This is a genomic window from Pseudomonas sp. UBA4617, assembly GCF_002386445.1.
Classification (GTDB): domain Bacteria; phylum Pseudomonadota; class Gammaproteobacteria; order Pseudomonadales; family Pseudomonadaceae; genus Aquipseudomonas.
Genome location: NZ_DGIR01000037.1, coordinates 1 through 57671 on the forward strand (window position 1 = coordinate 1; position 57671 = coordinate 57671).

Consider the following 57671-nt stretch of genomic DNA (forward strand, 5'->3'; position numbering starts at 1 on the left):
CTGCCCGGTCGACTACAGCGAAAACGACCGCATCCTCAACAGCGAGCTGCGTGAGCGCGCGCTGGCGGTGTAAAACGTAACAGTCCAGTTGATGGCTCTCCGGCAGCCACAGATATCTCCGATCCTGTGGCTGCCGGCTGGTGGTAATCAATAACCCCTTCACCCATTGGGTCATTATTCATTTATCGGGCTCGCAGCGCTGGATGAAAGTCTTATGTTTCTAGACATCGGACTGAGCGGCACCTCGCTGTACGACCACCTATTGCAACGAGAGGAGGACGATGCAACGAAGCTGGCCGCATTTCCGACGCGCAGTTGGGACAGAAATGCGTGAACGAGCTTGATCGAATTCTGCTGCGGTGTAGCAACATAGGCGAGGCCATATCACCCTACATTGAGACTCGCAACATCCGCATACAACGGTGGATGACAGATAAGAACGCCTTGGGATGTGCAAAGCTGTACCGGGCAGGCACTTATTACGATGCGGTAAACCTGATGAAATACAACCGCGATTTCAGCGCCCTGTCAGGCCTGTATCTGGCTGGAGAGTCCTTCTCTGTTGACGCCGGCTGGACCGAGCCGTGTTTACGAACGGCTGTGGATGTCGTGATCAACCTTTGCGATAGAACATCAGCACAGTTTCACGGTGGTTTCACCCTGGACCATTACCCGCATTATCAAGTCAGGATCCAAGGCTGTTAGCGTGTTGATTGTAGGGCCATTCCTACAATGTCTCTTTTCCTTTCCTTCGAGCTGGTGGGAGTGTCCTGACTGTCACTCCCCAGCCCAGCCCCGTTTTACTGGCGTCCTTCCAAAACAACCACAACAAGGAAGCTGCCATGTCTGCACACTGTCCCGCCGTCAGTCCAGTTCGCATCGCCGTCATTCAATACGACCCGCAGGTCGGGCTTGAGCATTGCGACGGCAACCTGAGCAAAGGCCTGGCATTGGCCCGTCGCGCCGCGCAAGAAGGCGCCAACCTGATCGTGCTACCTGAGCTGGCCAACACCGGCTACACCTTCCACACCCGCGCAGAAGCCTATGCCCACGCCGAAACGCTAGAGGCAGGTATCAGCCTGAACGCCTGGGCGGATTTTGCCAGGGAATATCAGGTCTACCTGGCCGCAGGTTTTGCCGAACGCGACGGGCTGAAGCTCTACGACAGTGCCGTACTGTTCGGCCCTGAAGGCCTGCTAGGCCATTACCGCAAGGCCCACCTATGGAATCAGGAGAAGCTCTGGTTCACCCCTGGCAACCTGGGTTTTCCGGTATTCGAGACACCGATCGGGCGTATCGGCCTGCTGATCTGCTGGGACATCTGGTTCCCTGAAGTGCCACGGCTGATGGCAGCACAAGGTGCCGACATCATCTGCAGCCTGAACAACTGGGTGTGGACCCCACCACCGTTGTTCGATGACACGGGGCGCTGCATGGCTTCCTACCTGACCATGACCGCGGCACACGTCAACAACCTCTACATTGCCGCAGCCAACCGCATAGGCCATGAGCGGGGTGGGCGCTTCCTCGGTTGTTCGTTGATTGCCGGTAGCAATGGCTGGCCCATCGGCGAGGTGGCCAGTGCCGAAGAGGAGAGCATTGTCTTCGCCGATGTCGACCTCAGCAGTGCCCGCTCGGCACCGATCTGGAACAGCCTCAACGACCTGCCTCGGGACCGCCGTACCGATCTCTATGACGCGACCCTTGGTTACCGCCTGCATGCCGCAATGCCGCGTTGAGGAGGTGGCACATGAAAACCTTGCATGCTCTGGATCGGAAGCATTTGCCCCTGGTGCTGTTCGTCAGCCTGCTGGGGGCACTGGCTGCCAGCCTCGCCCACGGCCAATGGCCGGACTACACGCAACTGGCGGCGACACTCGATCAGCCACTGAGCCGGCTGCGCTGGATCGTCGGTGATATCAGTGAGGTGGCGTTCTACAAGCACGAACTGCCCGCCCTGGGCTTGCTGCTGGGGGCTTGCCTGGCGCACCTGGCCCATATGCACGGATATCGCTGGCAGGGTTTTGCCATCTGCTATGGCAGCGGACTATGGCCATGGGTGTTTACCAGCTCGCTGTTGGGCCTGCTGCTCAGCCACGCGTTCTGGGGCTGGACCTTGGCCAGTGGCACCTGGCAGCCGACCTTCGTTGCCTTCGTATCGTTGCCGGCAGCCATGGTGCTGCTGTACGGCGCGGGCTGGCGGGTCACGCTCAGCGGCGCACTGCTGGGAGCGTTGCTGGTCACCCCGGCCAGTCTGTTGATGGTCAACTACCTGTGTTATCCGTTGCAGCTGCCGGTGGTAATCGGCAACGTCAGTGGCATGGCGTTGGCAAGCCTGGTGGCGTTCATGCTGTGCCGGCGCTTTCCGTCATGGGTGCGGCACAGCCACAAGCCTGCAGTACGCGACCCCGTTGCTGCGCAACCCGATTACGGCGTTGTCTGGACCTTGCGACGGGTTTTGGCCGATTTCAGCGAAGCGCCATTCTTCGGTAATGAGCTGGCCAGTCTCGGGCTGCTGCTGGGCGTGCTTCTGGCTTACCTGCTGGCCCCGGCAGCGCCGGCCTACGGTTCGCTGCTGCTGATACCAATGGTTGCCGGCCAGGCATTGGCATCATTGGTCGGGGTTCTGCTCTGGCATGGTCAATGGCAGGCGCGCGGTTGGTATCCCACTTACATCCCCATCGTCTCGATCGTCCCGGCCGCAGTGCTCACCCATGGCGGTAGCTGGCAAGTAGTGGTGGGCAGCGCAGTGCTGGGAGCGCTGGTGGCTCCGCCATTGGCAGCGGCCATTACCCAGCGTTTGCCGGCCTACATGCATGGCTACATTGGAAATGTGCTGTCGATGGCCATCAGTACGCTGGGGATTGTGCCGCTGGTTGGCTGGTTTGCGGGAGGTGCAGCATGAGCGAGCAAACGCATCTGCCCAAGCTGTCGATTGCCAGCCTGGGGGGCACGGCAAGCATGCAGGCAAGCGCCCATGGCTGCGCGGTGGTGCCCAGGCTTGGTTGCGACGCATTGCTGGCAAGCGTGCCGCAACTGCGCGAGATGGCCGAGCTTGAAATGGTCACGCTGGGCCTGCTGCCCAGTGCCTCGCAGGGCTTTGCGGCGCTGCTTGAGGTGCTGGCCTGGGCGCACGCAGAGGTAGAGCGTGGAGCGCAGGCGGTAATTCTGACCCAAGGAACCGACAGCCTTGAGGAAACGGCGTATTTCCTCGATCTGCTATGGCCGTTCGATGCACCAGTCGTGATGACCGGTGCCATGCGCGCGGCCAGCCAGCCGGGCTGCGACGGCCCGGCCAACCTGCTGGGTGCGGCGCAAGTTGCCCTGGCGGCGGGCAGCCGTGGGCGCGGCGTATTGGTGTTGATGAATGAACAGGTCCACAGCGCCGCAAGGGTGCGCAAGACCGCCAGCCTGTCGATGGCTGCATTCGAGTCGCCCGGTGGTGGCGCGCTGGGCGATGTCGTCGAGGGCGCGGTGGTCTATCGCCAACCGGCTACACGGCGGGAGGTACTGCCGCTACCGCAACGCACCGAACATCGCGTTGCACTGCTGGAAGCGTGCCTGGACGCGGATACGGCGTTGTTACAGGCGGTTGCCACGCTCGGTTACGAGGGGCTGGTCATTGCCGGATTTGGCGCAGGGCATGTTTCCGCTTGTTGGGCCCAGGTGCTGGATACGCTGGTGCCCGCCTTGCCGGTGATCGTCGCCACCCGCACAGGCAGCGGCCCTACAGCCCGCGCCACCTATGGCTTTGCCGGAGGCGAGGTCGACCTGCAAGGCAAAGGTGTACACATGGCCGGGCAGCTTTGCCCGCGCAAGTGTCGCATTCTCTTGTGGTTGCTGATCGGTAGCGGCAGGCAGCACCTGCTGCACAGCCTGTTGCCAGGCTGACCAAACTGCCCGCGGGTCGACAACCGCGGGCAGCCCTTGGGCGGTTCTGTGCTAGGGTGCACACACTTTTGCTTCTCAGGATGTCCACCCATGCTACCCGCCCTCAGCGAAAAAGAACTCGACCGCCTTGAAGACCTGCTGATCACCTACGGCAACGATTACTCGGTGTTGAACCTGGCCGAGCTCAATGGTTTTTTCACCGCACTGGCCAGCTCACCGGTCACCGTCATCCCGGAGCAATGGCTGCCCGTGGTGGCAGGTGGCAAGGTGCCGAAATTCAAGAAACCGGCGCACGAAGAGGCCTATACGGCGTTGATGCTGCGCTACGCCAACCAGGTGGCGGAAGAACTGGGTGATAACATCGACCGGTTCGAGCCGCTGTTCGAGGAAAGCGAAGGCGAGCAGGGCATGGTGATCGTGATGGAGGAGTGGTGCTTTGGCTACATGCGCGGCACTCAGGTCGCTGGCTGGAAGCCGCTGCCTGCGGAGCAGGACCAGTTGCTCAAGGCCATTTCGCTGCATGGGCTGGAGGATAACTTCGAGCTGCTGGACCAGATGGGCGAAGACGACATCCAGGCCTGCGTACCGCAGGTGGTCGAGGCTGCACGCGGGCTATTCCGGTACTTCAAGCTGCACTGAATCCAGCGGGTGCCCTGAGGCGGATGCTTGCGGGGGCTCTGGTCGGCGCCTGTGCCACGATTATTCCGCCAGGCGAAATTATGGTTTCCCTGGCGCACTGATTCTGTTGCCAGGCGAACCCGTGCAGCATGTGCTCCATCAGCCCACCCCGGAGCTGACCAGGAGCCAAGCCCATGTCGAACCCGATCAAGCTTTACAACTTCCCCAAGTCCGGCCACGCCCACCGCATCGAGCTGATGCTTTCGCTGCTGAACCTGCCTACCGAGCTGGTCCTCGTCGACCTGGCCAAAGGTGCGCACAAACAGCCCGACTTCCTTGCGCTGAACCCGTTCGGCCAGGTGCCGGTCATTGATGACAACGGCACGGTGATTGCCGATTCCAACGCTATCCTTGTCTACCTGGCGAAGAAGTATGGCAATGGCACCTGGCTGCCCGAGGAGCCTGCCGCCGCCGCCCGCGTACAACGCTGGTTGTCGGTGGCTGCCGGCCCGCTGGCATTCGGCCCTGCCGCCGCCCGCCTGGTGACGGTATTCGGTGCTTCATTCAATACCGATGAAGTGATTACCCGCGCCCACACCTTGCTCAAGGTGATCGACGCCGAACTGGCCAAGGCACCCTTCCTGGCGGGTAATACCCCGACCATCGCAGACATCGCCAACTACTCGTACATCGCCCACGCACCAGAAGGCAACGTGTCGCTGGAGCCCTATGCCAACGTACGCAACTGGCTGGCAAGGGTCGAGGCGCTGCCGGGCTTCGTACCGATGCCGCGTACCGTGATCGGCTTGCAGACCAGCGCCTGACACTTCGCCACGACGAGGAACGCCGCCATGCAACAGAACCCGGACCACCGCCCCTCGCCCTGGCACGCGGGCGAGAAAACCCTGCAGGAAAAGGTCGGTGTCGCGGAGCGCATGGAGGCGTTCGGGCAGAAGGTGATTCGCGACTACATGCCCGAGCAGCATCGTACCTTCTATCATCAGCTGCCGTTCATGATCGCCGCCAGCGTGGATGCCCTGGGCCGCCCTTGGGCGACCGTGCTGGAAGGGCCGGAAGGCTTCGTCAGCTCGCCGCACCCTCGGCAGCTGACGATCGACACCCAGCTGCCGGCAGACGACCCCGCTACCGCCGGGCTGAGTGCCGGGCAAGCGGTCGGCCTGCTGGGCATCGAACTGCATACTCGTCGGCGCAACCGCCTCAACGGGCATATCCACCAAGGTGTCAACGGCCAACTGCAAGTCACGGTCGAGCAGTCGTTCGGCAACTGCCCGCAGTACATCCAGTTGCGCGAGTACACGCGCGTCGTCGAGCCCGCCCAGGGGCGTGTCGATGCGGCGATGCTGGATGCAGCGGCTGTCGGCATGATCCGGGCAGCCGACACTTTTTTTGTCGCCAGCTATATCGAGCATGGCGATGGCCAGCGTTCGGTGGATGTCTCCCACCGTGGCGGCCGGCCTGGCTTCATCAAGGTCGAAGGCAACCGCCTGACCATTCCCGACTATGCCGGCAACCTGCATTTCAACACGTTGGGCAACCTGCTGGTGAACCCACGCGCAGGGTTGCTGTTCATCGACTTCGCTAAGGGCAATGTGTTGCAGCTCTACGGACGCACCGAAATCCTCCTGGACAACCCCGCCAGCCAGGCGTTCGAGGGCGCCGAGCGCTTGTGGACGCTGGATGTCGAGCAGGTGGTGTGGCGCCCGGCTGCCGTGTCTCTGCGCTGGCCATTCAAGGAATATGCGCCGACCAGCCTGGCGACCGGCACCTGGGAAGAGGCCGAAGCGCGCCTGCAGCGACGTCAGCAGCAGCGCCAATGGCAGCCGTGGCGTGTGCTGCGGGTAGAACAGGAAAGCCGCGATATCCGCTCGTTCTACTTGGAACCGCCTGCCGGCAGCAAGGTGACCTTTGCCGCGGGGCAGCATGTGCCGGTGCAATTGCAGTTCGCTGGCGAGGCACCGCTGATCCGCACCTACAGTTTGTCCAGCGCGCCTTCCGACCGCTACCTGCGCATCAGCGTCAAAGCCCAGGGCCCGGCGTCGCGGCACTTGCATGAGCGCATTGGCGCCGGCGATGTGCTGAATGTACGCGCGCCGATGGGCAGCTTCGTGCTGGACCCGCACAGCACCCGGCCGCTGGTGCTGATTGGCGCGGGAGTGGGAATCACGCCATTACTGGCCATGCTGCGCGAGCAACTGAGCAAGGGGCAGGCACGGCCCGTCCACCTGTTCCATGGCGCGCGCAGCCTGGCTGACCTGCCGTTTGCTGAGGAACTGGCACGCTTGCGACAGCAAGCCGGCGGCCTGCTTCAGGTGCACCGTGCCCTTAGCCAGCCGGAAGAGCACGCGCTGATCGGCCGTGATTACCAGTTCGCTGGTCGGCTGGGGATCGAGCAGGTCAAGGCAACGCTGGCGCTGGGCGACTACGATTTCTACCTGTGCGGCCCGGGAAGTTTTACCCAGCAGTTGTATGAGGGGCTGCGCGGGGTGCATGTACCGGATGCGCGGATCCACGCCGAAGCCTTCGGCCCTTCGACGCTTCGGCGGCACACCGACGCGGGCCAGCCCAGCCTGCAGCAGCCGCCTGCGGCCAGCGAGCCGGTGCCAGTATACTTTGCCGCTTCGGCCAAGGAGGCGCGCTGGGCGCCCGGTAGCGGCACGCTGCTGGAGCTGGCCGAGGCACGCGGATTGGCCCCGGAATTCAGTTGCCGAGGCGGATCGTGCGGTACCTGCAAGACCCGGCTGGTGAGTGGCCAGGTGCATTACCCGAACCCGCCGGCCGAATTGCCGGAAGCCGGTTCGGTGCTGATCTGTTGTGCCGTGCCGGCGGAGGTGGAAGAAGGCGGGCAAGCGTTGGTATTGGATGCCTGATTCGCCTGCCTCTTCCGCGGGCTGTTGCAGGCGCGGCCCGTGGCCGCAACAGGCAGCAGAAAACGCCCAGATGAAAGATAATCCCGGCACCTCATGCCCACCAGGAGCCCGCATGGACCAGATCCACCTGATGAAGGTGTTCGTCGCCACCGGCGAACTGGAAAGCTTCGCCGCCGCTGCTCGGCGCCTGGACATTTCCCCGGCTGCGGTCACTCGCGCCGTCAGCGCCCTGGAAGAACAGCTCGGAGTCAAGTTGCTGCTGCGCACCACCCGCAGCGTCCGCTTGACCGAAGCCGGTAGCCGCTACCTGGAAGACACCCGGCATATCCTCGCCAGCATCCACGAGGCCAACGAAGCTGCCGCCGGCATCAACTCGACGCCCAAGGGCGACCTGGCCGTCACCGCGCCCATCCTGTTCGGCAAGAAATTCGTCATGCCGTGTATCGTCCGTTACCTGCAGCAGTACCCTGAAGTGGATGTATCCGCGTACTTCCTCGACCGCATCGTCAACATGGTCGAAGAAGGCATGGATGTGGCCGTTCGCATCGGCCCCTTGCCCGACTCCGGGTTGAAAGCGCTGCGGGTGGGCAGGGTCCGGCGCATGCTGTGTGCCTCTCCCGAATACCTGGCGCGCCATGGCGTGCCGAAGCACCCGTCCGACCTGGCCGGGCATGCGGTGATCGGCACCACCAACCTGTCGCCACGCGCCGGCTGGCGCTTCGGGGTGGCCGAGGAACCGACCCTGGTGCGCGTCAAACCCCGCTTGACCGTTACCAGCAATGACGGGGCGATCGCCGCCGCCAGTGGCGGGTTGGGCATTGCCCGCCTGCTGTCGTACCAGGTCGCGGACGAACTGGCCAGTGGGCAGCTGCAGGTGCTCCTGGCCGAGTACGAGGAGGCGCCTTGGCCGATCCATGTGTTGCACCGGGAGAGCAAGTACGGTTCGGCCAAGGTCCGGGCGTTCATCGACATGCTGGCGCAGGCGCTGAGGGCTCAGCAGCTGGATTGATACCCCGGCACCCCTACAGCGCCTGGTACTGCATTGTGAATGTCAGGCTCATCGCCTCTCCTTGCTGCAACAGGCGTAACCCCGGCCGCCCCGGCAGGTGGTGCGCATTGACCGGATGGCTGACCGGTTCGAAGCAGAAAAAACCTTGCCCTTGCGGGCAGAACAACAGGAAGTGCTGCGCGCCGCTGGCACGGCACGCCAGTCGGTAGCCGGCGCTGGGTTGTTCGATCACGCATTCTCCCGGCCAGCCACTGAAGGCGTGGTCAACGATCGCCTCGGCAAAACCCCCATCGTATTGAAACACCATCGATGAGGTACCGGCGCCTGATACGAAGGCAAGCGTCCCATGTCTGCCAGCCACACCTTGTGCGCTGGCGCATACAGCCTGGTGTCGGGGTATCGGGGAAAGTATGGATGCAGCCCCAACCCATACCAGGTCGCCTGCGTATCCAGATGGGTAACCTGCAGGTCCAGCTGCAGGGCGCCTTCATCCAGATGAATGTCCAGCGCTGCCTGGTAGGCAAAGGGTACTGCGCTGCGCAGCGTCAGCCGCGCATGCCGTTCGCTGTGCCGGGCTACCTGCCAGGCCTGCTGCCAGGCACTGCCATGGATCGGGTAGGGATCATGCGTGGTATTCGGCGCCAATGCCTGCCAGCCCCCGGGCCGGGCAAAGCCACCCTCGCCGACGCGGTTGGACCAAGGCGCCAGCGGGTAGCAGGCCAGGCGGCGTGGGGAACCGCTGGCCAGCGCGTCGCAAGCAGAATGGCGCAGCAATGCCTGGCCGGTCGCCTTCACTTGCCAGTTGACCAGGCTGGCGCCCAGTTCCGGGGCCAGGCTCAGGCGGGTCAGGCGGTCGTGCAGATGCACTTCGGTCACACCCATGCAAGGCTCCTTGCCCGCTTTCCGGTCACAGCACCACACCCGGCAGCCACAGCGAAATGGCCGGAATGTAGGTCACTGCCATCAGCACCAGGAACAGCGCCAGGTAGAACGGCAGCAGGGCCTTCACCGTCGACTCGATGCTCACCTTGCCGATGGCCGAGCCGACGAACAGCACAGCCCCTACCGGCGGCGTGATCAAGCCGATGCCCAGGTTGACCAGCATGATCATGCCGAAGTGCACCGGGTCCACGCCGATGCCGGTGATTACTGGCAGCAAAATCGGCGTGAGGATCAGGATCAGCGGTGCCATGTCCATCACCGTGCCTAGCAGCAACAGCATGAAGTTGATGCACATGAGGATCACGTAACGGTTGTCCGACAGGGTCAGGAATGCCGTGGTGATCTTCGACGGGATCTGCATCAGCGTCATCACGTAGCCGAAGCTGGCAGCGAAGCCGATCAGGATCATCACGATAGAGATGGTCCGTACCGTGCGGTGCATCAGCTTGGGCAGGTCGCGCCACTTGTAGTCGCGGTAGATGAACATGGTCACAAAGAACGACCACACCACTGCCACAGCCGCCGACTCGGTCGCGGTGAACACGCCCGTCAGAATGCCACCGAGGATGATCACCATGGCCATCAGCCCCCACAGCGCCTCACCGGCAATCTTCAGCGCCTGGCGCAGCGGTATGACTTCACCCTTCGGGTAGTTGCGCTTTTTCGCGAACAACAGGCACAGGCCCATCATCACCGCACTCAGCAGCAGCCCCGGCATCACCCCGGCCATGAACAGCGAGGCGATCGACACCGAGCCGCCGGCAGCCAGCGAGTACAGCACCGAGTTGTGGCTGGGCGGTGTCAGCAGCGCCTGCACCGAGCCACTGACGGTAACCGCCGTGGAGAATTCACGCGGGTAGCCCTTGCGCTCCATTTCCGGAATCAGCACCGAGCCCACCGACGCCGTGTCCGCCACCGACGAGCCGGAAATCGCCCCGAAGAACGTCGAGGCCATGATATTGACCAATGACAGCCCACCGCGCACGAAGCCCACCAGCACCCCGGCGAAGGCTACCAGCCGTCGCGACATGCCGCCCTCGGCCATGATCGCACCGGCCAGCACGAAGAACGGAATGGCCAGCAGCGAGAATTTGTTCACCCCGCTGGCCACCTGGATCATCATCGCATGCAGCGGTATGTCGATCCACCAGGCGCCGATCAGCGCTGACAGGCCCAGGGCGTAGGCCACCGGCATGCCGAGCAGGATGAGCGCTACGAAACTGCCCAACAGAATCAACGCATCCATCTATGCCGCTCCTTCGTTTTCTTCAAGCTGCTCGAAGCGCACCACCTTGCGGTGGCTCTGATCGCCCAATAGAAGTTTTTCCACCACGAACACCAGGGTCAGCACCCCGCCAATCGGGATTGGCGCGTAGGTCATGCCCACCCGCACACCCGGCAACGACGCCATAAACTGGTTCCAGGTGGTGATACACAGCTTGAAGCCGTAGTACGCCATGAACACGCACACCAGGATCATCAGCACCTGCACCAGCAGCGCGACCAGTTGACGCGGCACTGGCGGCAGGCGCTCGGTGATCATGCCCACTGCCATGTGCGCCCCGGCCCGGTAGCTGGCGGCTGCACCGACGAAGGTGAATACCACCATCAGCAGGATGGCCACCGGCTCGGGCCAACTCGAGCCGGTGCCCAGTACGTAACGGGCGAAGATGCCCCAGGGGATGATCAGCGACATGGCCAGGATCGACAGGCCGGCGACCCAGATGCAGCTGCGGTACAGCGTGTCGTTCACACGCAGGACAAGGTTTTTCATGGGCATCACCAAAGCGGCAGGGCGGGGCCCGCACTGCCGAAGTCGTTCGGGAAGGGCCGCGGTTACTGGACGGCGTCGATACGCTTCATCAGGTCGGCATACTGCGCGCCGTATTTTTCGCGTACCGACGCGGTGGCGTCGTAGAACGGCTTCTTGTCCACGCTGATGAACTCGACACCGGCGGCCTTGAGCTTCTCTTCGCTGGCAGCGGACTTGGCGTCCCACAGAACGCGCTCTTCCATCTGCGCCTCGCGTGCCACCTTCTTCACCAATGCCTGCTGCTCGGGGGTGAGCTTGTTCCAGGTGGTCTTCGACATCACCACCGGCTCCGGCAGGATCAGGTGGCCGGTCAGGGTGTAGTATTTGGCGTTCTGGTAATGGTTGTGTTCGAGCAGGGTCGGCGGGTTGTTCTCGGCACCGTCGATCACCCCGGTCTGCAGCGCGCTGAAGATTTCGCCGGTGTCCATGGCGATGCCGTTGCCGCCCATGGCGTTCATCATGTCGATGAACAGCGGGTTGCCCTGCACGCGAATCTTCATGCCCTTGAGGTCTTCCAGGCTGCGCACCGGCTTTTTCGTGTAGATGCTGCGCGAGCCGCCGTCCATCCAGGCCAAGGCCACCAGGTTGAAGTCGGAGTTGGTGATCTTGTCGAGGATTTCCTGGCCGATCTCGCCGTCGATGACCTTGCGCATGTGCTCATGGTCACGGAACACGAACGGCATGTTGAACACGTTCACGTCCGGCACCACCGGGCCGACGATCCCCAGGCTGACGCGGGTCATCTGCACGGCGCCGATCTGCGCCTGTTCGATGACCTCCTTTTCCGAACCCAGCACACCGCCGGCGAACATCTTGAAGGTGATCTCGCCATTGCTGGCCTGCTCCAGCTTGTCGCCCATGTTCTGCTCGGCGACCACGGTCGGGTAACCGGCCGGGTGGATCTCGGCGAACTTGATGTCCAGCGCCGAGGCGGGCAGGGGCAGGCTGAAGGCGAGAGGGAGTACCGCGAGCAGCAGTTTGCGTTTGAACGTCATGGTGAAACTCCGTGGTTTTTATTATCCGGTTTCGGGCGTGCAAGTATCGGGCGGCATGTGGCTCAGCCCCGGTAGGCAGGCTCCTCCAGGCCCTTGGTGCCAGGGCTGAGGGCAAACACCCCACCAGCCAGGGGCTGGTCGCTGAGGTCGATGCCGGTGGGGCGTATCGAGGTTACGTACAGGGTGTCCAGGTTGGCGCCGCCAAAGGCGCACATCGACGGCTTTTTCACCGGTACGCTGAGTGAGCGGTCGAGGCGGCCGTCGGGGGTGAAACGGTGGATCTGGCCGGCGTCATTGCCGCAGATCCAGTAGCAACCATCCTGGTCGATCGCGGCGCCATCAGGGCGGCCGGGGTAGCCGCGCATGTCGACGAACAGCCGTTTGCCATGTGGCGTGCCGCTGTCGATGTCGTAGTCGAACACCCAGATCTTCTGCACGCTGGGGTGCGAGTCGGACAGGTACATGCGCCGGCCATCAGGGCTGAACGCCAGGCCATTGGGCACGATCATGCCGTCCTGCTGCAGGTGTAGCCGGCCTTCGCCGTCAAGCCGGTACAAGGCGCCGACATGGGCGCCTTGCTGCATGTCCAGTAGCATGCTGCCGGCCCAGAAGCGGCCCTGGCGGTCACAGCGGCCATCGTTGAAGCGCATCCCGGCCTGGGCGTGCTGCACACCGCCGAGCAGGCGCTTGTCCAGGCTGCCGTCAGCCTTCGCCCGCAGCGCAAAGATGCCGCTTTCCATGCCGGCCACCCAGCCTTGGCCGTTGCGGGCGATGCAGGCGAGCATCTCATCGGTTTGCCAGACCTGATGCACGTCATCGGCCGCCTGCCAGCGGTGCAACTGGCGTGCAGGAATATCGACCCAGTACAGGGCCTGTTCGTCGGGGTGCCACACGGGGCTTTCGCCGGTGCCATTGCGGGCGTCGACGATCAGTTCGCAGTTCATGGCCTTGCCTCCTGGCATGCGTAGGGTCAGTCGAACGGGCCTGCCGCGGTGAAGGCACCGCCCTGATAGACCATGCTCGGGTCATCGGCGGCAGGCGCCGGCTGGGCTTCCACGGCGCTGCGGAAGGTTTCGGAACTGTCCTTGGGCTGGTAGCCCAGGTGCGCGGCATGACGGTTATCCCACCATACGGTGCGGTTGTCGGATGCGCCGTAGACGATGGTGTGGCCAACATCGGGCGTGAACAGACCGCGCCCGATCAGTTGCACCAGGTCGTCATAGCTCAGCCAGGTGCAGAGCATGCGCGGGTTCTGTGGCTGAGGGAACGAGGAGCCGATGCGGATGCTGACCGTCTCGATGCCGTAGCGGTCGAAATAGAAACTGGCCAGGTCTTCGCCGTAGCACTTGGACAGCCCGTAGTAGCTGTCGGGACGGCGCGGCGAATGCGCGTCGATGCGTTGGTCCTGGCGGTAGAAACCGATGGTGTGGTTGGAACTGGCGAAGATGATGCGCCTGACGCCGTGCTTGCGGGCTGCCTCGTACACGTGGAACACGCCGCAGATGTTCGGGCCGAGGATGTCTTCGAAAGCATGCTCGGTGGAAACGCCGCCAAAGTGCAGGATGGCATCCACGCCCTCGACCAGGGCATGCACTGCCGCTTTGTCGGCCAGGTCACAGACGATGACTTCTTCATGCGGGCCCGCAGCGGGTGCCATGGGCTTGATATCGGAAAGGCGCAGGACCTCGGCGTAGCCTTGCAGGCGTTCGCGAAGGACCTTGCCCAGGCCGCCTGCCGCTCCGGTGAGCAGCAGGCGATTGAAGGGAGTGGTGGTCATGGCCGGCTCTTTTTGTGATTGTTGTAAGTTGTCGTATGACTTGGCTGATTATTGTGGCTGCTTCAGGTGGTTGTCAATCACACATCACAGCAGCGACAACGGGTAGTTGAAGATCAACCGGTTCTCATCGAACTCGTTGTTGCTGTAATCCCGCCGAATCGACGAGTTCCGCCATTTCACGCTCAGATCCTTGAACGGCCCGCTCTGGATCACATACGCCAGCTCGGTCTCGCGCACCCATTCCTTGCCGTCGGTCACGCCACCGCTGTGAACATCGCGGCCACTGATATAGCGGTTCATCAAGGTCAACCCCGGCACCCCCACGGTGACGAAGTTGAAGTCATGGCGTACCTGCCATGAACGCTCGTTGGCATTGTCGAAGCTGGAGTTGTAGCTGTCGTTGGCCAGGGTCCCGCCACTTGTGCCGTTGACCCGCATCCAGGTATCGCCATCGACCTTCTGCAGGCCGACCCAGAAGGTGTTGCCGGCGTACTTCGCCGAGAACATGCCTGAGTAAGTCTTGTTGTCCAGTTCGCCGGCCCGTTCGGAACCGTCCTCGTCGCCATGGAAGTAGCCCAGGTTGGCGCCCAAGGTCCAGGCACCAAGCGGCTGGCTGTGGCTCAATTGCAGGTACTGCTGCTGGTAGACGTCCTTGAGTACCGCGTTCCACAACCCTACCAGGGTACGGTCCTGGTTGAACTTGTATTCGCCGCCGGCAAAGTTGAAGCGGTCCGACACGCCAGCGCCGTAGCTCATGTCGTCCATGCTGGCGTCGTTGCGCGGGCTGTTGCCGCGAAATTGCCCGCCGTACAGGGTCAGCCCGGCGATCTCGTTGGAGGTCACCTGCCCGCCACGGAAGGTCTGCGGCAACGAGCGCCCGTCATCCGAGCGCAGTATCGGCAGCACCGGCATCCATTCACCAACCTTCAGTTCGGTCTTCGAGACCCGCAGCTTGCCCGCCACCGCCAGGCGGCCATAGTCATCTGCCGGCTTGCCATCGTCATGGCGTGGCAGCAGCGCCGTACCATAGGTGCCACCGCCGCCGTCGAGCTTGACCGACCACAGCCCCAGCACGTCCACACCGAACCCGACCGGCCCTTCGGTAAACCCAGAGCGGGCATCGAGGATGAAGCTTTGCGTCCATTCCTCGGCTTTGCCCTGCGGGTTGCCAGGGTTGGTGAAGTTGCGGTTGATATAGAAGTTGCGCAGCCCCAGCGTGGCCTTGGCATCGTCGACAAGACCGGCGGCGAAGCTGGTGCCCGGCAGGCTGGCGATGGCCCCCGCACCCAGCAGGGCGAAGGGCAGGGTTTGGCAGATTTTCATTATTGTTGTGCTCCCTAAGGGTGTGGCAACCCGTCCGTCGGGCACGCGCAAGCGGCCTGCGGCGAGGACGGGTAGGTGACGGGCCGGTCAGGGCCGGGGGTGGATACGCGGTTACCGGGCGCTAGGTACTTGCAGGCCTACGCCAGCTGGCCAGGACAACAGGAGGGTGCATTAGACGGGGATACAGCGGGGTGAGTGCCGACATGGGTTCGTCCACGGATTGTTGTTTTTGTTATGTGTTGTCGTACAACTGTGGGCGATTATTAGCAAGCGCCAGCGGGGCTGTCAACGCTCCGCGTCGTGCAGCAGGGAAGCAACCAGGACATTGCTGTTCCAGCCACGCTTTGGCTCTTTCACTGAGGAAGTACCCGCGATAGACATCCCCTTTGAAGAAATCGGCTTTTTCGTCGGCCTTGAGCACCTGCAGATACTGGCCGAGGTCGGCAGGTTCGTGCCGTGGGTCCTTGAGCAGGTTGAGCTTGCCCACGACGAATGCCTGCCAATACGCCGGCATGCGTGCGGCAAGCTCCGGGTCATGCGGCAGGCAGTCGATGATCGAGGTCGGGCCACCTTCCAGCTCGAGGTAATCGGTGATGGGCTTGCGGGTATCCCAGTGCAGCCAGTCAAGCTGCACGATGTGGGTTTTTTCCAGGTGCTCATACCGACTGATGCCTTTCAGGCCGCTTCGTTCCAGGGCTTCCTTGACCGGCTGGGTGAGCACCAGCGAACCCGAGCGGATATACGCAGGCGGCGTGTACGGCCCGGCGCGCCTGATGCTGTCCACATCGGTGTCTTCATCCCAGGCAATCATGCCCTGGAGCAGTACCGCGCCCCAGTCTCCCCAAGGCGTTGGCAGGTTGTCCATATGGTAGATGTTCATAGCTGGCGGCTGATCCTGGCCGGCCGTTCAGGCGTACTGAACGAAAAAGAACCCGGCTTCGTCGCCTTGGTTTTTCCGCCGGGCTTGCTTGTCCAGATAGATGTAACCGATGCCATCCAGGAAGACCCCTTCCTGCTCGGGAGCCCAGCGGCTGATTTCATAGTCGGTCAGTTGCAAAAGGAGCAAGTACCGGCTTGGAACATAAATGGGATCTTGCATCCAGGCTGCTCGACCGAGTTGCTTGCTAATGCCCAGACCGGAGTCCTCGTCATCGTGCTCTTCGGCGAACTCCTCTTCGGTCATTGGCTCGAAGTCGATATAACGGCGCTCCAGCAAGAGCGTTCCAGGCGGGGCGGTTAACTCCTCCTCACACAGCCGGTGGAGAATGAACCGTGCATAACCATTGTGGATACCGGGTAGCTCCGCTTGCTCATGAAGTGAGTAGCGGTTGACAACAGACTGCTTGAAGCCGCCGGCGCGCTGTTTTCGAGCTGTGATGAATACCGTGGCAGCCATGCCGGGCGGAAAGATTTTAGCCGGCAGGAAGTTTTCCGTGACCGTACACAGAGGCGTCATCGGCTCCTGGGTGTCGGGCGCCAGAGGCCACAAGCCTGGGTCGTCCATGCGGACGCTGCCTCCCACTTGCCCGAGACCTTTGTCTTCTTCGGTGAATATAATCTTCATGGCTCAGGTGAACTGAATGAAGAAGAAACCGGCGTCGTCGCCTTCCTTGCCACGGCGCGCCTGCATGTCCACGAACAGATAACCAATGCCTTCGCCGAACAGCCCAGCATGCTGCGGGCTGGCTTCGGCCACGTCGGCGTCCACCAGTTGCATCATGAACATGTAGCGCTGTGGTTCGTAGATCGGGTCCTGCAGCCAGCAGGGGCGGCCGCTGGGTTTGCTCAGGCCGATCCCGCTGTCCTCGTCCTCATGCTCCTCGTCATGCTCCTCGTCAGTCATTTCTTCAAAGTCGATGAACGCTCGTTCCAGCAGCAAGGGGGGATTGCTGGGCTCCAGTGGCTGGCTGGCGAGCTCATGCAGGATGACCCGGGCAAAGCCGGCGTTGATGACGTTCTGCAGTTCCGACTGCTGATTGACTGTATAGCGACGCTGGAGCGGGCGGCTGAAGCCACCGTCCTGCTGTTGCTCGACGGCGAGGAAAACCGTGATAGCCATGCCTGGCGGGACGAACCGGGCCGGTTGGAACTGTTCGGTCAGGGTCAGGATGGGCGTCATCAACCCACCGGTTTGCGGGTTGGCCGGCCACAAGGAAGGGTCCTTGAGCAAAGGCGCACCACCGATCTGGCCGAAGCCGCGGTCTTGTTGGGACAACACGATTTTCTTCATGGCTAGTAACACCCTTTGCTTTTGGCGAACGACTTGGCGTAGCGCCGGGCCGTTCTGAGTTGTTGGATTGTGACATCTCCCTGAGTCACCAGCGATTGGTAGATGGCCTTGGACATCAGGCGGATCTCAAGCTTGCCGCTTTTGAGCATCTGGTTAGGCTTGAGGCCCATTGCCTTGCGCAACCGGTTCTCTGCGGCATGCACCTGGTCATGATGCTTGGGCGTCAGGGCAATCGAAGGGTTGCCGCGCATCCGGCGTCCTTTCGGTGCCAGGCCGGCATCCTGCAAGAACTTGTTACGCAGAATTTCATGGGCTTCAAGGCCATCGCCACGGTGCGCCTTGGCACCATAACCTGCGGTTTCGCCTTCCTTGAGCAGCCCCCATGGGTCAATCCACGTGAATGGGTTCGGTGCATACTCGTAAAGGTTCAAACCACCGGCCAAACCGATTGGGTCTGGCTGGGTAAAGCGGCCTATCTCCGGGTCGTAGAAGCGGAACAGGTTGTAGTGCAGGCCGGTTTCGCGGTCCAGGTACTGGCCCTGGAAGCGCAGGTTCTGATCTTCCGGCAGACGGCTGGCCCGCTGTTCATCCCAGCTTGCACCCCAGCTCAGGTAGCGCGCCGACCACACGACCTCGCCGGTGTCATCGGTCAACTGTTCCGGCAGGCCATTGATGTCATTGTGGTAATGCAGCACCTGCTGATGAGCACCCTGGCCATCCACCCGGGCCAGCGGTTCATGGCCATCGTCTTCGTACAGGTACAACGCCTGCCGGCCATTGTGCTGCTCACCGAGCAGACGCAGGCCACTCCAGCTGAAACGGGTGCGGCCAACCACTTGGCCGTCGAGCGTCGATTCGATCTTCTCGGTGCGCCGGCCCATCGGGTCGTAGCGCATGTCGATGATGCGTTCCCGTCCAGGTTGCAGGTTGCGCACCTGGACCAGCCGGTGCTCGGCGTCGTAGCGAAAATGCTGAGTACCGCGTCGGCGGCTGCGTTTTTCCACCAGGCGGCCGAAACCGTCGTAACGATAGCGCTTGTCCTCGAAGGTGAGCACGCGGTTGTGCCGGACCAGCCCGGCGCCTGCCGCCAGCGGGTCAAGCAGGTTCCCGGCCGGGTCGTAGCGGAACGCTTCGCGCTGGCCGGCGGGGCTGTCCTGACGGCCCAAGACATGGCCGCAGCCATCATGCTGATAAACCTGCAGATACCCGTTGCCGGGGTGCTGCACCTCGCGTACGGCCAGTTGGTCGGCGGCGTCGAACTGGTACCGCTGCTGGTCTGGCGCCGGCAGCCGGCTGGGCTGCGCTGCCGGGCGACGGAGCAGGGTGCGCAGGCGTCCGCCACGGTCGTACTGGCGTTGAATCGCCAGGTTGCCCTGCAGGCGCAGCGTCTCCCGGTGAACACGGTCACGCTCGAAATCGCACACCGCCTGGCCATCGAGGTTGATCTGGTGCAGGTGCCCGCTGCCGTAGTACAGGCGGTTGATCCAGCGGCCGTCGGGTACTCGCGTGCGGGTGACATTGCCGAGCGGGTCATACTGGTACTGCACGCTGCCCTGCGCGCTGTGTTCCTCGAGCAACTGGCCCAGCGCATCGAAGGCGAAGCCCAGTTCCTCTACCTGGCCATCCACAGTGGTACGACGGATCGCAAACACGTTGTCCAGTGGGTCGTTGCAGTAGTCGGTGCGTCCCTCATCGGTATGGCGGGTCAGCAGGCGGCCGCCTGCGTCATAGGCCATGCGGTGAATGATGGGTGCCTCGTCGCTGCCCGGCGCAGGCAGGAAGGTGACCTGGACAAGATTGTCCAGCGGGTCGTACTGGTAGCGCCGCAGGCCACCGTCCAGATCGCGCTCGGCGATCAGCCGGTCGCCTGCATCCCATTCGAAACCGTAGGCCTCGCCATTTTCGTTGTACAGCGCAAGCAGGCGCCCATAGTCGTCATGGTGGTAGCGGACTTGTCGACCGAGCGCATCGATGCGCAGCTGCAACTGGCCACGGCGGTTACGCCGGTATTGGGTCACGTGGCCTGCCGTGTCGATGTGCTGGGTCAATAGGCCGCTGGCATCGAGGGCGAATGTTTCGCTGCGGCCATCGGGCAAGGTCACGCTGCGCAAGCGGCCTTTGTCGTCATGCCGGTAGTCGGTGCGCTCGCCCTGGGCGTCGGTAATCGATTGCAGATGGCCCAAGGGGTCGTAGGCGAGGCGGGTCAGGTAGCCGGAGCAGTCCCGCTGTTCGACCAGCAGGCCCCGTTCGTTCCAGCGCAGGTGGCGGCTGGAACCGTTGGCATCGATGATTTCGACAGGGTTGCCCTGGCTGTCATGGCGATAGCGGGTGTGCTGGCCCAACGGGTCGGTCTGGCGCGTGCAGTTGCCCCGTTGGTCGTAGGCGAAGGTCCAGCGCTGCCCTGCCGGGTCCGTCTGGCTGCGCGGCAGCGACCAGTGTTCGAGCCATTCGGTCGACTCGCTACGCCCCAGCGGGTCGACGGTCTCGGCAAGGTTGCCCGACTCATCGTAGAAGAACTGCCAGCGGCCATCCATGGGGTCGCTGGCCGCGAGCAGCTGGCGCTCGTCATTCCATTCGAAGCGCCAGGTGCGCTCAAGGGCATCGGTATAGGCGGTGATCTGGTACTGCTGGTTCCAGTGGCGCACGGCAACGCGGCCAAGGCTGTCGGTCACCCGGGTAATGCCGGCGGCGACATCGTATTCGAAGGCGTAGCTGTCGCCGCCGTTGGTCCAGTGCCGCGCCACCCGCCAGCCGTCCTCATGCTGCGCCCACTCGTAGTAGCAACACAGGCCGCCGCCAGTACGGTGTTCGATCATGCGTCGGGCAGCGTCGTAGGCGAAGCTGCGCAGCGGCTGGCCTGCGCCATCCTGTACCTGAGCGAGGTCACCGTTGGCGTCGTAGCCATAGCTGGCCAGCCGTTGCAATTCGCCGCTCGCCGCGTGGAAGTCGATGTGGCTCACCCGCTGCGGCCATTGCTCGCTGTAGCCGAGCCTGACACGCACCTGGTCGAAGGTGTCGCGCAACTGGCAGAGGCGGCCCTGCTGGTCGTAGTCCAGGTAGATCCGGTTGTCATTGCGATCACCGATCTGGCTCAGGCGCAGTCGATCGGGCCGCCCCGGGGTTGGCTGGAACAGCCGATACTCGCCTTCGCGACTTTCGGTCAGCAGTTCGCCGTTGTGCGCCCGGCGTACGCTCAGCCCTTCACCGACGCTGAACACCGCATCGCCCAGGGTAATGATGCCCATGTCCACCCGGCGCGCCTGCTCGTCGACCAATACCAGGCGGTCGTCTGCATCGACCTGCACCGAAACTTCATAGGGCAGGCTCCAACCCGCGCCGAACAGGCCATCGACACGCTCGTCGTGGCTGTTGTAGAAGCGTTGCCAGGCGATCGGCAGGGTGGCTTGCACGGTGAAGTCGAGGTCTTCCTCGCCACACAGGACCTTGCCCCCGGTGGCTGCATGTACCGGGTTGGGCGAACCGGCCATGGCCTGGGTGAGGGCGCTGGTCACCTGGCCGGTAACCACGCTGCTCACGCCGCCCACCAACATGCAACCGAACTTGCTGTAGAACTTGCCGCCACGCCCGCGCAGCAGCATCAATGCGGTCACCGCCAGGCCGATGCCGGGCGTCTTGCCGCTGCGAATCTCGCGCACCACGATCGGCTCGCCGCCGATGCGCACGTTGTTCGACACCAGGCCGCCATCGACGATCACCGCCTCGCAGGTGCTGCGGTCACCGCTGCGGCAGGCCGGGTGGCCATTGATCAGCACCTTGCTGGAACCCTCGGCCAGATACTGCGGTGGCATCGGCGGGTGCTTGCTGCACAGGACCTTGTCGTCCGGTACCGGCAAGGTATTGGCGGCGGGCGTGGCCACGGTCGGCCGCCACATCTGCGAGAAGAAGCCCTTGGCCATGTCCAGGAAGCTTTCCTCCTGGGCCTCGGCGCCTTCCGCACCGGCTTGCTCCAGCGCTGCCGGCGGGCCAGTGACGATGCCGGCCGCGCGCGCCGCGCGCTTGCCATTGGTGCGGGTGTCCGACGAGCCACTGATGATGGTGGCCTGCACCGATGGCGGGAACAGGAAGTTGCCGATGCCCTCGCATAATCGGCTCAAACCCGTATCGGCACCGGTCTTGGCCATGACCACGCCGACCACCAGGCCGACCACCGCGCCCAGCACGAAGCAGCCCAGGCCGCCGGTGGCCACGGTCAGGCCGAATGCCGCTGCCACGGCGGCAGTGGCCAGGGCGCCGATGGCCACGGTGGCGGCAATTTCCAGCACCCCGCCGACGATGTCGGCCATTATCGAGGTGTGCATCAGCGCGTCGCCTTCGCGGGCGGCCCACAAAGCGTCGGACATGGCTCAGGCTCAGCCCAGGTTGTCGAAGTCGAGCGACTGCTTGATGGCTGCCCAGTGCGCCGCTTCGGCCGCGCCCAGCGGGCTGGCCTTGACGTAGCTCAGGGCAAACATCTTGCGCGTGCCGGGCAGCACCAGCGCCAGCTGGTACTGGTGGACCTTTTCCTGGCCCTTGCTGAACTGGCTGCTCAGTTCGATGGCGGCGATCGCCTGGCCGGCACCCACCTGCACGGCCTGGGCCGGCTGCATGCGCAGGTCCTTGACCTGTTGCTGCAGGCGCTGCAACTGGCCGTCGAAATTGCTCTGCAGGGTCTCGCCCTCGGCCAGCAGGCTGCGGCTGATGATCAGCGAGGTGGCCAGGGCCTCGAAGCGCAGGATGTTGATGCTGCTGTCCTGCACGGCGGCATCGGGCAGGGCCAGGCGGAATTCGTTGACGCGATAACTCATGACAGGTCTCGTTACTGGTCGGAGCCGGAGAAGATCGCCTTCACCGAGTCGTCGATGGTCTTTTTCACACCCTGGTTGTCGGGTGCTGTCTGCGCACCGCTGCCGACGTTCAGGTCGAGGGTGCCGTCGGTATTGATCTCGCCGTTCTGCCTGGCATGGAAGCTGAACTGCTCGCAGCTGATGTTGATCTGGCCGCTGGCGTTGAGCTCGATCACGCTCTTGCCACAGACCAGCCGCAGGTTTTCCCCGACCTCGATCAGGTAGCTGGTGCTGACGCTGTCGGTCTTGCTGGCACCGACCAGCAACATGTCGTCGCGGCGCACGGCGCGGATGCGGTCCTGGCCGATGGTGATGGTTTCCAGCATGCCCACCGTCTGGGTGCGGTTGATGCCGACGGCCAGTGTCTCGGACTGCTCGACCACGGTGTCCATGTTGCGCTCGGCATGGATGTACAACTGCTCGGCGCCTTTCTTGTCCTCCATGCGGATTTCATTGAAGTTGGCCGGGCTGCCACCCTTGCTCGAGCGGCTCTTCATGCCGCTTTGCGTGGCATTGGCAGGCAGGTCGTAGGGCACACTCTGTTCGGCGTTGTACACGCGGCCAGTGATGATCGGCCGGTCGGGGTCGCCTTCGAGGAAGCTGACGATCACTTCCTGGCCAATGCGCGGGATCTGCATCGAGCCCCAGTTCTTGCCGGCCCAGGCCTGCGATACGCGGATCCAGCACGAGCTGTTCTCGTTGGACTGGTCGTGGCGGTCCCAGTGGAAGTGCACCTTGACCCGGCCATACTGGTCGGTCCAGATCTCCTCGCCGGCGGGGCCGACCACCACGGCGGTCTGGGGGCCCTTGACGATCGGCCGCACGGTACTGCCCTGCGGGCGGAAACTCTGCTGGGCGTCGATGCAGCTGAGGTTGCTCTCGAACTGCGCGGCGCCGCTGCCGGTACCGCTTTCCAGGCGCTCCTGATGCACGTAGTAGCGTGCGCCGACGATCAGGTATTCGCGGTTCTGGTCCTGGCGGGTGAAACCGCTGAGGCTGAACAGGTGGCCGCTGCCCAGGCCGCGGGCATTGCCGCGCAGCTCGACCCGCTCGTGCAGGCTCTGCAGCGACTCCAGGCGCGTGCGCGCGTAGTGCTCGCCGTCCTGGCTTTGCTGGTAGGCGCCGGGGTAGTCGTACAACGGGTAATCACCGGCCTGGTGCGGGCGCGGCATGGCCGAGCGCACGTCGATGCGCGCGCTGGGGCGCTGGAAGTCGTAGTCGTTGAGCTCCAGCGACCCTGGCTGCACTTCCTGGGCCAGGTGCCAGTCGTTGATGTGGTCACGCTCGCGATGCTGCCCGTCCGGCGGGTAGTAGGGCACGCTTTCGTAGCCAGGCATCTGCGGGTGCGCGCCATAGGCATCGGCCAGCACCAGCACGTGGCGCTGCGCTTCATGGCGGAAGAAGTAGTAGATGCCTTCCTCTTCCATCAGCCGGCTGACGAAGTCGAAGCTGGTCTCGCGGTACTGCACGCAGTATTCGCGTTCGCGGTAGCTACGGCTGAGGGCATCCTCGAAGTCGGAAAAGCCCAGGTCGCGGAACACCTGCTTGATGATCTGCGGCGCGCTCAGGTGCTGGAAGATGCGGCAGTCGCTGGTGCGGGTCAGCAGCCACAGCCACGGGCGCAGGGTGACCCGGTAGCTGGCGAACTGGCCCCGGTCCACCGACTGGCTGCAGCGGGCGACGATGCCGTGGAAGTAACGTGACGTGCCGAGGCTCAGCTGCACGCTGAGGCTCATCGGCTTGCCCAGCAGGGCGTTGAGGTCGATGGCCGGGTCGTCGCTGGTCAGCTGCAGCTCATAGTCGAACAGGCGGCCGAGCTCGTCGCTGCCGCCCATTTCGGCCAGGATCAGCTTGTCCGGCCCCAACGGGCTGTTGATCTGCGCCAGGCGCGTGAACTGCGTGAACAGCATGGTCGGTCCTGTCAGTCGGCTGCGCCGAAGTCATAGTGCAGGTCATTGTCGCGGCGGCTGATGCGCACACTGGCCAGCGGCTTGCCTTCGAGCATGCGGGTGAGGAATTCGCGGCTCATGTCCGGCAGCAGGCCGTTGGTGAGGATGGCGTCGATCATGCGGCCACCGCTTTCGGTTTCGCTACAGCGCGAGACGATCAGCTCCACCACCTCGTCGTCGTAGGCAAAGCCGACCTTGTGCGTGCCTTCCACGCGCTTGCGAATGCGCTCCAGCTGCAGGCGGGTAATGGCCTTGAGCATGGCGTCGCTGAGCGGGTAGTAGGGAATGGTCACCAGGCGCCCGAGCAGCGCCGGCGGGAAGATCTCCAGCAGCGGCTGGCGTAGCTGGCTGGCCACCGCCTCCGGGTCGGGCAGGGCCTGCGGGTCGCTGCAGGTGCGCGCGATCAGCTCAGTGCCGGCGTTGGTGGTGAGCAGGATCAGGGTGTTGCGGAAGTCGATCTGGCGGCCTTCGCCATCCTCCATCACGCCCTTGTCGAACACCTGGAAGAAGATCTCGTGCACGTCCGGGTGGGCCTTTTCCACCTCGTCCAGCAGCACCACGCTGTACGGCCGGCGACGCACGGCCTCGGTCAGCACGCCGCCTTCGCCGTAACCGATGTAGCCGGGTGGGGCGCCCTTGAGGGTCGAGACGGTGTGGGCCTCCTGGAACTCGCTCATGTTGATGGTGATCAGGTTCTGCTCACCGCCGTACAACGCCTCGGCCAGGGCCAGCGCGGTTTCGGTCTTGCCCACCCCGGAGGTACCGGCGAGCATGAACACGCCTATTGGTTTGTTCGGGTTGTCGAGGCCGGCGCGGGAGGTCTGGATGCGCTTGGCGATCATGCTCAGCGCATGGTCCTGGCCGATGATGCGCTTGGCCAGCAGGCTGTCGAGGTTGAGCACGGTCTCGATCTCGTTGCGCGCCATGCGCCCCACCGGAATCCCGGTCCAGTCGGCTACCACCGAGGCGACTGCCTGGTAGTCCACGGTCGGCAGTATCAGCGGGTTCTCGCCTTGCAGGGCGCTCAGGCGCTGCTGCAGGTCGGCAAGCGTTTCGCGCAGCTCAGGGTTGCCTGGCACGGCAGCGTCCTGGTCGACCACCCCGGCTTGCTCGCGCAGTTGGGCGCGGGTGGCCAGCAGCTGGTCGACCAGGGCCTTTTCCTCGGCCCAGCGGCTTTCCAGGGCGGCCAGGCGCTGGCGCTCCTCGGCCAGCAGGCTGTCGGCCTGGGCCTGGCGCTGCCCGGTGGGCACGCCAATGGCGGCTTCACGGGCGATGATCGCTTGTTCGACTTCCAGCGCCTCGATGCGTCGGCGGCTGTCGTCGACCTCGGCCGGCACCGCGTGCAGGCTGATGGCCACGCGTGCGCAGGCGGTATCGAGCAGGCTCACCGACTTGTCCGGCAGCTGGCGCGCCGGGATGTAACGATGCGACAGCTTGACCGCGGCCTCGAGGGCTTCGTCGAGGATCTGCACCTGATGGTGCTGTTCCATGGTCGAGGCCACCCCACGCATCATCAGCAGGGCCTTGGCTTCGCTCGGCTCGTCCACCTGCACAACCTGGAAGCGGCGGGTCAGGGCCGGGTCTTTCTCGATGTGCTTCTTGTACTCGGCCCAGGTGGTTGCCGCTACCGTGCGCAGGCTGCCACGGGCAAGTGCCGGCTTGAGCAGGTTGGCCGCATCGCCGGTGCCGGCGGCGCCACCGGCACCGACCAGGGTATGGGCTTCATCGATGAACAGGATGATCGGTTTGGGCGAGGCCTGCACATCCTCGATCACCTGGCGCAGGCGCTGTTCGAACTCGCCTTTCATGCTGGCGCCGGCCTGCAGCAGGCCGACGTCCAGGCTGCGCAGCTCGACATCCTTGAGTGCCGGCGGCACGTCGCCAGCGACGATACGCAAGGCGAAGCCTTCGACCACGGCGGTCTTGCCGACACCGGCCTCACCGGTGAGGATCGGGTTGTTCTGCCGGCGGCGCATGAGGATATCGACCAGTTGGCGGATCTCCTCGTCACGGCCGACGATCGGGTCGAGCTTGCCGCTGCGGGCCTGTTCGGTCAGGTCGACGGTAAAGCGCTTGAGCGCTTCCTGCTTGCCCATCGCTGCCGGCGCCACGGCGCCGCTGGCCTCGCCAGGCTGCGCAGCACTGAAGCCGTCGGTGGCGCCCAGATGGTTCTCCGGCGAGTCGCCGACGTATTCGCTGAAGCGCTCGCTCAACGCCTCGACCTTGAGCTTGGCGAACTCGCCCGACAGCCCCAGCAAGGCATGGCGCAGGCTTGCTGTCTTGAGGATGCCGACCAGCAGGTAGCCGCTGCGCACCTGGCTTTCACCGAACATCAGGCTGCCGTATACCCAACCACGTTCGACCGCCTCTTCCACCTGCGAGGACAGGTCGGTGATCGAGGTCGAACCGCGTGGCAGCCGGTCCAGAGCGTCGGTCAGGTCGCGCGCCAGGCGCGCCGGCTCGACATCGAACTGGCGCACGATGCGGTGCAGGTCGCTGTCCTGCAGTTGCAGCAACTGGTGCAACCAGTGCACCAGTTCGACATAGGGATTGCCCCGCAGCTTGCAGAACACCGTGGCGGCCTCGATGGCCTTGTAGGCGATGCTGTTGAGTTTGCCGAACAGCGCGGCGCGGCTGATTTCACCCATGGTCCTGGTTCCTTGTGTGGTGGGCGGCGGCCGGCTGGTCGGCATAATAGCGGGCCAGCTTCAGGTCGCGTGCATCGTGCGGAGGGTGGCCGAGCCAGGTATCGAAACCCAGGCGTTGGCCGGCATTGAGTTGCAACGCAGGTACCTGGTCCTGCGCGAGGATCAGGTTGAGATCCCAGTCCAGTTCCTGGCCCAGGTATTCGGCGACCCATGCCGCCAGTTCGACGAACGCCCGCCCGCCGGGCAGCAGGGCGTGGTACTGGTCGAGGCTGAGCGGGCCGAGGCACAGCCGGAACTTGTGCTGGCGGTCCCAGACGTAGCGGCCCAGGCACAGGTCCACGCCCAGGCGGTTGGCGCGTACGCCGAGTTGGCTGCGTTCGGGCAGTTCAAGCCATTGGCCGACATATTCTTCCAGGCTCACCGGCACGCCGAAATACCCGGCCAGGATGCTGCACAGGCCGTCCGGGTAGCGGGTTTGCGCGCTCAGGTGGCCGGACCAGTGCAGTTTGGCGGTGTCGGCCAACGCGCCCTGGCCCTGCAGTTCCGGCTGGCCACGGCCGCTGAGCGCGGCCAGGCGCGCGGCCCAGTAGTCGTCGCCCGGGCGATCGTGGCTGACCGTCGGGCGTGCTTCGGCCCAGGCGCGGTAGAAAAGGCTCAGCAGGCGGTGGTGGAAGACATCGAGGAACGCCTTGCTGGTCGCGTCGGCATGGTTGCGCTGGCGCTCGCGCATGTATTCGGTGAGGTGCAGCGGCAACGGCCCGTTGGGGCCACCGAGGCCGAAGAAGAACTGCTCCAGGCGCGCCGGCTGCTCGCCGTCGGCGCTGACCGAAGCCAAGGTCGCCGGGGCGAACCCGCAGTCCAGGCGTTGGCCCAGGCGCACCGGCTCGTCGGCCAGGCGCAGCGAATGGCCAAAGCGTGGCAGCTCGGGGTACTGCGCCTCGAGGCGGCGCAGCGCCTGGAAGAAGTCGTACGCCCACGGCTCGTCCTGCATGGCCTGCAAGGTATTCATAAGGTCGGCCTGCGCCCCGGTTTGGCCGCCCAGCGCATGATCTCGCCACGTTCACTGGTGCGCAGTACCGTTTCGGTGAAGCTGTTGATCGACACATAGCGGGTCAGGAACCGTTCGAACACCGCGCCGAGCAGGAACACGCCGGTGCCGCGGAAGGCGTTTTCGTCGAAGGTCAGGGTAATCTCCAGGCCACGCCCGAAAACGATCGGTCCGGGCATCGGCAGGCGTCGGGTGCAGGGTTTGCTGCTGACCTCGCGCAGGCCGTCGATCTGCAGGTTCAGCGCGCTGTCCTGCGGGTCGCCGTACAGGCGCAGCAATTCGCGCAGGGCGGCGGCGCCCTGGCCATGCTCGGCCAGCGACAGGTAGTTCAGCGACAACTGGCTGATCAGGCGCCAGGCACGGTTGTCATGGGCGTGGCTGGCCTTGGGCCGGCTGGGACCGGCCAGGCAACGCACACCAGCGACCGGTGCGCTGTCGGCCAGGCTGAAGTCGCTGCGCCCGTCGCCAACGTTCATGAACAGGGGCAGGTCACGGTTGCTGCACAGGGCGCTGATACCCAGCTGGCGCAGGTCGTGGCGGTAGGGCGCCTGCTGGCCGTCGACCAGGCTGATGAACGTCTCGCTACCCATGTAGCTGGAGCGCGTGCCGTTGCGGCGCTGGTCGCTGGACAACACTCGCGGCTCGCGACGCACGATGTAGTAGGCCTGGTCACGGCCATAGCGCGACGGGTCGCGCACGGCGTAGAACGGCAGGAATTCCTGGTCCGGGCCGGTACCGTGGCCGGTAACCCGCTGCAGCGAATGGATCTCGAAATCGGTGGGCCGGGTACGGTCGGCGATCACGTGGTGTTCATGCACCCGATCGGTCAGGTGCAGGCGGTCGACGCGCCGTGGGAACAGGTTGATCGCCGGGGTGCAGAACGGCACGAACTGGCCGGCACCGACGCTGCTCTCCAGGCTTTGCTCGAAACGCTCGAACAACACCAGCACTTCCAGGGTCTGCCCGGTGCAGCGCTGGACCGCCCGCTCCAGCCCGGTGAAATCGACGAACAAAAACCGCTGCGGCAGGGCGAAGTATTCCTGCAGCAGGCGGTAGCCCTGGAAGGCCTGGGGCACCACCGGCAACGCTGCTTCGCGGTCGTCGAAGCCACACGGGCGCAGCGCCTGTTCGAGCGGAATGCGTTCTACCCAGTCGGCGCCGGGTTGGCGCACGAACACTGCGCAGGCGCTGCCCAGCAGTTGCTCGTAGAGGCGGAACGGCGTCTCGTCGGCGCCATTGAGGTACAGCGGCAAATGGCTGAGCGGCAAGCTGCAGAACGGCAGCTCGGCGCCACTGCGCAGGGTCAGGCGCAGGCCGGCGCGGGCCTGTGGCACGCTGCCGGCCAAGCGCCCGAGCACCGCGCCGGGGTTGCCGAAGTACTCGGCGCGGGCCACCTGCAAGGGCCACAGGGTAACGTCCTGGGTGCTGCGGAACTCGCACGGCGTTTGCGAGTTGCGTCCCAGGTTGGCGCGCAGCACGCTGTCCCGCGGCAGGCGGAAGCCGGCGGCCAGCGAGCCCTCGTCGGGGTCGGTCTGCAGTTGTACCACGGTCATCGACGGGGTCGGCGCCAGGTAGTGCGGGTAGGCGATTTCCAGCAGGTTGTGGGTGAAGGTCGGGTACTCGGCGTCCAGCTTCAGCTGCACCCGTGCGGTAAGGTAGGCGAAGCCTTCGAGCAGGCGCTCGACATAAGGGTCGGCACACTCGATCCCGGACAGCGTCAGGCGCCCGGCGATCTTTGGGTACTCCTTGGCGAACTCCGCGGCACTTTCGCGAATGTGCTGCAGTTCCTGGTTGTACAGCTCCAGCAGGCGCGGGTTCATGCACGCCTCCGGCGTTCGGCCGGGGCCACGCGGACGTGGCCGGACTCAAGGTCCACCTCGGTCTGCAGCAGCAACGGCAAGGCCGCCGGCTGGGCCCACAGGTCACCCTCGATCTCGAAACTCAGGGCGTTGGCATTCATCTCGCCGGGGGCGGCCTGGGCACGCACCTTGAGGGTGTGGGCGAGAATACGTGGCTCGTAGGTGGCGATGGCCTGGTGGATGATGCGCTCCAGGGCGGCCAGGTCAATGTTCGAGGCGCTGTTGCCGGCCAGGGCCGGCAGGCCGTAGTTGATCACCGACGCACCGGCCGGGGTGCCCAGGGTGGCGGCGCTGTCCAGCAGCGAGGTGGTGTTGAGCAACCAGGCAAGGTCGCGCAGGACCGAAGCCTTGAGCTGGTGCAGGCTGAGCACGCGTTTGTCCGGGGCCTCCTGCGGGTTGCCCGGGTCGTCGTCGGTCAGACGGTCCAGCAGCGAGGGCTGCAGACGGTCGCGGGCGGCGATATCGGCTACCACTCGAACAGCCCCACGAAGTTCTTCTGGTCTACAGGGCCGTTCGAGCAGCTGCCGCCATGGGCCACGATGGATGCCTCCAGGCGCTCGCCCAGCTGGCGCACGGCCTGGTACTGGCTAGCGCAACGGCCGGGTTGCGACGGGTCTGCCTGCACATGGCTGACAATGATGATCTGCGCGCCATTGAACTGCTCCACGCGAGGCTTGCCGCTCTCGCGCTCGGGGCTGAGCTGGCAGGGCCAGGGCATGTCCAGTTGCAGCAGCGAAGCGTCGGCCTGGCGCAGTGCGCAGCGGCCCTGGTGGCTCACCAGCGCCAGCTGTTTTCCGCCAAGGGAGACTTCAGGCGGCATGCTCGACGACGGAGCGGGGGCCTGCGCACAGGCATTCAGGGCGAACGCGGCCAGCAGGGCCGGCAGGGCTTTGCGCACACGGTTCATTTCAGCTCCCAGAACCAGACGGCCTTGGAACGATGGGCCTGGTCGGCGAAATAGCCCGTGACCCGGCCTCTGTCCCACAGGTCGATGTGATCGCCGGTACGGTTGTCGAATGCCTGCCCGGCACGGGCAAAGCAGTCCTTGAAGAAGATGATGCCGCGCTTGTCGCTGAGCTTGAGGCGGTCGCTCGCGCTACCACTCAGTTGCAGCGGGGCACCGAGATGGTGCCTCCACAGCCAGTTGGCCAGCGACTCGGCGCCCCGGGCATGGCCATGGGCACAGCGGGGGTCGCTGTAGGTGCCGGCATTCACCTTGATGGTATGTTCGCCATTGAGCGCGATGCTCATGCGAATGGCGCACTGGTTGTCCCAGCCACCGTCGCAAGGCGAGGAGTCGGTTGGGTAGGCGTTCCAGAGGTTGATGAAAGAAGGCTTGGCCATGGGTTTCACCGTGAGCGGGTGAGGGTACGAAAAGGCGCCCGCGCCAGCCAAGGCGGCGCAGGCGCGGTTGGTCAGATCTTGACGTTGGAACGGATGTTCCAGCCGTACTTGATCGGGCCGCCTTCCTTGGTGCCGTCGGCTTTCTGCGGCTGATAGTCGACGGTGACCTTGGCGAAGTTCAGGGTCACGTTCTCGGTCAGGCGGTCGTCACTGCCCGAGCCACCGGTGCTCAGCGAACTGATGATGACTTCTTCGAGGTTGATGATCAGGTACTCGACCTGGCTCTCGCCGCCGGCCTTGCGCACGGTCAGCTTGACCTTGTCGATGTGCTTGCCGCTGGAGCAGTGGGCCATCAGGTTGGGGGTCGACTTGTCGATGTACTTGGTGATCGACAGGTCCTGGATGTTGACCTTGCCCGAACCGCCACCGCTACCCATGTGCATGTTGCCGGACTGGGACATGCCCCAGCTCCAGTTGAGCACGTCGATTTCGTCCTTGTGGCCCTTGTCGTGGGACTCGCCCTTGATGTCGCCGATCTTGATGAAAATATCTACAGCCATGATGTCCTCGGTATTGCGCGTCAGGTTGGCGGTTGGGTGCAGTTGGGGCTGTCAGGCAGCCCCGGAGGGCTGTCAGGCCCCTTTGGCCGATGGCAGCTTCGATACCAGGCGCAGCGACACGGTCAGCCCTTCGAGCTGGTAGTGCGGGCGCAGGTAGAAGCGCGAGTTGTAGTAACCCGGGTTGCCTTCGACGTCCTCGACCACGACTTCGGCCGCGGCCAGCGGGTGCTGGGCCTTGGTGGTCTCGGTGGAGTGCGCCGGGTCGCCGTCGACGTAGTTGAGGATCCAGTCCTGCAGCCAACGCTGCATCTCGTCCTTTTCCTTGAACGAGCCGATCTTGTCGCGAACGATGCACTTCAGGTAGTGCGCGAAGCGACAGGTGGCGAACAGGTACGGCAGGCGTGCGGCCAGGTTGGCGTTGGCGGTGGCGTCCGGGTCGTCGTACTCGGCCGGCTTCTGCAGCGACTGGGCGCCGATGAACGCCGCGAAGTCGGTGTTCTTCTTGTGCAGCAGCGGCATGAAGCCATTCTTGGCCAGCTCCGCTTCGCGGCGGTCGGAAATGGCGATTTCGGTCGGGCACTTCATGTCCACGCCACCGTCGTCGGTGGGGAAGGTGTGCGCCGGCAGGCCCTGCACCTCGCCACCCGACTCCACGCCACGAATGCGCGAGCACCAGCCGTAGTACTTGAACGAGCGGTTGATGTTCACGGCCATGGCATAGGCGGCGTTGGCCCAGGTGTACTTGCTGCTGTCGGCGCCATCGGTGTCTTCTTCGAAGGCGAACGCTTCGACCGGGTCGGTCTTGGCACCGTACGGCAGACGTGCCAGGAAGCGCGGCATGGTCAGGCCGATGTAGCGCGAGTCTTCGGACTCACGCAGCGAGCGCCAGCCAGCGTATTCCGGAGTGGTGAAGATCTTGGTCAGGTCGCGCGGGTTGCTCAGTTCCTGCCACGAGCCCATGCCCATCACGGTCGGCGAGGCGGCGGCAATGAACGGCGCGTGCATCGAGGCGCAGATCTTCGACATCTCGCCCAGCAGCTCGACGTCGGGCGGTGACTGGTCGAAGTAGTAGTCGCCGACCAGGCAGCCATAGGGTTCGCCGCCGAACTGGCCGTATTCTTCCTCGTACAGCTTCTTGAAGATCGGGCTCTGGTCCCAGGCGGTACCCTTGAATTTCTTCAAGGTCTTGTGCAGGTCGGTCTTCGACACGTTGAGCACGCGGATCTTCAGCTGCTCGTCGCTTTCGGTGTTGTTGACCAGGTAATGCAGGCCACGCCAGGCGCTTTCCAGTTGCTGGAAGTCGTTATGATGGATGATCTGGTTGACCTGGGCAGTCAGCTTGGCGTCGATGGCGGCAATGATCTGCTCGATCGAGCCGATGGCATCGTTGGACACCAGGTTGGTCTGCGCCAGGGCCTGCTCGGCCAGGGTACGCACGGCGCTTTCGACCGCTTCCTTGGCACGTTCGGTCTTGGGCTTGAATTCCTGCAGCAGCAGGTTGGCGAATTCGCTCGGGTCCTGGGTGGCAGCGGCCGGCTGGGCCTGGGCGTCGCGCAGTGGGTCGTTCATGGGCTGTCTCCTCAGGCCTTGGGCTCGTTGTCGACGGGTTTCGGCGCGCTGGCCAGGGCCTGCAGCAGGGTCGGGTCCTTGATCGCCTTGAGGATGATGTCCTCGGCACCGGTCTTGCCGTCCATGTAGGTCAGCAGGTTGGCCAACTGGGTGCGGGCCTCCAGCAGCTGGTTCAGGGCATCGACCTTGCGTGCCACGGCGGCCGGGCTGAAGTCGTCCATGCTCTCGAAGGTGATATCCAGGCTCAGGTTGCCTTCGCCGGTCAGTTCGTTGGGCACGTTGAAAGCCACGCGGGGCTTCATCGCCTTCAGGCGCGAGTCGAAGTTGTCGACGTCGATTTCCAGGAACTTGCGCTCGGCCACTGCGGGCAGCGGCTCGGCCGGCTTGCCGGCCAGGTCCGAAAGCACGCCCATGACGAACGGCAACTGGACTTTCTTCTCGGCGCCGTAGAGTTCGACGTCATATTCGATCTGCACCCGTGGCGCACGGTTGCGCGCGATGAATTTCTGGGAGCTGTCTTTCGCCACGTTGTTCCTCCTGGTCGCCGATGCGGCGGCGCTGTTCGTTGCGGGCGTCGGTGTTGAGGCGGGCCGAGGACGTCAGTTGTCCTCGGGGCCGCGCAGGTTCTCGAATTGCGACCAGCCATCGGGGATCAGGTCGCGAACAATGGTTGCGAAATCGGCATTGACCAGCTTCTTCGCCCGGTGCAGCAGCACCGGCAGCGGGCTCGATGGCTCGTGGCGGGCGTAGTACTGCAGCAGGCGGTCAAGGCTCTGCTGCACGTCTTCGCGGCTGTTGACTTCGCCAGGGCGGGCAGCGGGCCGTGCGGTCGGGGTGGCACTGGTGATCACCGGCTGCGGGTCATCGTGCCCGGCGGGTGGCGCGTCAACGGTTTGCGCGGGCGGGCCGGCGCCGTCGGGGCAGTAGTCAGCCAGCACCTGCTGCACCTGGCGCAGCGGCTGACGCAGGGCCGACAGGTCGATGCCACGGTCCGACCCGACCTGGTCGTTGACCCGGCTTTCGATGGCGTCCACCGCCTCGCGGGCCAGCCGCAGCGCCTCCTGGCACTGTTGCAACTGGTCGGCGTCGGCGTCACGCAGGGCGGCGGCCAGTTCCTCGGCACTGAGCTGTTCGCTGGCGAAATGCTGCACGCCTGCGGCGTGCAGGGCCGCGCGCAGGGTGACCGGGCCGAAAGCGCGCGAACGCACCAGCACGGCATCGCGCAGCAGCGCGATGTTGGTATCGCAGGTGAGGCCGGCCAGGGCATTGACCCGTACCGTGGGGTCGTTGTCGTCGGCAGCGTCCAGTTGCGGGTGCAGGTACAGCCAGTACTCGGCGAGAAGGTCGCGGATCAGCTCCAGGCTGGCGGCCAGCCCCGGGAGGCCGTGCAGGGCCAGGTTGGCCTGCAGCAGGAAATGGGTGATGCGCAGGTCCTTGCTGCGTTGCAGCAAGGTCGTGCTGGCTTGCTCGATATCGCGCCACTGTGGCGGTTCGGCGGGCTGGATGGCGTCGCCCATGACGCGCTCGGGGCGGCCCTGGGCGTCACGCTCCAGTTGCAGAAACTCGGCGTCATATTCGAGGTCATCGCCGCAGGGGAAGTCAGCGGAAACAGCGGCGAGCAACGGCGATGCGTTCACCAGAATTCGATCTCCCTATCGGCCCTTGGTGAGGGCGTGTTGTTGTGCGAAGTTGCAAGTGTGAACTGGCGCACAAACTTTCCAAAGAGTGCCGGCGTGATATCACAGTGATATTGTTTTGGCACTTCGAAGTTGCGCATTTATGGTTTATTTATTCGCGAGTGTCAAGGTAAGCTACGCGCCCCCGAGTGTCACTTGTGACTTCGTTGGCAGTAACCGAGCACCGCTCGTCCGGTTCCCTTCGGCTGGCCTCGGCAGTGGCGTTGCATACCCGTCGTATAGTCGGTGCTTTGCGCGAAGCCCCCGAGAATCAAGGGGTGCAGCAATATTTGAGTGGCTGCGGAAAATACCTCAAATGGATGGATCGACGTTTAAAACGGATGCAAGGAGGCATGATGGCACTTTGCCTAACTATAACCAGTTACCACAAGATTACCCCGGGGCAATGCCCGGAGATGCGGCTGGAAACCGGTGCCATCACGCTTGGCCGTTCGGCGGACAACGACTGGGTACTTCCCGACCCGGAGCGGTTGGTGTCGGCCAGGCATTGCGTGATCCAGTTCAAGGATGGGCGCTATTATTTAACCGATGACAGTACGAACGGTGTGGAATTAATTCGCGCCGGTATTCGCTTGCGTCGCGGTAACAGTGAACCGCTGATGGATGGCGAAGTTATCCGCATCGGTGAATACGAGATTCAGGCGCGCATCGACGCGAGCTTGCCCGGCACCCTCGATGGCGAGCCCCAGGCGCACAGTTTCGAAGCGCTGATGGCCAATCAGGTAGCCGCCCCGGTCGTCCCCGCCCCGGCGATTTCCGGTGCGCCGGCAGCATTTCTGCAAGGCGCGTCGAACCATGACACGCTGCCTGACATTTTCGACTTCCTCGGCCCCGCGAGCGTGCCGCCAGCCAGCCAGCCCGACCATGTACCTGCCCAGCAGCACGACTTCCGCCCGCCAACCCCGGTGATCCCGGCTGCGCCGGCCGCCGCCGCGGCAGCGCCGGGGATGATCCCGGAAGACTGGGACCTGCTCGGCTCGACCCCGGCACCGGCGCCAGCCGTGGTGCCAGCGCCAGCAGCGACCTTGCCACCGATACCGACGGCGCCGCAGGTGCCAGTTGCACCGGCAGTTCCAGCACAGCCGACGGCGAGCGCAGCGGGCGCGCCAGCGCCTGTTGCGGCCGCGACCAGCGACGCGTTGCTGCAGGCATTTCTGCGTGGCGCTGGTATCGAGCACCTGCGCATCGACGCCGGCGATGCCGCCGCACAAATGGAGGCCATCGGTCGCAGCTACCGCTTGATGGTCGAGGGCCTGCTCGACGTATTGCGTGCGCGCAGCAGCCTGAAGGGCGAGTTTCGCATGCAGCAGACGACCATCGCCCCGGTGCAGAACAACCCGCTGAAATTCGCGCCCAATGCCGACGAGGCCTTGCTGCTGTTGCTGCGTCACGGCAACCAGGCGTTCCTGGCGCCGGACCAGGCCGTGCGCGAGAGCTTCGATGACCTGCGCGCCCACCAGCTGGCGGTGATGGCGGGGGTGCAGGCGGCGATCAAGCACCTGCTCGACTGTTTCCAGCCGGCGCGCCTGGAGCAGCGCCTGGCACCTGCGGCCGGGCTGGCCAAGCTGTTCGGTGGCTCGCGCCAGGCGCACTGCTGGCAGCAGTTCACCGAGCTTTACGGGCAAATCTCCCGCGAGGCCGAAGATGATTTCCAGGAGCTGTTCGGTCGCGAATTCGCCCGCGCCTACGAGGCCCACAGCAGCCGTTTGCAACGTAGCTGAGCACGCCCGGGAAGACCACCGTACGTCATGAGGACAAGGATGAAAGCAACACGACTGGTCGCGGCCCTGAGCCTGATGCTGCTCGGCGCCTGCAGCAAGGACGAGGCCGTTGCCCCCGTCGCCGACAAGGCTCCGGCCAGCCAGGCCGTGACCCTGTATTTCACTGCCGCCGCCGGGCTCAACCCGGGCCCTGGCGGCGCGCCTGCACCGGTACGAGTGCGCCTGTACGAGCTGAAGAACAGCGCGGCCTTCGCCCGTGCCGATTACTTCGCATTGGCCGAGCGCGCCCAGGCCACCCTCGGCGCCGACCTGATCGACCAGGACGAAGTGCTGCTGCAACCGGGCGGGCAATTGCGCCTCGAGCGTCCGCTCGATGCCGCCACTCGCCAGGTCGGCCTGGTGGTCGGCTATCGCGAGATTGACCAGGCCCAGTGGCGCAGCGTGTTGCCAGTGCCGCCGCGCGACTATCAGATCAGCCTCGATGTGCGCGCTGTGCGCAGCGCCGTGGCCACCCCCCAACCTGAACCTGCCCGCTAGGCAATCGGAGTCCCCATGTCCTGGAACAATCGCGTGGTCTGGTCGGAAGGCATGTTCATCACGACCCAGCACTTCCAACAGCATGATCGCTACCTCGAACACTTGGTCGATACCCGCAGCCGCCCGTTGAACGTAGCCGCCTGGGGCTTCTCCGAACTGCTGCTCGACCAAGGCCTGCTGGCCCAGGGCAAGGTGGCGATTCTCAGCGCTCGCGGCCTGCTGCCCGACGGCACGCCGTTCGACATCCCCCGCGACGACCTGCCGCCGGCAGCGCTGGAAGTGCCCGACGACCTGCGCGACGGCGTGCTGTACCTGGGGCTGCCGCTCAAGCGGGCCGGGGCCCGCGACACCGTCGACGAAGGCGAGGCCGTGGCTGGCGCCCGCTACATCAGCCGGGTCAGCGAAGTGCGTGACGACAACGCGCCGTTCGAGAACCGTGCCCCGCTGGCTCTCGGCAGCCGCGCCCTGCGCCTGTTGCGCAGCGAGGACGGCCTGAGCGACTACGCTGCCCTCGGCATGCTGCGCATCCGCGAAAAACGCGCCGACCGCGCGCTGGTGGTGGATGACAGCTACATCCCGCCGGTACTCGACGTGGCGGCCAGCCAGCAGCTGTCCGGTTTCTGCGGCGAGTTGCTGGGCCTGTTGCACCAGCGTGGCGAAGCACTGGCTGGCAGGGTAGTCGCCTCGGCCAATGGCGGCGCGTCGGAAATTGCCGACTTCATGCTGCTGCAATTGGTCAACCGCGCCCAGCCGCTGGTCGAACACCTCAACCAGCTGAGCCCGCTGCACCCCGAGCGGCTGTACAGCGAGCTGGTGGCGCTGGCCGGCGAGTTCGCCACCTTCACCCGTGATGGCCGGCGCCCACACAGCTTCCCGGCCTATCAGCACGACGACCTGGCGGCGACCTTCGCGCCAGTGATGGCCGCCTTGCGCGAAGCCTTGTCGACGCTGATCGACAGCAAGGCGGTGGCCATTCCCATCGTCGAGAAGGCCTACGGCATCCACGTGGGCATGCTCGCCGACCGCAGCCTGCTCGATAGCGCCAGCTTCATCCTGGTGGTGCGCGCCGACGTCCCCAGCGAGACCCTGCGCAGCCGCTTCGGCCAACAGAGCAAGATCGGTTCGGTGGAGCACATCCGCGACCTGGTCAACCTGCAACTGCCGGGCATCGGCCTGCTGCCGTTGCCAGTGGCGCCACGGCAGATTCCGTTCCATGCCGGTTCCACCTACTTCGAACTCGACCGGGGCAGCGAGCACTGGAAGCAGTTGCAGCACTCGGGTGGCTTTGCCTTCTACGTCGCCGGTGAGTTCCCCGGCCTGAGCCTGGCCTTCTGGGCCATTCGAGGATAACCCGCGATGCACCCGGACGATCCGCAGGCCAACGACCGTACCCAGTTCATGCCGCGCCCCGGTGGCCGCGCCGCCCCGCAGCCTGCCGCGGCAGCGCCGCAGCCGTCATTGCAGGTGCCAGCCGAACCCCTGGCGCCTGGCCAGGGCGTCGGCCTCAACCCGCTGGAGCAGGCGGCCGGGCCATTGCTGGCCTTGCTTACCCGCCTGCGCAACACCATCGCGCACTCGGCGCCGGCCAGCCTGCGCGCGCAGTTGCTGGCCTATCTGCGCCAGTTCGAAACCCGCGCCGAAGCCGCTGGGGTGGTGCGCAACGAGGTGCTGCTGGCGCGCTACGCGCTGTGTACTGCGCTGGACGAGGCGGTGCTCAGCACGCCGTGGGGCAGTGCCAGCGACTGGAGCCGGCAGAGCTTGCTGATCACCGTGCACAACGAGGCCTGGGGCGGTGAGAAGGTGTTCCAGCTGATGGAGCACTGCTTGCAGAGCCCGCGCGAACGCCTCAACCTGCTGGAGCTGTTGTACCTGTGCACCAGCCTCGGCTTCGAAGGCCGCTACCGGGTCATGAACGATGGCCGTGCCCAGCTCGAAGCGCTGCGCGAGCGCACCGCGGCGGCGATCCGCAGTGCCCGTGGCGAGCGTGAGCGCGAACTCTCGCCGCACTGGCGCGGGGTGACGGTCAGCCGTGACCGCCTGGCCCAGTTCGTGCCGCCCTGGGTGGGCCTGGCAGTGGCCGTGGCGCTGCTGTTGCTGTTGTTGTTCGGCCTGCGCCTGAAGCTGGCCGCCGATGCCGAGCCGGTGTTCCGCGGTATCCATGCGCTGGGTGAAATTCCGGTGCAAGCCATGGACCGCCCGGTGGTGCAGCCCAAGCCGGTGGAGCGCCCACGCCTGGCCGGGTTCCTCGCCGAGGACATCAAGGCCGGCCGGGTCGCCGTCGAAGACGCGGTCGACCGTTCGGTGGTGACCATTCGCGGCGACGAACTGTTCGCCAGCGCCAGCGCCAGCATCAAGGGCGATTTCCAGCCGCTGATGCTGCGCATTGCCGAGGCGCTGGCCAAGGTCAAGGGCAACGTCCGGGTCACCGGGCACAGCGACAACCAGCGCATCGCCACGCTGCGTTTCCCGTCCAACTGGGCCTTGTCGCAGGCGCGCGCCGAAGAGGTCAAGGGCATCCTCGCCGCGCGCACCGGGCAACCCGAGCGCTTCAGTGCCCAAGGGTTGAGCGACACCGAGCCGCTGGTGTCGAACGACACCGCGCAGGGCCGGGCGAAGAATCGCCGGGTTGAAATCACCGTTCTGGCGGAGGGCGTCGAGTGAAGGCGTTTTTCAGTTTTGTCATTCGCTGGGTAATCCCGCTTCTGGGCCTGATTGCCCTCAGCCTGATCATCTGGTTCGTCGGGCCGTTGCTGGAAATGCTGGCGCCGCCGGCGCCACGCTGGTTGTTGATCATCCTGCTGTTCGCCCTGTGGGGTGGCTACCGCGCCTGGCGCATCGTGCAGGCACGCCGACAGGCGGCCAAGGTCATGCAGAGCCTGGCCGCAGAGACCGCTCCCGACCCTGCCAGCGTGGCCACCAGCGAAGAGCTGGCGGCGCTGCGCCAGCGCATGGACGAGGCCCTGGCCCTGCTGAAGAAAGCCCGCCTGGGCGGCGACGAACGGCGCAATCTGTACGAGCTGCCGTGGTATGTGATCATCGGCCCGCCCGGTTCGGGCAAGACCACCGCGCTGGTCAATTCCGGGCTGCACTTCCCGCTGGCCGCGCAGCTGGGCGAGGGCGCCATCCGTGGTGTCGGCGGCACGCGCAACTGCGACTGGTGGTTCACCGACCAGGCCGTGCTGCTCGACACCGCCGGCCGCTACACCACCCAGGACAGCCACGCCCAGGTCGACAAGGCGGCCTGGCTGGGCTTTCTCGACCTGCTCAAGACCCAGCGCTCGCGCCGCCCGATCGACGGCGCGTTCATCGCCATCAGCCTGTCCGACCTGCTGCTGGGCAGCGATGCCGAGCGCGCCGCCCATGCCGCGGCGATCCGTGCGCGCATCCAGGAACTGTACAGCCAGCTGGGCGTGCGCTTCCCCGTGTACCTGATGCTGACCAAGCTCGACCTGGTGCCGGGCTTCATGGAGTTCTTCGACAACCTGGGCAAGGACGAACGGGCCCAGGTGTGGGGCATGACGTTCCCGCTGGACACCCTCGAACAGGGCGGTGACGGCCCCTTGGCGCAGTTCGACAACGAGTTCGGGTTGCTCGAACAGCGCCTCGGCGAGCGCCTGGTCGAACGCTTGCAACAGGAACGCGACCCGGCCCGGCGCGACCTGATCTACGGCTTCGTGCAGCAGTTCGCCGCCCTGCGTGGCAACCTCAAGCTGTTCCTCGACGGCATCTTCAAGCCCAACGCCTTCGAGGCGCGGGCGCTGCTGCGCGGTGTGTACTTCACCAGCGGCACCCAGGAAGGCAGCCCCATCGACCGGCTGATCGGCAGCATGGCCCAGAGCATGGGCCTGGACCGTGCGCACCTGGCACGCCAGAGCGGTAGCGGGCGCAGCTATTTCATCGAGCGGCTGTTCACGGCGGTGGCTTTCGCCGAGCGCGGCCTGGTTGGCAGCAACCCCAAGGTGGAGCAGCGGCGCCGGTGGATCGCTCGGGGAGCGCTGGCCCTCAGCGTGGCGCTGGTGCTGCTGGTCGGTACCTTGTGGACTCTCAGTTACCGCGCCAACCAGCAATACATCGCCGAGGTCGACAGCCGCCTGCAGCCGCTGGGCAAAAGCGTGCAAGGCCTGAGCCCCGCGCAGCGCAACGTGGTCGACGTGCTGCCGCTGCTCAACGCCGTGCGCCACCTGGCCGACGATCCACCCAGCTGGGCCGAGGGCCTGGGCCTGTACCAGGGCGACATGCTCGAAAGCGAATCGCAGAGCCTGTACCGCAAGCTGCTGATCGCCATCTTCGCCCCGCGCCTGGTCACCCGCATCGAGGAGCAGCTGTATGCCGGCGGGCCATCCGATTACCTTTACGAAGGCCTCAAGGCCTACCTGATGCTGGCCGATGCCGAGCACTACGACCCGGACTTCATCAAGGCCTGGATCACCCTCGATTGGGAGCGCCAGTTGCCTCGCGACCTGGCGCCTGACCTGCGTCAGGCCCTGGAGCAGCACCTGGCGGCGCTGTTCGAGAAACGCCCGCCGAATGCACGCCTGGACCAGCGCCTGATCGACGATACCCGTCGCCAGTTGCAGCAACTGCCGGTAGCCCAGCGGGTGTACGACCGGGTCAAGCGCCAGAAGCTGCCAGGCGGGGTCGACGACTTCCGCGTCAGCGACGCTGCCGGGCGCGATGCCGCCCTGGTGTTTCGTTTCAAGAGCGGCAAGCCGCTGAGCGAGCCGTTGTCGGGGCTGTTCACCGTGCAGGGCTACCGCCAGGTATTCCTCGCCGCCAGCCTGGCGCAGAGCACCACCCTGGCCGAGGAGCGCTGGGTACTGGGCCGCGCGCCGGGCGAGGCGGGCGATGCCCGGCGCCTGGCCGACGATGTGCAGCAGCTCTACTACCAGGATTACATCCGTCACTGGGATGCCCTGCTCGACGACCTGGACTTCGTGCCGATCACCAGTGTCGGCCAGGCCGCTGACGTGTTGCGCGTGTTGTCCGGACCGACCTCGCCGATGAAGCTGCTGCTGCAGGCGGCGGCCCGTGAAACCAACCTGGCGCAGCCGACCACCCTCGACAAGGCCCAGGACAAGGCCCAGCAGGCCGGTGTCGACCAGTTGCGCCAGCGCCTTGGCGGGTTGCTCGGCGACGCGCCGCTGCCGGTCGACAGCCCCGCTGCACGCACGCAGGACCCGGTTACCGCGCACTTCGCCGAGCTGGCCACGCTGGTCGGCAGCGGCGAAGGCCAGCCCGCCGCTATCGACGGCTTGCTCACCGACCTCAATGCGCTCTATGTGCAGGTCAGCGCCATGGTCGGGGCCAGCGGCGACGCCTTGCTCGGCGAGGCCAAGAACCAGGCCCAGGCTGCGGCGCAACGGGTGGCCCTGGGCGCGGCACGCCAGCCCAGGGTGGTACAGAACCTGGTCAGCTCGGTACTTGGCTCGACCCACGGCATCGTCATGGGCGGGGTGCGCAACCAGCTCAATGCTGCCTGGGCGAGCGAAGTGCTGAATGTCTACCGCCAGTCGCTCAGCGGCCGCTACCCGTTGGTGGCCGGCAGTGCGCGTGACGCCACGCTGGAAGACTTCGGCCAGTTCTTCGGCGTCGGCGGGGTGATGGACAACTACTTCCGCAAGTACCTGCAGCCCTACGTCAATACCTCGAGCACTCCATGGAGCTGGCAGCCGGGCGCGGCGCAGAAGCTGGGCATCGGCAGCAACGTGCTGTACACCTTCCAGCGCGCGGCGAGCATCCGCGATGCCTTCTTCCGCAGCGGCAACGGCTTGCAGCCAAGCGTACGTTTCGAACTCAAGCCGGTGGCGATGGACGCGAGCATCACCCAGTTCCTGCTCGACCTCGACGGCCAGCAAGTCAGTTACGACCATGGCCCAAGCCGCCCGGTGGCGCTGCAGTGGCCCAACCCCAACAGCATCGGCGTGGTCCGTCTGTCGATCGCGCCGCCAGCGGCCAGCGGCCGTTCGGGGCTGACGGTGGAAGGCCCATGGGCGTGGTTCCGCCTGCTCGATCAGTCCGACCTGGTGGCCGGCAGCTCGCCAGAGCGCTTCAACCTGCGCTTGCGCGTGGAGGGTGCCAGTGTGTCCTACGAGCTGCGCGCCAGCAGTGCCTTCAACCCGTTCCGCAGCCGAGTGGTCAGCGGTTTCAGCCTGCCGGAGCATCTGTGAACGACGTCGGTTTCTACGGAAAACTGGCCTGCCGCGGCGACTTCGTCAGCCGCGGCTTGCCGCAGACCTTCATCCAGCCCTGGGACCAGTGGCTGGCCGCCGGTATCCAGGCCAGCCAGCAGGCGCTTGGCGAGGGCTGGCTGCAGGCCTACCTGGTCAGTCCTTTGTGGCGCTTTGCCCTGGCACCCGGGGTGTGTGGCCCGGATGCGGTGGTCGGCGTACTGATGCCGAGCATCGACCGGGTCGGGCGGTACTTTCCGCTGAGCGTGGCGCAGGTACTGGAACCCGGCGTGGCGATCGCAGGGATCGTCGGCGGTGCCGATGAGTGGTTCGAAGCTGTCGAGGCAGCGTTGCTGGGCACGCTTGAAGCGGATGCGTCCTTCGAGCGTTTCGAGGCGGCCTTGCAGCCGTTCAGCCAGGCCAGGCCGCTGCTGCAGGGGCCGCGTGTGACCGTGGGCGGGTTGCAGCGGCTGGACGGCGTTACCCCGCAGGGCCGGGCCCTGGCGCTGGCCGAATGCGCCTGCCAGGGCATGAGCCTGTGGTGGGGGCAGGGCAGCGAGCGAATCGCACCTGGCCTGCTACGTAGCCAGGGCCTGCCGGGCAGCGACCAGTTCGCCGCGTTCCTGCTCGGCAGCGAGGCGCAACCCGCATGAACCGTGTGCACTACAGCGCTGCCAGCTACAGCCATGTGGGCATGGTCCGCAAGATCAACGAAGACGCCTGCCTGGAGCTGACCGGGGATGGCTTGTGGGCCGTTGCCGACGGCATGGGCGGGCATGCCGCCGGTGACTACGTGAGCAGCCTGGCGGTGGACAGCCTGCGCCAGTTGCCGCTCATCGATGGGCTGGAAGATTTCGCCCAGGCCTTGCGCGACACCCTGGCCCGGGTCAACCGCGTGGTGCGTGACGAAACCCTGCGCCGGGGCGTGGCGATGATGGGCAGCACGGTGGTGCTGCTGGCCGCACGCGGCGACCGGGCCGTGGGCTTGTGGGCCGGTGACAGCCGCCTGTATCGCCTGCGCGATGGCCGCATCGAACGCCTGTCGCATGACCATAGCTATGTCCAGGAACTGCAGGACAGCGGCCTGCTCAACGAGGCCGAAGCGCGCGTGCACCCGCGCGGCAACATCGTCACCCGCGCCATCGGCGTGGAAGACCAGCTCGAACTGCAGGCGGTGAGCGTGCAGGTACAACCCGGCGATACCTACCTGCTGTGCAGCGACGGTTTGAACAAGACTGCCGAAGACCACGAGATCGCCGACGTGCTCGGCCACGCCGATCCCTACCAGGTGGTCCGCAGCCTGGTGCACCTGGGGTTGACCCGTGGCGCCCCCGACAACATTACCGCGGTGGTGGTGAAGGCGAATTGATGAGCACCCTGAACATGCAGATCCCCGGATTCGACATCGACAGCGAGATTGGCCAGGGCGCCATGGCCAGTGTCTACCTGGCCACCCAGCGCTCCCTGCAGCGCAAGGTAGCGCTGAAGGTAATGGCCGCGAGCCTTGCCGCCGACCCTACCTTCTGCGAGCGCTTCCTGCGCGAAGGGCGCACGCTGGCGCGGTTGGCGCATCCGCACATTGCCACCATCCACGACATCGGTAATGTCGGTGAGCTGTACTACATGGCCATGGAGTACCTGCCCAGCGGGACCCTCAAGGAGCGCATCGCTGCCGGGCTTACCCCTGAGCAAGGCTTGCTGTACGTGCGGCAGATCGCCCAGGCGCTGGGTTATGCCCACGCCCAGGGGCTGGTGCACCGCGACGTGAAACCGGCCAACATCCTGTTCCGTGCCGACGGCACGGCGGTGCTCTCCGACTTCGGCATCGCCAAGTCGCTGGATGACCGCACCCAGTTCACCCAGGCCGGCTTCGCCGTCGGCACCCCGAGCTACATGAGCCCGGAGCAGGCGCGGGGCATGGACATCGACGGCCGCGCCGACCTGTATGCGCTTGGGGTGGTGCTGTACGAGATCCTCGTCGGCGAGCTGCCGTACCGGGGCAACGATGCCTTGTCGACGGCATTGGCCCACCTGACCGAGCCGTTGCCGGAGCTGCCCATCGAGCATGGGCGCTATCAGGACATCCTGCGCGGGCTGCTGGCCAAGGACCCTGAGCAACGCTTCGCCGATGCCGCAGCGTTGCTGGCTGCACTCGACCGCCTGCCAGCCGACAGCGCGGAGCGCACGGTGATTCGGCCGGTGCCGGGCGCGCTGGCGGGCAAGGCCGAACTGGGTGGGCTGACACCGGTGTCCATCGATATCCCGCAGGCTACGGCAAAGCCGGTCGCTGCGCCTGCACCTGCACCTGCGCCGGAGCCGGAGCCGACCCGGCCCGCTGCGCCGCCGCAACCTGCCCCGCGCAAGCCGGCCAAGGCCCTGCTGGCCGTGGCAATCGCCGTGGCGCTGGGCCTGGGCGCGACCTTCTTCTGGTTGCGCTCTGGCAATGAGCAGCCGGTTGCGCAACCACCGCTGGCGCAAACCGCGAGCGACCCGCTGGCGCCGACCGCGCCGCCGCCAGCTGCCAGCGAAGACGGCCGGCCATTGTTGATGCCAGGCAAGAAAACCCTGTTCCAACGCGTGCTGAGCAAGCCTGAAGCGCAATTGCTGGCCCGCCCCGGCGACAGCGCGGGTGAGCCGCTGCCGGCCTTCTCGGTGCTGTACGTGTACCAGCGCAAGGACATCGACGGCCAGCCATGGCTGGAAGTGGGCGCCTCCAGCAGCGGCCAGCGCGACGGCTGGTTGCCGGCGGCGCAAACCAGCGACTGGAAGCAAAGCCTGGTGCTGAAATTCACCGAGCGTTCCGGCCGTTCGCCAGTGATGTTCATGCGCCAGGCCGAGGACCTGCAGCAACTGCTCGACGACACCGGCAAGGCCCGCGCCGACCTGCTCAAGGCGCAGAACCAGCCCGACCAGGTACCTCAGGTGCTGGCCTTGGAGCCGGCCGCCAGCGCGGTGCCACAGAACCAGTTCTACCTGATGCCGATCTTCGACTACCGGGAAAGCTTCGGCGCCGACGGCCAGCCGGTGCAGTTGCTCAACGTCGCCTCGATCGACCCTGGCAGCAGCGCCCGCAGCCAGGCGGCCACGGCTGCCGGCGCGGCGGTGGCGACGGACAACCGCTTCCGTACCGGCATCGTCCTGGTGGTCGACACCTCGGTGTCGATGCAACCCTACATCGACCGCGTGCGCCAGGTGGTCAGCGAACTGCAGGCGCAACTGGCCGCACGTGGCGAACTGGACAACGTCAGCTTCGGCCTGGTGGGCTTTCGCAACAGCGTCAAGCGTACCCCGGGCCTGGACTACCTGAGCAAGACCCTGGTCAGCCTGGAGGAGGGCCGCGACCCGGCGCGCTTCCTCAAGGCCGCGTCGCAGGTCAAGGCCACCAGCGTTTCCAGCCACTCGTTCAATGAGGATGCCTTTGCCGGGGTGATGCAGGCCGTGGAAGGCATGGACTGGTCGGGCTATGGCGGGCGCATCGTCCTGCTGGTCAGCGATGCTGGCGCCCTGCGCAAGAACGACCCGTACAGCAGCACCCAGATGAACGAGGCGGAGGTTCGCCAGGCCGCGCTGAGCAAGCAGATCAAGATCTACGCCTTGCACCTGCGCACCCCGGCCGGGGTGAACAACCATGGCTCGGCCGAAAGCCAGTACCGTGTGCTCACCGCCGACAGCAACCCGCAGATCGGCGACCTGTACGTGGGCGTGCCGGGCGGCGATGTAGGCGCCTTTGGCGAGCGCGTGCGCGAAATCGGCTCGACCTTCGCCGAGCTGGCGCACCAGGTGCGTCAGCAGCAGCCACAGCCGGTACCCCGGTTGGCCACGGGCGCCAGCCTGGCGGCCAAGTCGCAGGCGATCGGTTACGCCATGCACATGGACTTCCTCGGTCGGCATGCTGCCAGCCAGGCGCCGCAGCTGGTCAGTGCCTGGACCGCCGACCGCGACCTGACCAACCCGGCACTGCCGAGCCTGCAGGTGTGCGTGATGCTGACCAAGTTGCAGCTCAATGACCTGCAGCAATCGCTGAAGCTGATCGTCGACGCCGCGCGCAAGACCCGCAGTTCGCCAGGTGATTTCTTCAACGAGATTGCCAGTGCCAGTGCCTACATGAGCCGCGATCCGGGTGCCCTGCGCAAAGGCGCCAACCTGGCCCAGGGCGGGGTCCTGGGCGAATACCTCGAAGGCCTGCCATACCGCAGCAAGTCGCTGAGCATGACCGAGGACCTGTGGTTGTCGCTGTCGGTGGCCGAACAAGAGGACTTCATCGACGAACTGGACTCGAAGATCCGCCTGTACGAAACCTTCCACAACGACATGGCCAACTGGGTGCGCTTCGGCAAGGCCGAGCCGGGCGATGCCCTGTACCGTGTACCACTGTCGACGCTGCCGTGATGATCAGCCTGCACGGGGTGCGCAAGACGCGCGGGCAGGGTGCCCAGCGCTACAGCCTGCAGATCGATCGGCTGAAGCTGGCGGCTGGGGCACGGGTGGCGCTGGTCGGCCCCAGCGGCTGCGGCAAGAGTACCTTGCTCGACCTGCTGGCGCTGGTGCTGGCGCCGGATGCCGCCGAGGGCTTCGTCTTTGCTGGCTTCGATGTGGCTGGCCTGTGGCGCCAGCGCCGTCTCGACCAGCTGGCGGCGCTGCGCAGCCGCCAGCTGGGCTATGTTTTGCAGGCCGGCGGCTTGCTCGGCTTCCTCGATGTGCGTGGCAATATCAGCCTGCCCCGGCAGCTGTTGGGGCTGGGCGAGGACGGCAGTGTCGAACGCCTGGCCGAGGCGCTGGATGTACATGACCAGCTGGCCAAGAAGCCTGCCGCGTTGTCGCTGGGGCAACGCCAGCGGGTCAGCTGCGCCCGGGCCCTGGCGCATGCACCGGCGTTGCTGCTGGCCGACGAGCCTACTGCGGCGTTGGACCCGGTGAACGCCGAGCGGGTCATGCAGTTGCTACTGCGCGAGGCCCAGGCACGCCAGGTGACCTGCGTGCTCGCCACCCATGATGAAGCATTGGCGCGCCGGGCCGGGTTGAACGTGCTGCGCATGGCCTGCCGGCGCGATGCCGACGGCGGCGTCACTGCCAGCCTGGGGCAGGCCGTCTGATGCGCCCGTGGCTGATCGCCGGCCTGGCCTGGCAGGACTACCGCAACGATGCGCGGCTGTCGGCGTGCAGCGTGCTGGCACTGGTTGCGGTGATCGCCCCCTTGCTGGTGCTGTTCGGGCTCAAGTTCGGCCTGGTCGGCAGCCTGACCGAGCGGCTGCAACGCGACCCGAGTGTGCGCGAAATCACACCCCTGGGCGGTGGCCGTTTCCATGCCGATTTCATCCACGCCCTGGCACAGCGACCGGACGTCGCCTTCGCCATTGCGCGGACCCGGCAGATTGCTGCCACCGCCGAGCTGTTGCTGCCTGCCCGAGGGCGCGCGGTGACTGTCGAGATGCTGCCAACCGCTGCCGGTGACCCCTTGCTGCAACAGGTGCCGCCACCGCAGGGCCTGCAGCAGGTGGTATTGAGTTTTACCGCTGCCGAGAAGCTCGGTGCCGCGGCCGGTGATGAGTTGCAGGCCAGCTTCAGCCGCCAACAGGCCGGCCAGGTGCAGTGGCGCCAGACGCGCCTGCAGGTGGCCGCGGTGCTGCCGCTGGCGGCGTTCGAGCGCGATGGCCTGTTCGCTTCGCTGGCCCTGCTCGAAGCGGTCGAGGATTACCGCGACGGGCGCGCTGTGCCGGCGCTGGGCTGGCCTGGCGAGGCCGCAGGCAGCGATGCCGGGCGGATCTACCCGGCGTTTCGCCTGTATGCCCGGGGGCTGGCCGATGTCGAGCCGCTGCGCGCCTATTTTGCCGAACGCAAATGGCTGGTATCGACCCAGGCGGCGCAGATCGCCCAGGTGCAGGCCCTCAGCCGCAACCTCGACCTGGTGTTCTGGATCATCACCAGCCTGGCCGTGGCCGGCGCCGTGGCCGCGATCGCTGCTGGCGCGGTGGCGGCAGTCCAGCGCAAGCAGCGCGAGCTGGCGGTGCTGCGCCTGCTGGGGTTCGGTACGGCCGCGCTGCTGCTGTTCGTGGTGCTGCAGGCGCTGTACAGCGGCGTGCTGGCGGCGGCAGCTGCCGGCGGCCTGTACCTGCTGGCCGAGCAGGGCCTCAACCGGATCTTCACCCAGGTGCCCGGCGAGTACGCCAGCCACCTGTTGCCGATGCATTACTTCGTTGCGTTGTCTGCGGTGCTGCTGGCCAGCGCCGCCGCTGCTGCCGTGGGCGGCTGGCGGGTGACGCGCATCGATGCCAGCCAAGGAATCCGTGATGTCTGAACTTCGCCTCGGGGCTGCGGCCCTGCTTCTGACCACGCTGGGCCTGGCGGCCTGTTCGCCGGGCGCCGAGGAGCTGCCAGCCAGACCGGCCAAGCCAGTCGACACCGCTGCGGCCAGTGCCCCGGCAGCGGCGGTCGATACCAGCAAGCTGGACAACCCCAAGCCTCTGCCCGGTGACGTCAGCCTGCCGCTACCGTGCGGCGGCGAGTTGGTGCTGCGCAGCGTCTATGTACTGGCCCAGGGCAGCCTGGACGACCGCGAGGTCAACCTAGGCTACCCGTTCAGCGAAGGCGAGGCCGGCTACCAGCAGTCGTTCATTTCCGGTTATCGGCGTGACTTCATCAATGGCCAGTTCAGCCTTCAGGACCTGTCGCCCGAGTGGCAGAAGGCAGTTGCCCCCGGCCTGCCCAAGCTCGACCAGGCCGGCCCGCTCAAGCCGATGATGTATTTCATTGGCAAGTACGAGGTCAGCGCCCGCCAGTATGCCCAGGTAATGGCCCAGGTCCAGGCGCTGGCCAGCGGCGAGGCGGCGCCGGCCTGCCAGCCCGACACCACGGCGGCCGGGCGCCTGCCCAAGGTCAAGCTGTCGCGCTTCGAGGCCGAACGCTTTGTCGCGGTCTACAGCGCCTGGCTGCTCAAGTATCACCGCGACCTGCTGCCGGTCAGTGGCCGGGGCGGCAAGGCCGAGGACGGCGGTATCGGCTTCGTGCGCCTGCCCACGGAAGTGGAGTGGGAGTTCGCTGCCCGTGGCGGTTCTGCGGTAAGCCGCCAGGAACTGGAAGGGCGGCTGTTCCCGCGCAAGGTCCAGGGCAGTGACAGCGATGGGCCGCTCAGCGACTGGGCGGTGTACAACCAGGTGGCTGGCGGCACCGGGCAGGCGGCACGGCTGATGCCGATCGGCACCCGGTTGCCGAACCCGCTGGGGCTGTTCGACGTGATCGGCAATGCTGCGGAAATGGTCCAGGAGTCGTTCCAGCTGGTGCATGCCGGCCGCCTGCAGGGCGCCTATGGCGGCTTCGTGGTCAAGGGCGGCAACTACCTCGAAGGTGAGGGCACGCTGTTCACCGGCATGCGCCGCGAGTACCCGCTGTTTGGCGCTGACGGTACCGAGCAGCGCAACGAGACCACGGGCTTCCGGGTGGCCATCGGGGCCCTGTCGGCGCCCCGTTCTCGTTACCAGGAACTGTTCGAGCAGTGGCAGAAGCAAGGGCGCCTGGCCAGCCTGACCGACGACATCGAGGCCGCCGAGGACCCGACCAAACGCCTGGACAGCATCATCGCCGCCACCACCGACCCGCGCCAGCAGGCCGAGCTGGGGTTGGTCAACGAAGAGCTCAAGCGCAGCGTGTCGCTGATCGGCCGCCAGCGCGAAGAGGCGGCCGGCAACCTGATCCAGTCCGCCGCATTGGTGGCCGAGACCATCAACAACTACAACATCCGCCTGACCAACCTGCGCAACACCCAGGCCGAGGCCCAGGCGCGTGGCGACCAGACCACCGTGCGCATGTATGCCGCGGCCATCAGCAACGGCCGCGCTGCGCTCGATGGCGCCGTGGCGATCTACATCGACAACCTGGCCAGCGGCACGCGCTACACCGATGCGGTGATCCAGGCGCAGTTCCAGCGGGTCAAGGAAGAACTCAATCGCAAGCCGGTCCTGGGCCAGAGCCTGGTGAGCCGCGCGACCCTGTTCGTTCGCCACGTTGGGGAGTACCGCCAGAACCGGCGGGCCGACCCGGCGACGATCCTCAAGGAGCTCCTGGCATCGGCCGCCGCGCGGCCTTCGTAGTGGCTTCTGCCTGACGCAAGCGCGGGGTGGCATGAAGCCCCCCGTTTTAACCACCCACGTGAGAGAGTGACATGTTCAAGACCATCTTCACGGCTTCCCATGCCCGTTCCGCCCTGCTGCTCGCCGCAGGTTTCAGTACTGTCCTGATGGCGGGCTGCTCCAGCTCACCCGTGTCCAAGGTGGGTGCCACGACCAAGGTCGAATACTACCCGAGCTGCTACGAGCCCGTGCAGCACCTGCGCGCCACCGACGGCGACATGACCCGCTCGGTAGCGACCGGCGCCGTTATCGGCGCCCTCGGCGGTGCCCTGACCGGCGCCCTGGTCGACGGCGACAACCGCGGCCGTAACGCTGCCATCGGTGCGGCGGGCGGTGCCCTGGTGGGCGGCGCGGCCGGTTACTACACCGAGCGCCAGAAGCAGATCAGCGACGACAAGCAGCGCATTGCCTCGTACGCCACCGACATCGACAAGAGCGCCGCCGACCTGGACCGCACCACGGCCTATGCCAAGGCTTCGCAGACCTGCTACCAGCGTGAGTTCACCAGCCTGATCGAAGGCCGCAAGGCCAACCGCATCAACGACACCGAAGGGCGCAAGCGCCTGGCCGAGATCGTCTCGGGCCTGCAGGAGTCGAACAAGCTGCTGGCCACCGTCAACGGCCGGGTCGCGGAAAACCTCGACAACTACACCCAGGCCTACGAGCAGGACCTCAAGCAGGTTGGTGTGGCGCGTACCGACGTAGCGACCGTGGCCGAACCGCCCAAGACCACCACTGGCAAGAAGAAGACCCAGGCCGTCAAGGTGAACAACAACGTGCCGCAAGAGGCGGTCGCCACCGAGAAGACCCTGCAGAAGGCCACGACCAAGAAAGCCGAGGCCCAGCAGGTGGCCAATGCTGGCGTCGACCAGGTCAACAAGATGTGCCGCAGCCCCGACATGGGTGACTGGGCGCCGGTGCCTTGCCCGAACGTGTAACCCACGCTCCGTTGCGCTTGCGCCGGTGCACGTGCCGCCCCAGGCAGGTCGCCTGACCTGCACGGGGCGTGCGTGGGCCGGCGCAGCGGCTTTTCGAATCAAGGAGAGTTGTCGTGACCGACCTGATGTCCGGCGTCCTCGGCGGCTACCAGCAGCAAATGGCCCGCCAGCGGCTGCTGTTGACCGTCGACCAGCAGAAGTTGTTCAGGGCCATCGATTCCGACCCGGGTATCGTTGGCGCGGGTGTTGTCTACATCGATGCCCAGTACAACGTGATCGTCCTGCGCGAATTCAAGCCGATCTGCAGCATCGCACCCAAGCGCGTGATCCTGCAGGAGGCGCCACCTTACAAGTCACCTGAACAGTTCATGACTCAGCTGCAGACCGGCGCACGTGAGCGCAAGGTGATGGCAGAGGCCGTGAACGCCAGTTTGAGTTGCCTGTCGGCCTATCTGGGTTGGGTCGTCATGTTCAGCGGCACCATTGCCGTACCCTTCACTGCCGGTGCCAGCATGGTATTGACGGCAGTCGGTTATGCCGCCGCAGCGGCAGGGACCGGGCAGTGCATGATGGGCGGGTACCGGGTGTTCAACGAAGTGTTCGACCCTGGGCAGAACGACTGGCTCGACAGTAATGACACGGTCCAGACGGTAATGAGCATACTCGACGGCGTAGCGCTGGCCGGTGTGGGCGCATCGAGCCTGAACACCGTGCGTTTCCTGCAGGCACGCAAGGCGGCGACCGGCAAGGGCTGGAGAGAGCTGTTCCAGAGCCTGTCGCGGCAGCAGCGCAAGGCCCTGGCCGAGGAACTTCTGCAGATCAGGCACCCGTCGCTCACCGCCAAGCAGCTGAAGCTGAAGCAGGCGGCGGGTACCGCGATCAAGCGTTTCACCCCTACCCAAATCCAGCACGCCACGCGTACCTTGATCAAGGACTCGATTGGCGGCTTGTCGGGTTTTGCCAGCAGTAGCTTCGTGCAGTCGGTTGCCGTGGGGCTTTACGAGGAAATTGACGAATGACCCATGGCCAGGAACTGCAAGCATTCCTTTCCCGTTATTTCGGCGTGTTCATTGCCGAGTTCATGCTGTCCTGCTTTGCCATTGGCGGCTGTGTTTCACTGGTGTTCTCCACTTATTTGCGCAGTCCTGACCGACCGCTATCGGTGCTGGCGTTGGCGCTGGCAGGGATGGTCAGCGCCGCTTCGCATATCGCCCTGGTGCGTGGCTACGCTTGGGGCCTGTGGGGGCTGATCGGGCTGAACGGGCTGGCCGTATTGGCTGCGTTGCCCAGTTACGGCTACCGGCCGCACATGGGCGGTTACGTCTCGGTTCTGCTGTTCGGGCTGCTGGCCTTGCTGGTCATCAATACCCAGCGCTACCGGGAAATGCGCGTGCGCCTGGTAGGGTACCGGGAAACCCGCAGGGCCAACCGCCAGGCGGGGAAAGCCGGCAAATGATGGCTCAACGCTGCTTTAGCGAGGCTTGTGAATGAATGTGCGCCGAATACGTAGCGGGTTCGCTGCTTTGCTGTTGCCCTTGCTCGTTGCCTGCAACGGGCACAAGGTCGAGCGCGTGGTGGTTTATGAGAACAACGTCCATCACTGGCGCATCGAGCACGTGGTGGAGCAGAACTGGCCGGTGGGGCCTCGCCAGTATTACCAGGTGTTTCTCAAGGACCGCCTGCTGATCCTGCCGGCCAATGTGTTCAATGACGAGCGCGACATTAGTGAGTTCGTTGCTGCGGGCGGTTTCGACATCAGCAACTGGCGCAACGACACGATTATCGTGGCGTTCGAGAACGTGCAGAAGCGCGAAGGTGGCAACGAGCATTTTGTCCGCTCGCTGATGATCACCCCGGAGTACAAGGACGGGGAGGTGATACTGACGGATATGGCGACCCATATGCAGATCGTGGTGCAGCGGGTGGAGCCGGTTGGGGAGGGGAAGTAGCGGGACAAATGTATCGTAATGGCGGACATCTTGAACCATGGCCTCGATCAACAACCGCTTGGAGGATGAACTCAAGGCCTCGCTATGGCACCGGCTACGCCGGTGTTCGCGGGGCAAGCCCGCTCCTACAGGTACAGCGTTAACTCTAAGCCATCGCAGTACCTGTGGGAGCGGGTTCAACCCGCGAAGAGGCCCGCCCAGGCAAACCCGGCGGTTAAACCCCATGCAACCGCAGCGCCCGCTACGCACATTCCCGCCAACTCAATTTCGGCTTCTCTACCGGCGGCAGTTGTTCCACTTCCCTGCCAGTACCACCGGCATATCCCGCATCCTCAGTCGTGGCACGGCCACCACCTCATGCTTCAGCCACCAACGCAAATGCCGGTTCTCCGGGACATGCCTTGCAGGAAGCTTCCTCTTCGACTTTATTTCCTGCCAATAAAAAAGGCTGCCAATCGGCAGCCTTCTCTATGCTTCGCTAGGATTATCAATCCCAGCTCAACGCCCCGCCAGTCTGATACTCGATCACACGCGTCTCGAAGAAGTTCTTCTCTTTCTTCAAGTCCATGATCTCGCTCATCCACGGGAACGGGTTGGTGGTCCCCGGGTACTCTTCCTTCAGGCCAATCTGGGTCAGGCGACGGTTGGCGATGAACTTGAGGTAGTCCTCCATCATCGCCGCGTTCATGCCCAGCACGCCGCGTGGCATGGTGTCACGGGCGTATTCGATCTCCAGCTGGGTCCCTTGCAGGATCATCTGGGTGGCTTCTTCCTTCATCGCCGCGTCCCACAGGTGCGGGTTCTCGATCTTGATCTGGTTGATCACGTCGATACCGAAGTTCAGGTGCATCGACTCGTCACGCAGGATGTACTGGAACTGCTCGGCGACGCCGGTCATCTTGTTGCGGCGGCCCATGGACAGGATCTGGGTGAAGCCGCAGTAGAAGAAGATGCCTTCCAGCACGCAGTAGTAGGCGATCAGGTTGCGCAGCAGCTCCTTGTCGGTTTCGACGGTGCCGGTGTTGAATTCCGGGTCGGAGATGGCGCGGGTGTACTTCAGGCCCCAGGCGGCTTTCTTCGCCACCGACGGGATCTCGTGATACATGTTGAAGATCTCGCCTTCATCCATGCCCAGCGACTCGATGCAGTACTGGTAGGCGTGGGTGTGGATCGCCTCTTCGAAGGCCTGGCGCAGGATGTACTGGCGGCACTCCGGGTTGGTGATCAGGCGGTACACGGCCAGGGCCAGGTTGTTGGCCACCAGCGAGTCGGCGGTGGAGAAGAAGCCGAGGTTGCGCATGACGATGCGGCGCTCGTCTTCGGTCAGGCCGTCCATGCTCTTCCACAGGGCGATGTCGGCGGTCATGTTGACCTCTTGCGGCATCCAGTGGTTGGCACAGCCGTCCAGGTACTTCTGCCAGGCCCAGTCGTACTTGAACGGGACCAGCTGGTTGAGGTCGGCGCGGCAGTTGATCATGCGCTTTTCGTCAACGCGAACGCGGGCGCTGGAGCCTTCCAGCTCGGCCAGGCCTTCGGCGATGTCGAGGTCGTTCAGGGCAGCCTTGGCGCGCTTGACCGCGTCGGAGTCGTCGGCACTGGCGGCACGGGCTTCCAGGGCGGCAGCACCACCGGCGCTGTCGAGCTTGTCGAGGGTGGCAGCGGCAGCGGCCTGCGCAGGGGTATTGCCTTTGGCGGCGACTTCGCCGTCTTCCTTGTCGAATTCGTCCCAGCTCAGCATGGTTTGGCTCCTGCTTGAGGGTTGCCCCGGGGCAACCGGTTGGATGTTAAGAATGTGATGCCTGACGCAAGGCCGTTACGGCGAATGGACAGCTCGAGAGGCTGACTCTCGTTACATCGGGTGTGTTCTGGCTTGTACCTGGCCAGGCCTCTCGGAGGGGCCAGGGACAATTGATAGGTGCCCTTTTCAGAGGGGGCGCAGTATACCGGAATTCGCCTTCGATCGGGACGCGTGTCTGGCAGGCGAGGGTAACTTTTTCGACCGGTCTGGCGTGCATCCGTTCACCAAGCGGGTGTCATTGGGTACGGGGAGGAAGTGTAGCGGCAAAATGTGGAAGGCACTATATGTTGTGCCTATTTATTTTCCGGGCACAGGATGTGGGGTTGGCGCGATCTTTGTAGGAGCGGCCTTGTGCCGCGATAAGGTCCGCAAGGCGGCCTCGAAGATTCGTGTGGCGGAACTGCCATCCCCGGACGCTTCGCACCCCATCGCGACACAAGGTCGCTCCATTGGCGGTGTTAACTGCGAGGGTTATGCAGCGTTTCGACAATGTGCGTCTTGGGATGCTTGCGGGCCTGTTCCACCGAAGTGAAGCGGCCGGTTTCCGCATTGCGGCCGATCTTGCGAGTTGCCACTTTTTTCCGCGCCATGGGTTACGTCCTTTTGAGTGGTCCTGTTCTTTTACCGAACCGCGCGAGCGCAGGGCAAAGGGCAAGGTTTCTTCGGGACGCGGATACAAAAATGCCGCGCGGGGCACCCGTAGGCACCCCGCGCGGCACTCAGGCCTTACTGGCAGGCTTCGCAGTCAGGCTCGTCGATCGCGCAGGCCTTCGGCACTGGCGCTGGGCCGGCTGCCTGGACCGGGGCGCTGTCGCCGCCGCTGGAAACGGCGTTGAGCTTGCCGGTGTTGATGGTCGACTTCTCGGTGCTGGTCGCGGCCAGGGCACGGAGGTAGTAGGTGGTCTTCAGGCCACGGTACCAGGCCATGCGGTAGGTCACGTCCAGCTTCTTGCCCGAAGCGCCGGCGATGTACAGGTTCAGCGACTGGGCCTGGTCGATCCACTTCTGGCGACGCGAGGCGGCATCGACGATCCACTTGGTCTCGACTTCGAACGCGGTGGCGTACAGGTCCTTCAGCTCTTGCGGGATACGCTCGATCTGCTGCACCGAACCGTCGTAGTACTTGAGGTCGTTGATCATCACCGAGTCCCACAGGCCACGGGCCTTCAGGTCGCGGACCAGGTACGGGTTGATCACGGTGAACTCGCCCGACAGGTTCGATTTCACGTACAGGTTCTGGTAGGTCGGCTCGATCGACTGCGATACGCCGGTGATGTTGGCGATGGTCGCGGTTGGCGCGATGGCCATGATGTTCGAGTTGCGAATACCTTTCTTGACGCGCTCGCGCACCGGGGCCCAGTCGAGGGACTCTTCCAGGTTGACGTCGATGTACTTGGCACCACGGGCCTCGATCAGGATCTGTTGCGAATCCAG

The 57671-nt window shown here is 65.0% G+C and carries 48 protein-coding genes and 2 pseudogenes (1 of these 50 running past the window's edge); 24 read left to right on the plus strand and 26 right to left on the minus strand.

Going from position 1 to position 57671, the window contains the following annotated elements; translation table 11 throughout:
- The 9 genes and pseudogenes from B4L76_RS24390 to B4L76_RS16540 form a co-directional block, all read left to right on the plus strand.
- Positions 1 to 73, plus strand: a 73-nt coding sequence (locus B4L76_RS24390; protein WP_414707199.1) for a hypothetical protein, incomplete at its 5' end; no start/stop codon positions are given.
- A 201-nt stretch (positions 74 to 274) separates the two neighbouring features.
- Positions 275 to 705: pseudogene (locus tag B4L76_RS16505) on the plus strand (FAD-dependent oxidoreductase); the annotation flags it as partial.
- A gap of 137 nt (positions 706 to 842) precedes the next feature.
- Positions 843 to 1739 (plus strand): nitrilase family protein, encoded by an 897-nt coding sequence (locus B4L76_RS16510; RefSeq protein WP_296233968.1) that lies wholly within the window; start codon positions 843 to 845, stop codon positions 1737 to 1739.
- Between the two features lie 11 nt (positions 1740 to 1750).
- A complete protein-coding gene (locus tag B4L76_RS16515) occupies positions 1751 to 2905 on the plus strand; it encodes a hypothetical protein (protein ID WP_296233970.1) in 1155 nt (384 codons plus the stop codon).
- On the plus strand, positions 2902 to 3891 hold the full coding sequence (locus B4L76_RS16520; protein ID WP_296233973.1) for an asparaginase: 990 nt from the start codon (positions 2902 to 2904) through the stop codon (positions 3889 to 3891). Before B4L76_RS16515 ends, B4L76_RS16520 begins: the two co-directional genes overlap by 4 nt.
- 90 nt (positions 3892 to 3981) lie before the next feature.
- Complete coding sequence (locus B4L76_RS16525; RefSeq protein ID WP_296233974.1) at positions 3982 to 4530, plus strand: UPF0149 family protein; 549 nt, start codon at positions 3982 to 3984, stop codon at positions 4528 to 4530.
- A gap of 173 nt (positions 4531 to 4703) precedes the next feature.
- The gene (locus B4L76_RS16530; protein ID WP_296233976.1) at positions 4704 to 5333 is read left to right on the plus strand and encodes a glutathione S-transferase family protein; all 630 of its coding nucleotides are present in this window, start codon (positions 4704 to 4706) and stop codon (positions 5331 to 5333) included.
- 27 nt (positions 5334 to 5360) lie between these two features.
- Entirely contained in the window at positions 5361 to 7397 is a 2037-nt protein-coding gene (locus B4L76_RS16535; protein WP_296233977.1) for a pyridoxamine 5'-phosphate oxidase family protein, read from the plus strand.
- A 112-nt stretch (positions 7398 to 7509) separates the two neighbouring features.
- Entirely contained in the window at positions 7510 to 8406 is an 897-nt protein-coding gene (locus B4L76_RS16540; protein ID WP_296233978.1) for a LysR family transcriptional regulator, read from the plus strand.
- A gap of 13 nt (positions 8407 to 8419) precedes the next feature.
- Here the strand turns inward: B4L76_RS16540 and B4L76_RS16545 are convergent.
- The 23 genes and pseudogenes from B4L76_RS16545 to tssA form a co-directional block, all read right to left on the minus strand.
- A pseudogene (locus B4L76_RS16545) lies at positions 8420 to 9288 on the minus strand (aldose 1-epimerase).
- A gap of 25 nt (positions 9289 to 9313) precedes the next feature.
- Positions 9314 to 10594: a TRAP transporter large permease gene (locus tag B4L76_RS16550; protein WP_296233980.1), complete on the minus strand. Its 1281-nt coding sequence runs from the start codon at positions 10592 to 10594 to the stop codon at positions 9314 to 9316.
- Positions 10595 to 11122, minus strand: coding sequence for a TRAP transporter small permease (locus B4L76_RS16555; RefSeq protein ID WP_296233981.1), 528 nt, complete (start codon positions 11120 to 11122; stop codon positions 10595 to 10597).
- A gap of 62 nt (positions 11123 to 11184) precedes the next feature.
- Entirely contained in the window at positions 11185 to 12156 is a 972-nt protein-coding gene (locus B4L76_RS16560) for a TRAP transporter substrate-binding protein (protein WP_296233982.1), read from the minus strand.
- A 62-nt stretch (positions 12157 to 12218) separates the two neighbouring features.
- Positions 12219 to 13100 carry a glucurono-1,5-lactonase gene (locus tag B4L76_RS16565; RefSeq protein WP_296233983.1) on the minus strand — a complete coding sequence of 294 codons (882 nt, stop codon included), beginning with the start codon at positions 13098 to 13100 and terminating at the stop codon, positions 12219 to 12221.
- A 26-nt stretch (positions 13101 to 13126) separates the two neighbouring features.
- A complete protein-coding gene (locus tag B4L76_RS16570) occupies positions 13127 to 13933 on the minus strand; it encodes an NAD-dependent epimerase/dehydratase family protein (RefSeq protein WP_296233984.1) in 807 nt (268 codons plus the stop codon).
- Between the two features lie 84 nt (positions 13934 to 14017).
- Positions 14018 to 15256, minus strand: a complete 1239-nt coding sequence (locus B4L76_RS16575) for an OprD family porin (protein WP_296233985.1) — start codon at positions 15254 to 15256, stop codon at positions 14018 to 14020.
- 232 nt (positions 15257 to 15488) lie between these two features.
- Positions 15489 to 16136: a hypothetical protein gene (locus B4L76_RS16580; protein ID WP_296233986.1), complete on the minus strand. Its 648-nt coding sequence runs from the start codon at positions 16134 to 16136 to the stop codon at positions 15489 to 15491.
- Positions 16137 to 16163: 27 nt separating this feature from the next.
- Positions 16164 to 16820 (minus strand): hypothetical protein, encoded by a 657-nt coding sequence (locus B4L76_RS16585; RefSeq protein ID WP_296233987.1) that lies wholly within the window; start codon positions 16818 to 16820, stop codon positions 16164 to 16166.
- Positions 16821 to 16823: 3 nt separating this feature from the next.
- Positions 16824 to 17486 (minus strand): hypothetical protein, encoded by a 663-nt coding sequence (locus B4L76_RS16590; protein WP_296233989.1) that lies wholly within the window; start codon positions 17484 to 17486, stop codon positions 16824 to 16826.
- Positions 17487 to 17488: 2 nt separating this feature from the next.
- On the minus strand, positions 17489 to 21847 hold the full coding sequence (locus B4L76_RS16595; protein ID WP_296233991.1) for an RHS repeat-associated core domain-containing protein: 4359 nt from the start codon (positions 21845 to 21847) through the stop codon (positions 17489 to 17491).
- Positions 21848 to 21856: 9 nt separating this feature from the next.
- Positions 21857 to 22291: a DcrB-related protein gene (locus tag B4L76_RS16600; RefSeq protein ID WP_186688096.1), complete on the minus strand. Its 435-nt coding sequence runs from the start codon at positions 22289 to 22291 to the stop codon at positions 21857 to 21859.
- A gap of 11 nt (positions 22292 to 22302) precedes the next feature.
- Positions 22303 to 24240, minus strand: a complete 1938-nt coding sequence (locus tag B4L76_RS16605) for a type VI secretion system tip protein VgrG (RefSeq protein ID WP_296233994.1) — start codon at positions 24238 to 24240, stop codon at positions 22303 to 22305.
- 11 nt (positions 24241 to 24251) lie between these two features.
- Complete coding sequence (tssH, locus tag B4L76_RS16610; RefSeq protein WP_296233996.1) at positions 24252 to 26927, minus strand: type VI secretion system ATPase TssH; 2676 nt, start codon at positions 26925 to 26927, stop codon at positions 24252 to 24254.
- A complete protein-coding gene (gene tssG, locus B4L76_RS16615; protein WP_296233998.1) occupies positions 26920 to 27936 on the minus strand; it encodes a type VI secretion system baseplate subunit TssG in 1017 nt (338 codons plus the stop codon). The genes tssH and tssG overlap by 8 nt, the downstream gene beginning before the upstream one ends.
- Positions 27933 to 29795, minus strand: coding sequence for a type VI secretion system baseplate subunit TssF (gene tssF, locus B4L76_RS16620; protein ID WP_296234000.1), 1863 nt, complete (start codon positions 29793 to 29795; stop codon positions 27933 to 27935). The genes tssG and tssF overlap by 4 nt, the downstream gene beginning before the upstream one ends.
- Positions 29792 to 30307 carry a type VI secretion system baseplate subunit TssE gene (gene tssE, locus B4L76_RS16625; protein ID WP_170031699.1) on the minus strand — a complete coding sequence of 172 codons (516 nt, stop codon included), beginning with the start codon at positions 30305 to 30307 and terminating at the stop codon, positions 29792 to 29794. The genes tssF and tssE overlap by 4 nt, the downstream gene beginning before the upstream one ends.
- Positions 30301 to 30741 carry a hypothetical protein gene (locus B4L76_RS16630; protein WP_296234003.1) on the minus strand — a complete coding sequence of 147 codons (441 nt, stop codon included), beginning with the start codon at positions 30739 to 30741 and terminating at the stop codon, positions 30301 to 30303. Before B4L76_RS16630 ends, tssE begins: the two co-directional genes overlap by 7 nt.
- On the minus strand, positions 30738 to 31178 hold the full coding sequence (locus B4L76_RS16635; RefSeq protein WP_296234005.1) for a type VI secretion system amidase effector protein Tae4: 441 nt from the start codon (positions 31176 to 31178) through the stop codon (positions 30738 to 30740). The genes B4L76_RS16630 and B4L76_RS16635 overlap by 4 nt, the downstream gene beginning before the upstream one ends.
- Positions 31179 to 31249: 71 nt before the next feature.
- Positions 31250 to 31738: an Hcp family type VI secretion system effector gene (locus tag B4L76_RS16640; RefSeq protein WP_200627376.1), complete on the minus strand. Its 489-nt coding sequence runs from the start codon at positions 31736 to 31738 to the stop codon at positions 31250 to 31252.
- A 72-nt stretch (positions 31739 to 31810) separates the two neighbouring features.
- Positions 31811 to 33307: a type VI secretion system contractile sheath large subunit gene (gene tssC / locus B4L76_RS16645; protein WP_170031687.1), complete on the minus strand. Its 1497-nt coding sequence runs from the start codon at positions 33305 to 33307 to the stop codon at positions 31811 to 31813.
- An 11-nt stretch (positions 33308 to 33318) separates the two neighbouring features.
- Entirely contained in the window at positions 33319 to 33834 is a 516-nt protein-coding gene (gene tssB / locus B4L76_RS16650; RefSeq protein ID WP_170031684.1) for a type VI secretion system contractile sheath small subunit, read from the minus strand.
- 72 nt (positions 33835 to 33906) lie between these two features.
- A complete protein-coding gene (gene tssA, locus B4L76_RS16655) occupies positions 33907 to 34944 on the minus strand; it encodes a type VI secretion system protein TssA (protein WP_296234009.1) in 1038 nt (345 codons plus the stop codon).
- Between the two features lie 395 nt (positions 34945 to 35339).
- Between tssA and tagH the strand changes: the two genes are divergently transcribed.
- The 15 genes from tagH to B4L76_RS16730 all read left to right on the plus strand — a co-directional run bounded on the left by tagH (position 35340) and on the right by B4L76_RS16730 (position 54439).
- The gene (tagH, locus tag B4L76_RS16660) at positions 35340 to 36725 is read left to right on the plus strand and encodes a type VI secretion system-associated FHA domain protein TagH (RefSeq protein ID WP_296234010.1); all 1386 of its coding nucleotides are present in this window, start codon (positions 35340 to 35342) and stop codon (positions 36723 to 36725) included.
- Between the two features lie 39 nt (positions 36726 to 36764).
- Complete coding sequence (gene tssJ / locus B4L76_RS16665; protein WP_296234012.1) at positions 36765 to 37262, plus strand: type VI secretion system lipoprotein TssJ; 498 nt, start codon at positions 36765 to 36767, stop codon at positions 37260 to 37262.
- Between the two features lie 15 nt (positions 37263 to 37277).
- Positions 37278 to 38612 (plus strand): type VI secretion system baseplate subunit TssK, encoded by a 1335-nt coding sequence (gene tssK / locus B4L76_RS16670; protein WP_296234014.1) that lies wholly within the window; start codon positions 37278 to 37280, stop codon positions 38610 to 38612.
- Between the two features lie 6 nt (positions 38613 to 38618).
- Positions 38619 to 39923 carry a DotU family type VI secretion system protein gene (locus B4L76_RS16675; protein ID WP_296234016.1) on the plus strand — a complete coding sequence of 435 codons (1305 nt, stop codon included), beginning with the start codon at positions 38619 to 38621 and terminating at the stop codon, positions 39921 to 39923.
- The gene (tssM, locus tag B4L76_RS16680; RefSeq protein WP_296234018.1) at positions 39920 to 43429 is read left to right on the plus strand and encodes a type VI secretion system membrane subunit TssM; all 3510 of its coding nucleotides are present in this window, start codon (positions 39920 to 39922) and stop codon (positions 43427 to 43429) included. Before B4L76_RS16675 ends, tssM begins: the two co-directional genes overlap by 4 nt.
- Complete coding sequence (tagF, locus tag B4L76_RS16685) at positions 43426 to 44082, plus strand: type VI secretion system-associated protein TagF (protein WP_296234019.1); 657 nt, start codon at positions 43426 to 43428, stop codon at positions 44080 to 44082. The genes tssM and tagF overlap by 4 nt, the downstream gene beginning before the upstream one ends.
- Positions 44079 to 44798 carry a PP2C family protein-serine/threonine phosphatase gene (locus B4L76_RS16690; RefSeq protein ID WP_296234020.1) on the plus strand — a complete coding sequence of 240 codons (720 nt, stop codon included), beginning with the start codon at positions 44079 to 44081 and terminating at the stop codon, positions 44796 to 44798. Before tagF ends, B4L76_RS16690 begins: the two co-directional genes overlap by 4 nt.
- Before the next feature lie 8 nt (positions 44799 to 44806).
- A complete protein-coding gene (locus B4L76_RS16695) occupies positions 44807 to 47818 on the plus strand; it encodes a serine/threonine-protein kinase (RefSeq protein ID WP_296234036.1) in 3012 nt (1003 codons plus the stop codon).
- The gene (locus B4L76_RS16700; RefSeq protein WP_296234021.1) at positions 47818 to 48522 is read left to right on the plus strand and encodes an ATP-binding cassette domain-containing protein; all 705 of its coding nucleotides are present in this window, start codon (positions 47818 to 47820) and stop codon (positions 48520 to 48522) included. Before B4L76_RS16695 ends, B4L76_RS16700 begins: the two co-directional genes overlap by 1 nt.
- On the plus strand, positions 48522 to 49724 hold the full coding sequence (locus tag B4L76_RS16705) for an ABC transporter permease (RefSeq protein WP_296234022.1): 1203 nt from the start codon (positions 48522 to 48524) through the stop codon (positions 49722 to 49724). The genes B4L76_RS16700 and B4L76_RS16705 overlap by 1 nt, the downstream gene beginning before the upstream one ends.
- Positions 49717 to 51513 carry a formylglycine-generating enzyme family protein gene (locus B4L76_RS16710; protein WP_296234023.1) on the plus strand — a complete coding sequence of 599 codons (1797 nt, stop codon included), beginning with the start codon at positions 49717 to 49719 and terminating at the stop codon, positions 51511 to 51513. Before B4L76_RS16705 ends, B4L76_RS16710 begins: the two co-directional genes overlap by 8 nt.
- A 71-nt stretch (positions 51514 to 51584) precedes the next feature.
- Positions 51585 to 52490, plus strand: a complete 906-nt coding sequence (gene tagQ / locus B4L76_RS16715; protein WP_296234025.1) for a type VI secretion system-associated lipoprotein TagQ — start codon at positions 51585 to 51587, stop codon at positions 52488 to 52490.
- A 125-nt stretch (positions 52491 to 52615) separates the two neighbouring features.
- The gene (locus B4L76_RS16720) at positions 52616 to 53509 is read left to right on the plus strand and encodes an NAD synthetase (protein ID WP_296234037.1); all 894 of its coding nucleotides are present in this window, start codon (positions 52616 to 52618) and stop codon (positions 53507 to 53509) included.
- A complete protein-coding gene (locus B4L76_RS16725) occupies positions 53506 to 53946 on the plus strand; it encodes a hypothetical protein (protein WP_296234027.1) in 441 nt (146 codons plus the stop codon). Before B4L76_RS16720 ends, B4L76_RS16725 begins: the two co-directional genes overlap by 4 nt.
- Before the next feature lie 31 nt (positions 53947 to 53977).
- A complete protein-coding gene (locus B4L76_RS16730) occupies positions 53978 to 54439 on the plus strand; it encodes a hypothetical protein (RefSeq protein WP_296234029.1) in 462 nt (153 codons plus the stop codon).
- Positions 54440 to 54926: 487 nt separating this feature from the next.
- Here the strand turns inward: B4L76_RS16730 and B4L76_RS16735 are convergent, their stop codons facing one another.
- The 3 genes from B4L76_RS16735 to B4L76_RS16745 form a co-directional block, all read right to left on the minus strand.
- Positions 54927 to 56177: a ribonucleotide-diphosphate reductase subunit beta gene (locus B4L76_RS16735; RefSeq protein ID WP_170031641.1), complete on the minus strand. Its 1251-nt coding sequence runs from the start codon at positions 56175 to 56177 to the stop codon at positions 54927 to 54929.
- A gap of 518 nt (positions 56178 to 56695) precedes the next feature.
- Positions 56696 to 56827, minus strand: coding sequence for a hypothetical protein (locus tag B4L76_RS16740; protein WP_256665967.1), 132 nt, complete (start codon positions 56825 to 56827; stop codon positions 56696 to 56698).
- Positions 56828 to 56963: 136 nt separating this feature from the next.
- Positions 56964 to 57671, minus strand: the final stretch of a protein-coding gene (locus tag B4L76_RS16745; protein WP_296234033.1) for a ribonucleoside-diphosphate reductase subunit alpha. Its footprint extends 2172 nt past the window's final position; the window shows 708 of its 2880 coding nt (coding positions 2173-2880); the start codon falls outside the window, past its right edge — the gene reads right to left on this strand; it ends in the stop codon at positions 56964 to 56966.

Coding starts and splice junctions, on each gene's coding strand:
- B4L76_RS16510 (WP_296233968.1), top strand. CDS start 843: ATGTCTGCACACTGTCCCGCCGTCAGTCCAGTTCGCATCGCCGTCATT.
- B4L76_RS16515 (WP_296233970.1), top strand. CDS start 1,751: ATGAAAACCTTGCATGCTCTGGATCGGAAGCATTTGCCCCTGGTGCTG.
- B4L76_RS16520 (WP_296233973.1), top strand. CDS start 2,902: ATGAGCGAGCAAACGCATCTGCCCAAGCTGTCGATTGCCAGCCTGGGG.
- B4L76_RS16525 (WP_296233974.1), top strand. CDS start 3,982: ATGCTACCCGCCCTCAGCGAAAAAGAACTCGACCGCCTTGAAGACCTG.
- B4L76_RS16530 (WP_296233976.1), top strand. CDS start 4,704: ATGTCGAACCCGATCAAGCTTTACAACTTCCCCAAGTCCGGCCACGCC.
- B4L76_RS16535 (WP_296233977.1), top strand. CDS start 5,361: ATGCAACAGAACCCGGACCACCGCCCCTCGCCCTGGCACGCGGGCGAG.
- B4L76_RS16540 (WP_296233978.1), top strand. CDS start 7,510: ATGGACCAGATCCACCTGATGAAGGTGTTCGTCGCCACCGGCGAACTG.
- B4L76_RS16550 (WP_296233980.1), bottom strand. CDS start 10,594: ATGGATGCGTTGATTCTGTTGGGCAGTTTCGTAGCGCTCATCCTGCTC.
- B4L76_RS16555 (WP_296233981.1), bottom strand. CDS start 11,122: ATGAAAAACCTTGTCCTGCGTGTGAACGACACGCTGTACCGCAGCTGC.
- B4L76_RS16560 (WP_296233982.1), bottom strand. CDS start 12,156: ATGACGTTCAAACGCAAACTGCTGCTCGCGGTACTCCCTCTCGCCTTC.
- B4L76_RS16565 (WP_296233983.1), bottom strand. CDS start 13,100: ATGAACTGCGAACTGATCGTCGACGCCCGCAATGGCACCGGCGAAAGC.
- B4L76_RS16570 (WP_296233984.1), bottom strand. CDS start 13,933: ATGACCACCACTCCCTTCAATCGCCTGCTGCTCACCGGAGCGGCAGGC.
- B4L76_RS16575 (WP_296233985.1), bottom strand. CDS start 15,256: ATGAAAATCTGCCAAACCCTGCCCTTCGCCCTGCTGGGTGCGGGGGCC.
- B4L76_RS16580 (WP_296233986.1), bottom strand. CDS start 16,136: ATGAACATCTACCATATGGACAACCTGCCAACGCCTTGGGGAGACTGG.
- B4L76_RS16585 (WP_296233987.1), bottom strand. CDS start 16,820: ATGAAGATTATATTCACCGAAGAAGACAAAGGTCTCGGGCAAGTGGGA.
- B4L76_RS16590 (WP_296233989.1), bottom strand. CDS start 17,486: ATGAAGAAAATCGTGTTGTCCCAACAAGACCGCGGCTTCGGCCAGATC.
- B4L76_RS16595 (WP_296233991.1), bottom strand. CDS start 21,847: ATGTCCGACGCTTTGTGGGCCGCCCGCGAAGGCGACGCGCTGATGCAC.
- B4L76_RS16600 (WP_186688096.1), bottom strand. CDS start 22,291: ATGAGTTATCGCGTCAACGAATTCCGCCTGGCCCTGCCCGATGCCGCC.
- B4L76_RS16605 (WP_296233994.1), bottom strand. CDS start 24,240: ATGCTGTTCACGCAGTTCACGCGCCTGGCGCAGATCAACAGCCCGTTG.
- tssH (WP_296233996.1), bottom strand. CDS start 26,927: ATGGGTGAAATCAGCCGCGCCGCGCTGTTCGGCAAACTCAACAGCATC.
- tssG (WP_296233998.1), bottom strand. CDS start 27,936: ATGAATACCTTGCAGGCCATGCAGGACGAGCCGTGGGCGTACGACTTC.
- tssF (WP_296234000.1), bottom strand. CDS start 29,795: ATGAACCCGCGCCTGCTGGAGCTGTACAACCAGGAACTGCAGCACATT.
- B4L76_RS16630 (WP_296234003.1), bottom strand. CDS start 30,741: ATGAACCGTGTGCGCAAAGCCCTGCCGGCCCTGCTGGCCGCGTTCGCC.
- B4L76_RS16635 (WP_296234005.1), bottom strand. CDS start 31,178: ATGGCCAAGCCTTCTTTCATCAACCTCTGGAACGCCTACCCAACCGAC.
- B4L76_RS16640 (WP_200627376.1), bottom strand. CDS start 31,738: ATGGCTGTAGATATTTTCATCAAGATCGGCGACATCAAGGGCGAGTCC.
- tssC (WP_170031687.1), bottom strand. CDS start 33,307: ATGAACGACCCACTGCGCGACGCCCAGGCCCAGCCGGCCGCTGCCACC.
- tagH (WP_296234010.1), top strand. CDS start 35,340: ATGGCACTTTGCCTAACTATAACCAGTTACCACAAGATTACCCCGGGG.
- tssJ (WP_296234012.1), top strand. CDS start 36,765: ATGAAAGCAACACGACTGGTCGCGGCCCTGAGCCTGATGCTGCTCGGC.
- tssK (WP_296234014.1), top strand. CDS start 37,278: ATGTCCTGGAACAATCGCGTGGTCTGGTCGGAAGGCATGTTCATCACG.
- B4L76_RS16675 (WP_296234016.1), top strand. CDS start 38,619: ATGCACCCGGACGATCCGCAGGCCAACGACCGTACCCAGTTCATGCCG.
- B4L76_RS16690 (WP_296234020.1), top strand. CDS start 44,079: ATGAACCGTGTGCACTACAGCGCTGCCAGCTACAGCCATGTGGGCATG.
- B4L76_RS16700 (WP_296234021.1), top strand. CDS start 47,818: ATGATCAGCCTGCACGGGGTGCGCAAGACGCGCGGGCAGGGTGCCCAG.
- B4L76_RS16705 (WP_296234022.1), top strand. CDS start 48,522: ATGCGCCCGTGGCTGATCGCCGGCCTGGCCTGGCAGGACTACCGCAAC.
- B4L76_RS16710 (WP_296234023.1), top strand. CDS start 49,717: ATGTCTGAACTTCGCCTCGGGGCTGCGGCCCTGCTTCTGACCACGCTG.
- tagQ (WP_296234025.1), top strand. CDS start 51,585: ATGTTCAAGACCATCTTCACGGCTTCCCATGCCCGTTCCGCCCTGCTG.
- B4L76_RS16720 (WP_296234037.1), top strand. CDS start 52,616: ATGTCCGGCGTCCTCGGCGGCTACCAGCAGCAAATGGCCCGCCAGCGG.
- B4L76_RS16725 (WP_296234027.1), top strand. CDS start 53,506: ATGACCCATGGCCAGGAACTGCAAGCATTCCTTTCCCGTTATTTCGGC.
- B4L76_RS16730 (WP_296234029.1), top strand. CDS start 53,978: ATGAATGTGCGCCGAATACGTAGCGGGTTCGCTGCTTTGCTGTTGCCC.
- B4L76_RS16735 (WP_170031641.1), bottom strand. CDS start 56,177: ATGCTGAGCTGGGACGAATTCGACAAGGAAGACGGCGAAGTCGCCGCC.
- B4L76_RS16740 (WP_256665967.1), bottom strand. CDS start 56,827: ATGGCGCGGAAAAAAGTGGCAACTCGCAAGATCGGCCGCAATGCGGAA.